Source organism: Marinomonas spartinae (assembly GCF_900089775.1).
Lineage (GTDB): Bacteria > Pseudomonadota > Gammaproteobacteria > Pseudomonadales > Marinomonadaceae > Marinomonas > Marinomonas spartinae.
In genome coordinates this window covers 1-57671 of the sequence record NZ_FLOB01000002.1, presented here as the reverse complement: position 1 = coordinate 57671, position 57671 = coordinate 1, and the positions used below count along the sequence as shown (strand labels likewise).

Sequence of the window (57671 nt, the reverse complement as noted above, 5' to 3'; positions counted from 1 at the left end):
CATCATCTACGCCGCTATGAACATCTTGCGATCCAACCCTACCCTCGCCAATGGGTACAACAGCTGACTTTGCGAAATAATTTCAATGTCACCGTACGGCCCGTGCGTCCCGAAGATGCGCCAATGATTGCTCAATTTGTGAAGAGCATGTCGAAACAAACCCGTTACCTGCGTTTTATCTCAAATATAGAAGAGCTCACTCCCAGAATGCTTGCGAGCATGTCACATATTGATTATGACAGAGAAATGGCCTTTATGGCGGTGCATACTATCAATGGTCAAGACACATTGATCGGCACGTCCCGCTATATTGATAATTTTGACGATCACAGTTGTGAGTTTGCCGTCGTGCTCGGCGACGATTATCAAGGGCTGGGCCTCGCCTCTTACTTAATGAAACAACTTATCTTAGTCGCCGCTGACAAAGACATTCATCTTATGAAAGGCATTGTGCTAGCTGAAAACAAACGTATGCTGACATTTTGTAAGCACCTTGGCTTTACCATTAAGCGCGACCCCGATGATTTTGGACAAATGATTGCCGAACTCAGTCTGACGCCAAATACCATCGAAAAATTTAAACATTCAGTAAAAAACGCCTAAGACTGTCTCCTTAATTCATTCACTCATCAAGGCTTTTTATTCACATAAAAGGCCATACCATGTATTCCATGAGACCTTTGCACGATGTCACGAGCGACGCCAAGACGCGGCAAAAACAGACGAGAAAGCGGAGTTTATCGCTATAAATGAGCATCTTGAGTCTGTTTTTAACAAAGTATTGGCAAGCGCAGTCGTCGTGCAAAAGTCTCTCCACGACTTAAACGAACGGTGAACTCAATTGACTAACATCAAGTCCATTTGCTCCATCGTCCCAATTTACAAGGAACTCAGTATGACCTATCGCTCAATAAAATTAATCAAACGTCCAGAAACCACCATTAGCGATGATGTATTTGAATTAACCACCCAAGAGATACCAAAAGCAGGTAACGGCGAAGTGGTGGTTAAATTAACTCACCTTTCTCTCGATCCAGCCATGCGAGGCTGGATGAGTGCCGATGAAAAAAGCTATATCCCCCCTGTTAAACTAGGGGATGTGATGCGTGCCAGCGGCATTGGTGAAGTGGTCGAATCATACAACGAAAAGCTGCCTGTAGGCTCTCGTGTGATGGGCTTGATGGGGCTAACAGAATACGCCCTTAGCGACGGCCAAGGATTAAATATTATTCCCAAAGAGTTACCTGCTGAGGCAGTATTAAGCGTAGTCGCCCTGCCGGGGATTACCGCCTACCACGGGCTGTTCGAAGTGCTCAAACCAACATCAGGTCAAACCCTCATCGTGACTGCAGCGGCGGGGTCTGTCGGTTCGTTGGTAGGACAAATGGCCAAAAATAAAGGTCTCACTGTGATAGGTGTGGCTGGTAGCGAAGAAAAATGTCAGTGGATTGTGAATGAGTTAGGCTTTGATCATAGCTTGAACTATCACGATGCTGATTTTGCCGAAAAGCTAGAGGCAGCCGCTCCTAAAGGAATTGATCTATTCTTTGAAAATACGGGGGGAGTGGCACAAGAGCCAATCTTCAACCATATGAATGCCCATGGTCGTATTGCTGTATGTGGAATGATTGCCGATTATCAAAGCAATAATCCGGCACCAGGCCCAAATTGGATGGGGATTATCAAGCGCCGCCTGACCATTCAAGGTTTCACCATGCCAGATCATTTTCACCGCATTCCTGAATACAGTCAGGCATTGGGAGAAATGCTGGCAAAAGGCGAGCTGAAATATCGTAGCCATATCCTAGAAGGGCTAGAAAGTGCAACAAGTGGCATCAATCTACTGTTCAACGGTCAGAATAAAGGTAAATTAATCGTTAAACTTTAGATAAGTAAAAGCGCAATGAAGGGAGCCGACAAACAGGCTCTCTTTTTCCCCTTACTTTTTATATTGCTCCGCGATTTTTAAGTGATTCTCTACGGACTGTTTCATAATCACTTCCAAAAATTGCTTAGCAAAGTTGGGATCTAGCGCGTACTGCTCTGCTAGCTCAGCAATGCGTTCATACTGCTGAGCTTCACGAGCCTCATCCTTTGCTGGTAACCGATTCTTGGCCTTATAATGGCCCACCGCATCAGTAATTTTAAAGCGCTCAGCCAGCATAGCCACTAACGCATTATCAATGTTATCAATACTGTGACGCATAGACTCTAAATTCATCGTCGTTACTCTCCTAAAGATTTAACCAACAACAGCTTATAAGCAAAACAAATACTATTGTACCGACATTCAATTATTTTGGACTACCTTTACACATCACAATCAAAGTCATTGTGTAGTGGCCATTCTCTGTACCCTATTAAAATTTATCCTAAAAACCACGGAACTTTTTGACTTTTTTATCGTCTCTAGATAGCTACTTATGGATGAGGTAGGAACACTTGAACCATAATGTTCAATTTTTTTGATCTACTTGATTAAAAATCTCCGTTATTTAAATGCGCTTCATCTGGGTATAGTCGCATTAATTCAAAACACAATAAGGATTATTTTTTATGTCTTCAACTCTACTATCTAAAATCACAACGACAACAGCAGGACTTTCCAGTACGATTCTTCGTATTCCAGTTGGCTTAATATTAATGGGACATGGTTCACAAAAACTGTTCGGCATGTTTGGTGGCTATGGTTTGGCGGGAACAGGCCAATATATGAGCTCTCTCGGCCTACATCCAGGTGAGTTAATGGCGGCATTAGCAGGTAGTGCTGAGTTCTTCGGTGGCTTAGCACTGCTGATTGGATTGCTGGTACGTCCTGCTACCGTCTTTATCGCTTTTACCATGCTGGTAGCCATCTTCACTGTGCATATTTCTCACGGCTTGTTCATCCAAAACGGTGGCTATGAATACGCACTGACGCTTATTGTAATCTGCGTCTCTTTATTTATCAGTGGTGCTGGTCCTCTATCTGTAGACAAAGCTCTCTCTAATAAATAGAACCAAACAGCCAGAAGTCTAAAACCAAAAAGACGAGATGATATTCATCTCGTCTTTTTGGTTTTAGACATTACCTACAAATAATAGACATTTTACAAGCAAATTAACCTTCGCAGTATTCCCACTCAAGACTTTGCTGTTTCACTTCACCTACCTGTTGTCCGGTATTTCCGCCCCATCTGTGACAAGGCACTCTCCAATAAATAAACACCAAACAAGCAAAAATCTAAAACAAAAAAAAGACGAGATGAATATCATCTCGTCTCTTGCTTTAAGCATCATCTATAAGGGATTGTAAAATCAACTCAAGCAAATACAGATATTAGAAGTTATACTGACCACTCAAAGCCACTTCGTTGCTTGCGTAGCCATTTTTCACATCAGATTCACCGTTGTTATGACGGTATTCCACCCAAGCAAGTGCATTAGAAGTAAAGTTGTACTCAACACCTAGCTTGTAAGATTTAACGGTATCAAGCGAAGCTTTTCCGTCCTGATCTTTCTTTTGGAAACCGTAACCAGTGTATAGACGGTATTGGTCGATTGTGTAAGCGCCCACGAAATCGTATGAGTTAAGCTTAGTGTCACTGTTCGTTGCTGCACCGTTATCGGTTTTAGAGCCTAGGTAGACAAACGCTAAGTACAAGTTATTCAAGGTATAATCCGCACCTACACCGTAAGTATTGATTTTACCATCAGAATTTCCTGTCCTATTATTAGTTGCCTTAATCTTACCTGTAGTTGGATCAAGTGCGAAGGTAGTACCACTGTTCGCAGAGCCAAAGTTTTGACGGGCAAAAGCCGCACGAAGATTTAAGCCCATGTCGGTATGATAAACAGCAGCAGCGGAATAAGCATTGTCTTGCTCAGTACCTTTGTTGATACTGCCAATGTCTTTACCATCGTTATTACGGAATTGGAAACCCGCTTGTACGTCTAGGTTACCAAAAGAGTTCGCATAAACCACTTGGCTGGCTTGACGGTTCTCACCGTAAATACCGTCTTGCGCTTCCATACCCCATTGATCGAAAATATCGACAGTTTGAACAAGGCTGGTGTAAACCACTGTATTTTGCTGACCAATGGTTACCGTACCGTTTTTCTTGAAGTCAAGGCCGAAATAAGCTTTACGAGTAGAGAATTTATTGCCATCACTGTTTTGGCCCGCTACCTGCCACTCGCCTTTGGCAAAAATACCAAAGCTATCAGTTACATTGGTTTCGCCTTTAATACCGATACGAGCTTTGGTTGTTAAATTACCTTGCGCATTCGCATCTGTTGCATTTCCAGCCGTACCATTACCCGCGTGGGTCATGTCAGCTTCGACTCGACCATAAACATCTAGTTTAGAACCATCAGCCTTATAGACAGTTGCCGCGTGCGCAGCCGTCGCCAAAGTAGCGGATGTTATTGCCAACGCTAAAATTGTTTTTTTCATGATTTTCTTCCTTAGTACGAACACAAAGCTTTCAATGAAGGACAACACTATAAACCTCTATTTGAACAATTTATGCACTTAACAAAGGAAGATAAAAGTAAACAAAAAGCACTTAAAAAAACATCCAAAAGCTGCCTAAAAAAACAACAAAACCATACTATTTTTTATAAAAATACAATAAATACAATACGTTATTAGAGAAAAATATATATGCTTGTTTAACTTGATTTTTTTTTGCTTGTGAATTCACAAGAAATAAAAATGAAAATTCACTTTTCTTGAAATTTTTAATAGTTTTACATCAATAGCTTCTCCTAAATGATAGCTGTTACATATCCGTTACAAAAGATTCGGTCAAGAAAGTAAAATCACATTATTGTATTATTGCAACAAAAAAGCCCTTGGCATTGACATGCCAAGGGCTTTTTCTCTTCGTCAAGATCCGTCGTGTCGACCTCTCTCAATCAAACATAGGCATTACTTACCCGTTGCTCGAGAAACGTACTCACCTGTTCTCGTATCGACACGCAACACTTCACCAATATTAATAAACAGTGGCACACGAACCATCGCGCCAGTAGACAAAAAGGCAGGTTTTGAACCACCATTGGCAGTATCACCTTTTACGCCTGGATCCGTTTCAGTGACTTCCAACTCAATGAAGTTAGGTGGCGCAACCGCAAGAGGCGTTCCGTTATATAGAGTGACCACATACTTCTCTTGCTCTTTAAGCCATTTTTTCGTTTCACCTACCGCCGTTTCATCCGCCGCGTGTTGCTCAAACGAACCATCAATGTCCATAAAGTGCCAGAATTCGCCATCTGTGTATAAATACTCCATCTCCGTATCCATCACATCAGCAGACTCAAGAGTATCGCCAGATTTAAATGTGCGCTCCCAAACACGACCCGATTTCAGGTTACGCAATTTAAGACGGTTAAACGCCTGACCTTTTCCAGGTTTTACATGTTCATTATCTAATACAGCACAAGGGTCACCATCGACCATTACTTTTGTGCCGCCGCGCATTTCGCTGGTAGAAATATTAGCCATACATCCTCACCGTGTATTTTTTAGAGAAAAGGCTCCAACTAACGTATCATGTCAGCCTGATACTCTGAGCAAACATATTTATAACGCCCTGTTTTAGTCAGGTCAAAAGACATTTGCGTAGATATCAAAGAGCCGCTGGCCCAACTGGCCAACAAGTTGGCAGCAATCATAACCCAAATTAACCCAATTTTGCAGATATTTGACGTGATCCCGATTCAAACAGATAACGATGTTACTTGGTCAGAGCACCTTTCCCAGGCCCTCACCCAACTTCCTGAACTCATCCATCATCTTGGCTTACCCCAGAGCATGATCAAACATGGCAAGCAAGCACACCAAGCATTCAGGCTTTTCGTCCCTCGTCCTTACTTATCACGTATTGAATACGCTAACCCTACCGATCCACTGTTAATCCAAGTTTTGCCCAGCACCCATGAAATGTTAGCGATAACGGGCTATAGCAAAGACCCGCTAGAGGAAGCCGATCACAATCCGCAAAAGGCAATTGTGCATAAATACAAACGACGTTTATTGGTCATTACGACAGGCTCCTGTGCGGTAAATTGCCGTTACTGCTTTCGTCGTCATTTCCCCTATGCAGACAACCAACTTGCACAAGCAGAGTGGGATTCAGTAATCGATTATTTAGCCGCGCACCCAGATATTAATGAAGTGATATTAAGCGGTGGCGATCCTTTAATGATGAAAGACGCGCTCTTAGCGGATAAGGTTCGTAAACTCGAAGCTCTTCCACAAATTAAACGCTTGCGCATTCACTCTCGCTTGCCAGTGGTGATTCCACAGCGCGTGTGCCAAGATATGCTCAATTGGATCAACGCCAGCCATTTAGACATCATCATGGTTTGGCATATTAACCATGCCAATGAAGTGGATGAACAGGTCACACATGCCGCTCAGCGACTCAAGCAATCTGGCGTCACCTTACTTAATCAAGGAGTATTGCTAAGAGGCGTAAATGACACAATAGAAGCACAAGTCAATCTAAGTGAAGCGGTGTTTAAAGCAGGTATCATACCTTATTATATGTTCACCTTAGACCCAGTGGAAGGGGCTGCCCATTTTGATATTTCTATCGAAGAAGCCCAACGACTAATGGGCAAGGTCGCAGCAGAATTGCCCGGCTATTTAGTACCAAGACTCGCGAAAGAAATCCCAGGCAGAGCAGCTAAAACTGTCTTAGCGCCTATTCTTGACAGTAGCACCTAATCAAGGCTATCGAGCAAGAGCAATACGCCCTGTTTTTACCAATTGACGGCGAATACAAACCTGTGGAGCAAACTGATATAAGTCGCCATTTTGTCCAACAAGCTGACTGGGGACTTGGCTCAGTTTTGCCACTTCGGCATTCCCTCGTAAATGCTCTGGCTCCCCATGAACCGGAACCGCGAATTTGGGTCGGACTAAACTATACAGTTGCGCCAGCTCATCGCGGCAAGGATGCCCGCTGACATGGATAGGTAAATCCGTATCCTGCTGTTGAAGTGTACGAATGTTTCGCCCTTTAAACTGAGCGACTAAACCCATGATGGCTTTCTCATTACCTGGAATCATCATGGCACTGAAGATAACTAAATCATCCGCTTCAACCGTCAAATCAAAACAGGAGTCAGCAGCAAGTCGATTCAGCGTCGCTCTTGGCTCACCTTGACTCCCTGTCACAACAGCCAACACTTCTTCCTTTGGCAAATACCCCAAATGCGACGCATCAATCAACGGCAAATCATCGGGCCAATACCCTGTTGCTTTGGCCGCCCCAACCATATTGATAAGCGAACGGCCAATCAAAGCCATATAACGTCCTGTTTCTTTTGCGACTCGTCCAAGTGATACTAGCCTCGCCACATTACTACTAAAACACCCGACGACGACACGTCCTTTCTCTGGTGCGATCGTTGCTAACAAGGCGTCATAACAGGCGGTTTCTGACTCCGAATGTCCGCTCCGTAAAGCATTAGTAGAATCACACACCATTGCCAACACATTATCGTTAGCCAATGCCTGAAAGCGCTGTGGCGAAAAGCCATTGCCGATGATTGGATGGTTATCTATTTTCCAATCCCCCGTATGAAATACTTTCCCTGCGGGTGTATGGATGGTGATCGCAAATGGCTCTGGAACAGAATGGGTCAAGGCAAGCCAAGTGACATGGAAAGCGCCGATTTGTTTCGATTCATTTTCTTTAACAACGATGACTGGCACTTGACCTGCGAGTCCAACCTGTTGCAGTTTTCGATGCAATACTTCCGCCGTAAACGCCGTGGTATAAACAGGGCATTTAAAGCGTTTCCACAAAAAAGGTAACGCGCCCACATGATCCTCATGGGCATGGGTAATGACAATGCCAGCTAAGCGTTCTTTTTGCTGAGTGATAAAACGTGGGTCAGCACACACCACTTCGGCGGTATGTAAATCGTCGTTTTTGAGTGGCTCGTTAAATGAGACACCACAATCCACCATGAGCCACTGTCCGTTGTGACCATAGAGATTCATGTTCATTCCGATTTCGCCCGTTCCACCTAACGGCAAAAACCACAAGTCATTTTGTGTGGGAATCAATGAAGAGATAGTACGCTCCTAATATTCAATAAACTCAAATCTGTCTATGGTACGTGAATTCTTATAAGATCACAGTTTGCAGAAGACACCTTAACAAAAAAATAGGCTAACATTTATGATAATCAAGCACTTGGACGCCTCCACACGACCCTACGCTCTTGCTCTGACTATTGCTGAAGAGCAATCCCTATTTGTTAATTCGGTCGATGCAACATTAAAACACCTCAAAAACACAGAACAAGCTTGTGTGATTTGCCTCAACTCACAACCCGATAGTGTCGTCGGCTTTTTTCTACTGGATCTTGACTACGCCAGCCAACATGATTTTGCAGAACACCATGAGTTAGGGCTACGGTCGTTATTAATTGACCATGATTTTCAAGGTAGAGGCATCGGTTACAAAAGCATGGAGGCCATTCGTCGTTTTGCTCAAACACATTGCCGCAATTTCTCCCATATTTGTCTCACGGTTAACGAAAACAATCTTGCCGCTTATCGCTGTTATCGAAAAGCGGGGTATCAAGATAATGGTCAACGTTATACTGGCGGTGCAGCAGGCCCTCAGCATATTTTACGTTTAGCACTCCATGATAGCTAAAAAGGAGCGCTCCATGGGACTTTCCCCTTCTTGGCTGTTATCAAGAAAAATGCTGCGGGTAACACTCAGTATCTTGTGCTGTCTTCTGGTCGTTTTCTTAGCAGCAAAAGAGTTAGGGACCTATTACAGTAAAAAAATCATCGATGAGCGATTAGAACATGCGGGATTACGCTCTTTCGTCCACTATAAAACCATCTCGTTCTCACCTTTTACCCTCACACCAACCTTACAATCTGTTTCACTCGGTAACGAGCATTATCCATGGCTTGCCTTTCGAACGATCTCATTAAAGTGGCTACCACTCATCTACCCTGATTTACAGGTTAGCTTTCAATTTGATCCTCATAAATCACTTGCTCGCGACTCGCGACGATTATTAAGCAAATTGGGCATTGACGCATTGAAGGGATCCGGATTGTTCACCTCAAATAAAATAGGCAGGCAATTAACATCAAAGTTAAATCTGACCATTGAACAAGTTGGGACTCTACATTGGAAAAGCCAATTAGAGCTATTAACCAACACGCTATCACTACAAGAATTTCGTTCGGATCTACTTGCCTCCATAGCCTTAAGACAAATGAGCGCAATGCCCATTATCTATGGAGACAGTGTTGCCTTTGATAAGGTTAGCATTCGCTTTCATGATACAGGGCTGGTTCATCATCTGTTCCCTCTACAAAAGCATCCTGCACAAAAGAGAAATCAGATGAATATCACCTCAACCTTAGAAAAGGTAGTAGACGAAATGGGGCTAGCCAAAGCGGGAAGCCATACATCACAACTTATTGTTCATCAGCTTTTATCCTTTTGGCATCATCCTGAGACATTAACCTTTGTAATGGCACCCAGCAAAGCCCTTTCCTTAAAAGAGATCATGTTATTGAGTCAGAACAAACAACTCTACGCTGGAGCAAAACTATCCGTTACAACGCATTCCATCACAACGCCATAGCGAAAGCTGTATCGCTATTTCACCGCATATAAGGTTGGTTTGAAAGAATTCGAGCCGTTCCTGCAATGATACGATAAATAGACCAAATCCACGTAAACAACAGAACAAGATAGCCGATAAAGAAAAATACTAAAAAAACACCGAGCAGAGTCATCACTATCCCCCACCAAAAAGTACTGATAATGTTTCGGTAATGGTCTTCATAAAGCGTATCACGGGCATCCTCCCGTTTAACCATGGCCCAGATGGCGCCAACCAACCAAAACACCCCAGTAAACAGGCCAAGTAACATGAAGATATAAGCAATCGTGGCATGCTTCTTACTTTCTTCATCGTCCGGAAAGCGCGGTACATTAAAATTTGGCTCAAATTTGGTCATAATGGACTCTTAGTTTCTCTTAGCTATCGTTTTCTTAACTATTATTTTCCTAAGAACGGAACACACAAGAACAATGCCTTTTCTATGGGTTATCGAGTACAATTTAAAGCCTTGAGTATACAAATAGGCTTTGTATGAAACGTGTCACGATTCTGGTAGATGTACAAAACATTTACTACACTACACGCCAAATATATGGCGCCAACTTCGACTATAACGCCTTCTGGAAACAGGTAACAGCAGATAAAACCGTCGTCAAGGCGATTGCTTACGCTACAGATAGAGGCGATGAAAAACAGCGCCAATTCCAAAATATTTTGCGTGCTATTGGCTTTGAAATAAAGCTCAAACCCTATATCCAGCGTATGGATGGATCTGCAAAAGGCGATTGGGACGTAGGTATTACCATCGATGCTATGGAGTTTGGTCCCATGAGTGACCAGTTAATCCTTGCATCGGGTGATGGTGACTTTGATTTATTGGCACGGTGGTTACGTGACAAACATGGCACCCAGGTCGATGTATTTGGTGTCGAAGCCTTAACAGCTCACTCCCTCATTCAAGCGGCAACCCATTTCCACCCTATAAATAAAGGCTTGCTATTAAAATAAATACGGTAAAAATAATGGTCTCTTTATCGAAGGATGCGCGCAAGAGATGCAAAAATCATATTATTTAAAAGCCTCTCGAAAACCAGTTGAGTAGTTAGAGAAATGCATCCGAATAAACACCACAACCAACATGTACCAAATTTACCGCTCGCCGTTCATAAAGGCTTGAGCCTTATCATCTGTGCCATTACATTTTTTTATAGCCTGTGGAACCTAGTTTACCTAAAACTCTATCTATTAGCCTCTGTTGAGCTGATAATCGTCAGCTTTAGCTTGTTTTTCTTTATCCAAGCACTCAAAAACCAAGATAAAGAATGGCAGCATTACACCCTTGTGGGGATGATTACTGTTCTCGTCTTACTCACCCCGCTGCAAGGCGACATTCGCGCTGGCTCTCTTTATTGGAGCATTTTGTTACCATTTGTCTATTTCATGATGTTTGGCTCCCGTGGAGGGCTTATTTTGTCCCTCCTGCTAGTGTTTCCCGTCTTATATATTATTTATACGAAAACCACACACGAGGGCTTTCTACCCTATCGAGCCATGGTCAATTACACCCTCGCCCATTTTTGCGTTTGGTGTCTGTGCTATGTATACGAGTCACAGCATCAAAAAGACAATCTCCGGCTGCGTAATATGGCCTTAGAAGACTCTCTTACAGGGCTCAAAAACAGGTATGCTCTGGATGCCGCATTTGAGCATATTGATCAACACAATATAAAAGCCTTTATGCTGCTCATTGATATTGATCATTTTAAAGCGATTAATGATAAATTCGGACACGATATTGGCAATCAAATACTCATAGAAATGGCGGATAACCTGCAAATGTATGCGAACGAAGAGGATGTGTACCGCCTAGGAGGGGAAGAATTTATTATCATCCTCAGTGAAAAGTGCGAACAAGAAATCTATAGTACGGCAGAAAGTCTTCGCTGTTTTATTGAGAACACCCTATTCCATCAACATGATTTACGCTTACAGCTAACCATCAGCGTTGGCATCAGCCGCTTTTTACCTGGTCAATCATTAAGTGATTTTTTACGATCGGCGGATCACAACTTATACCTTGCTAAGCAACAGGGACGTAATAAAGTCAATCATACTTTATTTTAAACCACCAAGGTACTTGCATTGTTAACCTTGGATAAAAGTGATTTCAGTTTATGCCACCATTAAAAAAACGGCAAACTTGGTCCCGTTTTTTTAATGGACTATCGCCTATCTTCTACTAAAAAGACCCGTCTTCCAAAAAGAATGGCTCGGCAATCTCAATATTGACGCACTGTTTTATATCTCGTGATGAAAAGCCAATATCAACACGATGGATCCCACTGGCGACACACCATCGTCCTTCATCCACATCATAAAAGGCTAAATCTCGTAACGAGATCGGCAAAGCAATTTGGCTCGTTTGAGCGGGCTCTAAAGAGGCTTTTACAAAGCTTTTCAAAGCTTGCGGGGCACGCTTTGCCTCTCCTGTAGGCGGGACAAGATACGCCTGCACAACCGCTTGGCCTGTTCGCTTACCGACATTACTAAGATTTACCATTACCTCATAACCATCATGACTTTGTTCGGCCTGGGCATCTTGCAAAGAGAATTGGGCATATCCCAAACCAAAACCAAACGCAAACAAAGGCTCAATATCATGTTCATCATAATGACGGTACCCAAAGAATTCCCCTTCTTGATAGACAATCTTCCCCTCTCTACCGGGGTAAACCTGTGCATCGCCATTGGCAATAGGAGTATCTTCATAGGCAACAGGAAAGGTTTGCGCTAAACGCCCACTCGGCTCTTGTTTACCCAGCAAAACATCGGCAATGGAATTGCCTGCTTCTTGCCCAGGATACCATGCTTGCAATACCGCACTCACTTTATTCAACCACGGCATTTCAACGGGCCCTCCTGTTTGTAACACAACAATCGTTTTTGAATTAACAGCGGCCACCGCTTCAATTAATTCATCTTGTCGGCCAGGTAGACGAATATGTGGTAGATCGCCCCCTTCTGTATCCCATTCAGCGTTACGACCGACAAAGACAATCGCTGTATCTGTGTTTTTCGCTATCTCAACCGCTTCGGCAATATCCTGATCAGATGTTGGTAGACCTAACCCAACTCGATAGCCACTCACCCCCAGCTTATTATTGGGTAAACAAGCGAATTCAACACGCAAGCGGTAAGTATGACCTTGACTCAATGAAACGGACTCAACACGCTCTTCACTACCCTCTTCAAAAAACGTTGTGCCACGCTGCCATTTGTCTCCCCAAGAATCGATAATCAGCTGTTCATCTAAGTACACTCGAATATAACCCGCACTGAAGGCACCGAGATGATAATCGGCCGTTTCTGAGATACGGATGTCCCCTTCAAGCAAAATAGAGAAATGATTTTTTTCTACTTTTCCACCGCCGAACCCTTCCATCAGAAAAGCGTGTAACTGATCAACCGTTTCTGTATAAACAGGGTCACCTGATAATTCACGATTGGTAAAATAGTCTGCTTGAAATGCCCCCGTTATCAATGGTTCATAACGACGATTAGAACAACCTTGCGCATAAACGATGCTCTCTTCGCCAAGTTGCGCTGTCAGACCTGCAAGAGGCGTAATCGCATAATGCGGATTGAGTTGGGCCGAGCCGCCCCCCATGATTTGTGCGCTATCAGCATTCGGCCCCAGCACCGCAATACTCGACGGATGATCGAGTGGTAATAGGTTATCGTTTTTCAGCAATACGGTGGCTTCCGCACCCGCTACGCGAATTAATTCACGATGCTCTGGACGGTCAAGAGACTGTTCTTCTCGCTCAGTGTGCGTCTGTAAAACCCCCACTCTTTCTAACAAAGTCAGCATACCGTGAGCAAGGAAACGTACCCGTTCAGGATCCACCGCCCCTTCGTTCACTGCCGCAATCAGCTTATTCCCCCGATCTCGGCTCGGCCCAGGCATTTCTAAATTTAGACCAGAGTTAATGGTTGGTGCCGTTGACTGCGAACCAAACCAATCCGACATAACAATCCCTTCAAAGCCCCACTCGTCTCTGAGTACTTTGGATAAAAGCCATTCATTTTCAGAGGTATATACACCATTTAACTTATTATAAGACGACATAATCGCCCAAGTATCCGCTTGCTTGACAGCTTGTTCAAACGGATACAAATAATGCTCACGGAGGGTTCGCTCGTCTATTTCCGAGCTGATAGTGGTGCGTTGAATTTCACTTTCATTGCCCACAAAGTGCTTAATCGTCGCGCCTATCTGTTTATCCTGTAACCCTTTAATAAACTGAACGGCTAAAGACGCCGTTAAGACCGCATCTTCTGAATAACACTCAAAATTGCGTCCATTTGTCGCAGTACGTTGTAAATTAACCGTTGGCGCCAGTGAAACATGCGCTCCTTTCGATTTGACTTCATCGGCAATGGCAGAGCCTATGCAATACAATAATTCTGGATTCCACGTTGCTCCAAGAGCAATACCACAGGGAAAACAAGCGGATTTATTTCCGCCAATCAGGGAGCCACTGCCACGGGCACCGTTTGGGCCATCGGTCACTCTCAGCTCACCGATACCCAACCTCTGGATACTGGCAATAGACCAAAAATCCTGACCCGACAATAATGAAACTTGCTCTTCAAGTGTCATGGCATCTAGCAGTGCATTAATCGATGTGGCTGACATGAGGCTCCCTTTTCTCGCAATAATGGATTGATGGCTAAACAGCCTGAATACGAACATCTCAGACCAACACTCTACTAAATTAGCCTGGAGGAATAAAGAAAAATGAAAGCGCTTTCATTTCATCAAAAACAAAACCATTCATATTTGTTCTTTAGCTATGCGGATTTACGACATACTAATTGCGGGGAAAACAGAGTTTGCACGTCATATTGACAATCATATATGGCATTTAACAACAGCTTAGCTGTGGCATTGGCCATATCAAACAAAGGCAATTTTACTGTTGTTAGACTAGGCGAGGTGTAGCGTGCTAAATAGGTATCATCAAAACCAATAATAGCAATCTCTTTCGGTACTTTGATCCTTTGTTCATTACACACATGTAATGCGCCTATCGCCATGAGGTCGTTTCCCAAAAATACGGCTGTCGGCCGCTCCTCAAGACGAAGGATGCTCTGCATATGTTGCACACCGGACTCAATTGAAAAATCCCCTTCGACTTCGTAAGTTAATGCCAAACCAGCGGTCTCCATTGCTTGCAGAGAGCCAAGATGGCGCTGTGAAGCATCTGATTTATTTTCCGGTCCTCTCACAATGGCAATACGCCTATGACCTTGATCCAACAAATATTGAATCGCCATTTTGCCACCAGAGAAGTTGTCAAAGGCAATATTGCGACCATGATCACCATCAAAATGTTGATTCATGACAAAAGCAGGACAACGACGATTAATCTCAGCCAGTTCCCCCTCACTCATGTAACGGGTCACCAGTACTAAGGCATCCACTTGACGCTTAATCAGAAAGTCCACCGCTTCACGCTCACCCGATAACGAATCATTACCACTGGCAATAATGACATGTCGGTCAGCTTTTCTGAGAGCTTTCTCTATACCGCTGGCAGCAGGCCCATAATAGATATTATCAATGTTAGACGCCACCAAACCAACCGTGAAGGTTTTGTTACTGGCTAATGATCGTGCCGCCTGATTTGGCACATAAGACAGCGTATCAATAGCGTCCATCACCCTCTTTCTAGTCTCCTCCCTGACTCGCGCAGCACCACTTAATACCCGTGAAACCGTAGCATTAGATACACCTGCTTGTTTAGCAACCTCTGAAATTGTGCTCATAAAATAACCCTAGTACTATCTACTCTCTATACTGTCACGTATTTTTGCTGAGAACGCCACTTATCCTACGTTGAGTATTAGAGCAATCATTTGACTAATCATCAAAATCCCTGACAATAGCACTATATTGAAGGAGTATACATATGGGTATTTTATCTGGCCTAAAAGGCCTTTTTTCTGGTGGCGATACGGCTCCAGAACAACAGAAAGAAGACGCGCAGGAATATAAGGGGTTTGAAATTGTCCCCGCACCGATAAAAGAAGGTAGCCAGTTCCGTGTTGCGGCAATCATTAGCAAAGGAGAGGGGGAAGACAGAAAAGAACACAATTTTATTCGTTCAGACCTGATCCCTGGCCGAGACGAATGCATAGAAATCACGGTGCGAAAAACAAAGCTGTTCATCGATCAGCTAGGCGATAATTTATTCCATTAATAAAAACAACTAGGTAGCCCTTATGAGCACTCCAATAGGACAACAATGGACATTAATTAACGACCATGAAGACCTATTGGGCGCTGACTTCCGAGCGCGTACTTTTACCTTTCCTGGCCCCAAATCCTCCGTTCATACCACCCTAATCAATCATCTTGGCAATCCTAATGCCGAACGAGCTATTCTTTATATTCACGGCTACACGGATTACTTTTTCCAAACAGGGCTTGCCAACTATTTTATAGATCAAAACTACCGTTTTTATGCGATGGATTTACAGGGCTATGGACGCTCTATTCGCCCCACTACACCGCCTAATTGGTGTGATTCAATTGAACAATATGGGCAAGATTTAGACATAGCTTTAATCACGATGAAACAAGAAGGCGTGAATGAGGTCATCATATTGGCTCACTCAACGGGTGGTTTAATCGTATCAACCTATCTAGCACAACCCTACGCCCCTAAGGAACGAGAAAGCCATTATAAAAAAAGCTTCCCCGACGTTATTGGCCTGATATTAAACAGTCCCTTTTTAGCCCTCCCCTTTCCACCAGAAGTACTTAATAAAGTAAGTTGGCCCATTCGTATTCTGGTGTCTTTATTGCCTTTTTCCTATTTACGAGCAAAGAAAATTTCACTTTATGCCAAAAGTATCCACAAAAAATTTGGGGGACAATGGGACTATCGGCTCGATTGGAAACCAGCAGAAGGCTTTCCTCTTGCCTTTAAATGGTTAAAAGAGGTCATTTTGGCGCAACGTAATCTGGCTAAACATCCCCTGTCCATCCCTACCCTTATGTGCCATGCCACAAAAACGACCATAGGAAAACTCACTATAGAAGAAACCCAGCAAGGTGATGGTGTTTTGGACGTAGACAGCATGCTTGAAGCAGCCCAGAAAACTTTCAGCAACTTAACCACCGCTGCCATCGATAATGGCTTTCATGACCTCTACTTATCAAAACCAGAGGCACAAGCATACTACCTAGACAGCATACATGATTGGCTAACAAGATTTCATGCTCCAGACACAACATCACCCTCCAGTGAAAAGATCACGCCCCCTGACGAAGCATAATTTTATCCAACAACCAAGTGGGTAATATACGTTTCATTATGCCCGCCGCATAGGTTGGCAAGGTAACATAATAACGCGATTTAGGGTGTTTTGCTTCAAGGGCGTGGAGCAGTTTCTCAACCACAGCGCTGGCAGGCAAGGTTTGTGATGAGGTTGGCCCTTCTTTGCTCAAACGAGCAATTGCTTCCTCATAACCCGCCTTATGGCGACTATTGGCAATATCAACATTCTCTTGCAAGGCTTTTAAAGCGTTCGCTCTAAAGCGGCTTTCGATTGGACCTGGTTCAATCAAACTGACTGTAATCGGCGTGTCCGCCAGTTCCAGCCGTAATGTATCGGTTAAACCTTCTAAAGCAAACTTACTGGCGTTATAGGCCCCACGAAACGGGGCCGCCACTAGCCCAAGTACCGAACTATTATGCACGATACGCCCATACCCCTGAGCCAACATAATTTTTAACACACGAGAGGTCAGCTCATGGGTGCCAAAAAAATTGACGTCAAACTGTTTTTTTAGCGTCTCTACAGATAAGTCTTCCACCGCTCCAGGTTGGCCATAAGCCCCATTATTAAAAAGCGCAAACAGATGCCCCCCAGTGATATCTAAGGTTTCCTTTAAACCAGATTCAATCGAATGAGAACTGGCTAAATCCAACTGCACAACATGCTTTATCCCTTGTGCCTTTAACCTTTCTATATCTTCAACCTGACGACAACTTGCCACAACGAGAAATTGACGCTCTTGCAGCATTTTGGCTGCTTCAAGACCAATACCACTAGAACAACCTGTGATTAAAATGGAATACTGCACAGCGATCCCTCTTATAGTAAAAAATAGCGTCTTTGGATCTTAGCAAAAAGCCAACAAACTTGTCTTTATATTGATTTCGGTCAGCTTACAAAACCCATTATTGGCCCATAATTATTTCTAATGATAACAAAATACAACAGTAGAGGGATTTCATGAAATTAAGCTCAGTAAAAGTAGGGAGTAAACTATGGGGACTCATCGGTATTCAGGTGGCGCTCCTCGTTGTATTTGCTGTCATGGCCTATTCAGACCTTCACAAACAGCTTATCCAAGATCGACAGCAACAAGTAAAAGAGCAAGTCGAAAATGCCTACTCGCTAGTGGAACATTACGCGAAAAAAGCGACCACTATCGGAGAGGAACTAGCAAAAAAAGAAGCTCTTAGTGCCCTATCGTCACTACGATTTGGCCAATCAGACTCAGGCTACTTCTGGGTAAACGACATGCAAGCAAAGTTACTGATGCATCCTTTCAAGCCAAACTTAATTGGTAAAAGCATGAAAGACGTCACGGACGCTTCTGGCTTTCACCATTGGCAAGCCATGGTTGATACGGTCCGGAAAAATGGCCAAGGCTTTATAGAATATAAATATAAGGGCCCGCAGACCTCAAAAGCGGAAGAAAAAGTCTCTTATGTAAAGGGCTATCAGCCTTGGGGCTGGGTCATTGGTAGTGGCACCTTATACAGTGGCGTCCAAGAAACCTTCTGGTCCTCCATTAAAAAGAATGCCAGCATTGAAATTGTCTTATTAATTTTATCTTTTGTCGCCAGTGTCACCATTGTTCGTGGCATTGTTCATCCGCTTAAAACCGTCACCGAGCATCTCAAACATATTTCTGATGGGGACTTTACCAAACAGATAGGAATGGAACGTAAAGACGAAATTGGTGAGCTCGCTGATGCGGCAAACCATGTATCAACCTCTTTAAGTGAAACCTTATTAGAAGTGGATCATGCCGTCAGCGAGTTACAAGCCGTCAGCATACAAATGCAAGCCAATACCAAGCACACCAATGATGGAATGGATCATCAGTTCAAAGAAGTAGAATTACTGGCGACAGCAATGAATGAGATGTCTTACTCCATCAAAGATGTGGCTCAGCACGCCAAAGACACAGCAGAAGCAACTCAAACAGTGCAGACCATCACACGCCAAAGCAGTAAAGACTTGGACGAAACCAATCAAAACATCCAGTCGTTAACCAAACACATCGAAAACGCCAACGAGATTATCGGTCTCTTGTCAGAGCAAACAAATGATATAGACTCTGTTCTTGGTGTGATCGGAGATATTTCTGAGCAAACTAACCTTCTTGCACTCAATGCAGCAATTGAAGCAGCTCGAGCAGGTGAAATGGGCCGAGGATTTGCTGTCGTTGCTGATGAAGTTCGTTCTCTAGCCAGCCGTACACAGGACTCTACAGTTGAAATACGTACAATTATCGAAAAACTTCAACAGCAATCAAAAATCGCCTCAAACGCCATGGAAGAGAGCACAAAACAAGCAGAAGACTGTGCCGACAGAATGCATTTTGCGGCCGAAAACCTTGGCAATATGCTAACTCAAGTCGACGATGCCTCTGCTCGCAGCAATCAAATTGCCCAAGCCGCTGAACAACAAGGCACTGTTGCAGAGGAAATTAACCGTAACTTAATGGGTATTCGTGAAGTCTCAGAAAAAGTCCTAGACGACTCTCAGCAAGTAAATGATGGCAGCGAAATGATTGCCCGTATGGCTAATGATTTAAATCAAAAAATCAAACAATTCCAGTTCTCTTAAACAAGATAACATTGACAGTATCTGCCATCACAGCAAGAAACGGAACAGATAAGAGGAACTCACCTGTTCCGTTTAAATCCTCGTAAAATAGCGATACTTTGGTGCGCTGCTGCACCTTAAGACGATGAAAGCACAAGAAAAAAGTGGCCCAATTTGACATAGAAACAAGAATGATAATTTTTATCACGAAAAACAAACACATATAGGAAATCAAAAGAGTACGAATAAACAACTCGACAATTTGATTCAGTCTTTTTTAAAATGTATATTGCGCCATCCGAACCGAACGATAGCAAAGTGGACTTTCATTGTGGTTATAAAACTCGCCCTTCAAGCATGCTCAAGAAAAAGAAAGAATAAAACGAAAGAGGTCATCAAGTTTGTTCTTCGTGCGCTGATTTATCACCGCTCCTTTAATGAAATGAAACGCTTTTTTGACAATAAGCAACGTGAAAAACTGTTCGTCAACGAACCCAACTATCTCATGAAGTGCATGAAGCCATTTCTGCGAGTTGGGTTTCAAAAAATAGAAATCGCCCAGCTACTCAATGACCACCATACTTGGGTTGAAAATACCTTCACCGAATCGGCTCAAGAGCAGATTTATCTACAAGAAATTCGCCTTCGTTGTCTCCCCATCAATGAGAAGGAATACTATCTCACCCTCAACTTCGATGGTAAGTTACGCAAAGAAGCCGAACTTGCCGTTAACATTAAAGATGAGCAGGGTCATACCTATTATTCACTGGGCTTTACTGTACAAAACAATAATGTCTATATTGGTTGTATACAAGGCAACAATAATGACCAAGGCTTTACCAAAGCCTTTACCAAAGCTTTTTTTGGCCTACGCCCTAAATCTTTCTTAGTTGAAACCGCTCAGTTTTTAGCTCAACACTTAAAAATAGACCATATTTACGCTGTCAAAAATAGCGCTCATGTATACAACGCGAAGCGCTATAGCAACGCAGGCGAAAAGGTCAACATGAATTACGATCAGCTGTGGCTAGAAAGTGATGCCGTTGAACACGACCAATGGTTTTACGAGATTCCACTCACTTCTGAGCGTCGAGCTATTGAAGACATCAAAAGTTCAAAACGAAAATTATATCGAGACCGCTACCAATGGCTAGATGATCACAACGACACACTGGGTAACGTCATCAAAAGCATCACCAAACCTGAATTTCAAACGGCAGACAGAACATAATAGTAACCAACCATAGATAACCCATATATAACACGTCAATGTATTACCAAGCGGACAATAGGCCGAAATAGGTCTGTTGCCCGTCATTAACCAATGATCCCAAAGCCCAACCTCTCTCGCATCTTTATAAGAGTGCTACCATATTAATGATGATTACTGCTTTTATTTTGGCCAAAGTAAAGTAAAGCCGCTATAAGAAGACATCCTTCCTTGGTTTCCAGAAATCTACAAATAGCTATCAATCCCGTTATTTTGTGGCCGACTCAATCAATAAGATAAGCGGCTAACACTCAGGCACACTTTAGTTAACAAATAGCACCTGCTATAGTGGTATGATTTTTCAGCGAGAGAGGCCACTATGAAGCAAATGCGACAAGACCAATCAAGCGATTTGATTTTTATTTTCGGTCACGATGAGTTAATCATTCACCGACGCTACGAAGTGCTGAGCATCATTAATGACCTGATGCTGGCAATGTGGTTTGCCATCGGTAGTGTGTGCTTCTTTTATGACGGTGAAATACTAACCATTGGTACTTGGCTGTTTTTAATAGGCAGTTTACAGCTGATGATCCGTCCTATTATTCGTTTAGCTCGCAGCATCCATTTGAAAAGACTGCCCGACAACTCGGACAGCTATTGAACAGTAAAAAGGCGACCCCCGCTGGATTCGCCTTTTTACTTCAAAGCACTTTATGAAGATAACTAAATACTACCGCGCCAAGCTTGCTTCAAACCACTTTGGATTTTGCGGGATAGAAGCGATCAGTTTTTGCGTGTAATCATGCTGAGGATTCGCATAAACACTATCCGCATCACCCATTTCCACCACCTTTCCTTGCTGCATCACCATGATTTGATCGGAAATATGCTTGACCACAGATAAGTCATGGGAAATAAACAAGTACGACATCTGAAACTCATCTTGCAAATCTTGCAACAAGTTGAGAACTTGCGCTTGCACCGAGACATCTAACGCTGAAACCGACTCATCACAAATCAAAATATCCGGCTGTAAGGTTAGACAACGGGCAATGGCAATACGCTGGCGTTGCCCTCCTGAAAATTCATGAGGGTATTTATTAAAAGCATTGGCCGTTAAACCCACTTTATCCAATAAAGACCGAGCAAGCTTTTCACGCTCTTGTTTGTCCTTACCAATATGATGGAGCAGCATGGGTTCAATTAAGATCTGCCCTACCGTGAATCTTGGGTTCAGTGACGCATAAGGGTTCTGAAAGATAATCTGCACTCGGCGTTTCAAAGGCTTAAAATCCTCATTTGACATGCTAAGAATGTCTTTGCCTTCAAACAATGCCTCACCTGAGGTCGATTCCAGCAAGCGCATAATAGTATGCCCAACGGTGGATTTGCCTGAGCCAGACTCGCCCACAATGCCGAGTGTTTTTCCCCTTTGCAATTGAAACGACACACCGTCCACAGCTTTTAAATCAATATACCGAAACAGGCCCGTTTTAATTTTAAAGTACTTACAAAGGTTCTTCACTTCGAGGATGACTGGATTACCTTCTTGATACCCCCGAGGACGATCCGCAGGCAATTGATACTCCTCTCCTTGGAGAAAATCATCAATCACTGCCAAGCGCTCAGGACGATACGTTAGACTCGGTCGACAGTTTAACAATGCCTTCGTGTAAGGATGCTTAGGGCGACTAAACACCTCTTCAATCCCACCTGACTCACAAATTTCGCCATGACGCATCACCACAACGTTATCTGCAAACTCCGCGACAACCCCAAGATCGTGGGTGACAAATAACACTGACATGCCATGCTTTTTCTGCATCTTAGCAATCAGTTCTAAAATCTGTTTTTGAATGGTCACATCCAAAGCGGTCGTCGGCTCATCAGCAATTAATAGTTTGGGCTCACAAGCGATGGCGATGGCAATCATCACCCGTTGTTGCTGACCACCAGACAGTTCATGGGGATAGGCATGAATACGACTTTCAGGATTCGGTAGCCCCACCTCTGTCAGCAAATCAATCGCCTTTTGTCGTGCGGCTTTTTTGCTCATGGATTTGTGTTCTTGCAAGGTTTCAATGATCTGATCACCTATGGTAAATACGGGATTCAACGAACTCATTGGATCCTGAAAGATCATCGCAATATCGCCGCCCCGCAGACGGCGCAGCTCCTTTTTGCTCATGGCTAATACCGAGCGACCATTAAACTCAATACAACTGTCCTGATCGATCACGGTATTTGACTCAGGTAACAACCCCATTAAAGCGGTCGAGGTGACAGATTTTCCCGAGCCGGACTCCCCCACCAGTGCTAACACGGTATGATGAGGAATATCAAAACTTATACGTTTAAGGGCTTCAAAATAACGACCGTCTTCCATTTTGAAGTCAATTTTTAGGTTACTAATACGGACTAATGGCGTTTTCATATTCTTACCTACTAACTCACTTTGGGGTCTAGAGCATCACGAAGACTGTCGGTCAACAAACTAAAGGCGGTGACTAGCACCGACATAAACACGGTAACCGTCAGCATTTGCCACCAATAACCTTGGATCAGCTCGGCGGGTACTTCCGCTAACATCGCTCCCCAACTGGTTTGCTTAATGCCCACTCCAAAGCCCAAAAATGACAACACTACTTCCGACTTAATCATCCCCACGGTAAGAATCGAAAATTGCACCAACAAGATATGACTCACATTGGGTAAAATGTGACGAAACATTTTGCGAGTTTGCCCCGCACCAATAGCGTCTGCCGCTTTGATATAGTCTCGTTCTTTGTGCTTCATAAATTCCGCTCTCATTAAACGGAACACATAAGTCCACGATGTCAAAGCAAATATAAGAACCAAAGTACTAATACCGCGGGATAGCACCGCCGCAAAAGACAGCAATAACAGCATGTCGGGCACCGACGTAAAGATGCTATAAAACCACATCAGCACATCATCCACCCACTTACCAAAATACCCAGCAATGGCACCTAAAATGGTACCAATAACAATGGCACAAAATGCCCCGAGTAAGGCAACTGAAACAGAAACCGAGGTGCCTTTAATGGCTTTTTGCAACACATCTCGTCCTTGTCCATCGGCGCCTAAAATCAGTGTATCTTTTAGTGTCGTTGTTTTGCTTGCATATTGACTTTCGTGCTTGTCGGCTTGCGCCATCAAAGCCGCCAGCGGATCAGGTGCCGCTGCCGAATTATCATCATCCACTTGGTCTGCGCTGCTACTGGTAGCGGCCACTGCATTTACCTGAGTACCTCGAGGCTCCCAAGTCGCAAAGGTCGGTGGCGCATTCGGAACGGCCACATCTGCACGCCAATTTTCCCCAACCAGCCCCATCCAGCCTGCGGCACAAAGTAGTAAATAAAAACAGACAATCAGCAAGCTGATCATACCGACTTTGTCTCGTTTTAAACGCTTCCACGCAAGAGAAGACAAGCTTTGGGCAGGCACTTGCGTCTCAACCTTCTCTTGATCAAGAGTGAGATTGCTATCTTGATTCATTATCTTCCCCTTAATTCAGTTTCACACGTGGATCGATCCACTTATAAAGTAGATCGGCCAGCAAATTAAACACCATGATGGCAATCACCAAGTAAATGGTGATGGCTTTGATGACGGGGAAATCACTGGAATTGACCGCTTTTAAAATCTCGTTACCCAACCCTGGAATACCAAAAAAACGCTCCATTAAGACCGAGCCGGTAATCATATAAGGTAAGGAAGACATTACACCGGTGACGATTGGTATCAACGCATTACGCATCACATGTTTTAACATGACTTTGCGCTCAGACAACCCCTTAGCTCGGGCCGTACGAACGTAATCCTGGTTCATTTCTTCAATAAAACAACTACGGTAAAAACGCGTGTCCGGCGCCACGCTTACTGCGACACCGATGATTAATGGCAGCGGAATATACAGCAAAAAGTTTTGCCAAAAACCATTCCCCCAGCCATACACGGGAAACCACTGCATTTTATAAGCAAGGAAATACTGGCCCGCGATGATATAGACCAAAATACTGATCGACATGGCCACAGTAGAAATAATGGTCACAGCTCTGTCGTAAATACTGCCTTTGTAATAGGCAACAGAGGCGGCAAACAACAAAGAGAAAAATAAAGAACAGAGCTGCCAAGTCAGCAACAGCATCACAGATGGACCAATACGAGTACGGATAATCTCTGACACAGGCTGTTGGGTAGACCAAGATGTCCCAAAATTCATCGTCAGCACTTGCTTCACAAAAATCAGGAACTGCTCAGGTAAGCTTTTATCCAAGCCAAGTTGAGTCCGGATACTCGCGATGGTCTCGGCACTCAGGCTCTTGCCTGCCAAAATATAGGATGGATCGCCACCCACCAAAGTATAGAGGGTAAAAAGTAGCAACATGACCCCCAGTAAAGTAGGGATCATTTGCCACAGACGGCGTACAATATAAGAAAGCATCATCACTCCTAAAGAAACATAAGCGTATGCCACAATGCTTTATATGAAACACGCTCCATAAAAAGCATTACAGCACCTAGTACATCAAAGGAAATGATTACTTTTTAATTTCAATATAACGCCAGTAAGTCGTCAGAGGATTAGGCTTAAAGCCATAAACATCAGGGTGAGCCAGATAATTCCAAATACGCGTATCATCGAAAATATAGGGTTGATACTGAGCTAGCATACGATTCATCTTATCATATAGCTTCTGACGTTTTTCACCATTTGGTAGTTTCAGTGTCTCTTCATAGTCTTTATTGTAAGCAGGTAAGTTAAAACCCGAGAAGTTGGCATCGCCCTTATTTGGACCATAGAACATCTGCATAAAGTTTTGGCCGTCTGGATAATCTGCCGACCATGACATGCCCCACATTTGCAGTTTACCTTCACGGTTCGCTTTGGCCAGTTCACTCCAACGACCGACTTTAAACGTCAATTTAATTTTCAGGGAGTCAAAGGCCTGTTGCCAGTATTCATTCCATTGGCGATCAATCGCCGTAGAGCCCGTCGCCAGTTGCACCGACAAAGGAGAACCATTTGGTTGGGTACGGTAGCCATCAGGGCCGATTTTATAGCCCGCCGCATCTAACAACGCATTAGCTTTGGCTGGGTTAAAGTGAACGCCCATTTTAAAGTTTGGATTATAACCCGCCACTCCTTCTGGAATCGCATATTCCACGGGTACTGCTTGCCCACGGCGAATACGAGCAATAGTTTCATTACGAGGGAAGGCCATGGCTATCGCACGACGCAAGGCGATTTTTCGCGGGGTATAGCCGCCTACTTCAGGATCGTCCATATTAAAGAAGTAAAAAGTAGTTTCTAATTGTTTTACCGGCTGTAAATGAAAGCCTTTATCGGCATATTTTGGAGCTAATTTTACATCGGTTGGATTCTTCGGATTCATTACCAAGGCGTCTCTTAACGCAGGCTGTGGAATCTTCACAACATCCAGTTGATTATTCAAAAATGCCAACCAAGTGGGCTGCTCTTCAAGAATAATATTGATGTTCACCTGCTTCACTTGCGGAATGATTTTGCCATGCATTTCTTTGGCGACTTTCATCGAAACAGGATCTTTTGGATTCCCTTTAAAGTTGAATACCTCTTTGCGGAAATTGGGGTTTGCCACTAACTCAATTTTACTACCCGGCTTCCACTCTTTCAGCTCATATGGGCCCGTCCCCACAGGGTGAGCGTTGGTATTGGCTTTATTGGCTTCAATCACTTCCCGCGCGACCGCACCAAAAGAAGGCATGGCTAAGATAGTGTCAAAATTATAGTTCACATGGGTGAGATTGATTTGCAGTGTGTATTTGTCTAATGCTTTGATTCCCTCGATCTGGGTATCGTAATTCAAGGGGCCATTACCCGCCGCCTTCTCTAATTTATCCATTCCAACAAACTGACCTTCGACTAGGTAGCTTTGTGGGGAGTTGATGGTTTTATCCAGCATACGCTTAAAGGAGTAAACATAGTCAGCAGCTACCAACTCACGCTTTTTCCCTTTAAAGGCAGAATCAGGAGCGAAATAAATTCCAGGTTTGATCTTAAAAGTATAAGTCTTACCGCCATTGGTAATGGTCGGCATCGCTTCAATGGTATTAGGTATCAACTTATAAGGTCTGGCTAAGTAGTCGTAGGTCATCAAAGGGTCATAAATATTCTCAACTACTTGAAGAGAATAGAAATCCGATATCTTAGCAGGATCGAAGCCTGTCGCCCCAGCTTGAAGAGCTATATTTAACGTCTCTTTTGGAGACACCGCCAACGCCATAGACGAACTCATGGTAAGAGTTGCCATAAGGACGACTTGTACTATTTTTCTCATTATGAACATTCCTCGTTTACATAGGCAAAAGTAAAAAAAGTGAAATTTGTAACAAAAAGTAGGCAAAAAACAAGCCAATAAAACCAATAGTTTACCATTTTTTTCACAATACCGGCCTATAGTTACAAAGAACTTGGCCATTCGGTCAAGAAAAAACCAACCAGTCTTTTAAAACCAGCACAAAACCAAAGGCTCCGGGGAATCTCAGACTCACCCCAATAAAAATAAAAAAAAAGTGAAAATTTTATTTTTGTTTATTCATTAAATACACATTGTCCCCTTACTCACTCAATACCGAATGTTAAAATATTGTTACATAACATCACACTATCTACCCCATTTTGGGTACTTTTTATACTTTTAGACAGCCCATTGTCTACTACGGGCTCTATGAACAGACAGGGAACTTAAACCAAGAGTCATACCATGCAGATTAAAGCAAACGAGAACTATACGACTATTTTTGACGACTCACTGATCTATAAAAGCTTCAAAAAAGGTCAAAAAATAGAAAAGATCAAACACCAAGGTCAGTCTGTTTGGGTTAAAAGCCCTGAGGCAACACACTCGCGTCTATTTCATCGGTTGATAGCTCGTGTCACCAAGTTAACACTTCTAATGCCTGTTCAGAGTAAAACACCGCAAGAGAGCCTGGTATTTGAGTCAACAAAGTTACAGACACTTGCCTCTCTTGGGCTGCCTGTTGCCACCGTTTTGGAACAAACTGAACACTTTCTCTATCTGTCTGATACGGGTACCGATCTGCGTCGCTATTTAAAAAAAACAGCATTGAGCCAAGCGGAACGAACTGACATCATTTTAAAGGCACTCAATGTGCTAGCCAGTATCCATAATGCAGGCCATTATCATGCTGGAGCCCAGATAAAAAATTACACAATCGATCAACAAGGCGTAGTGTCAGCAATTGACTTTGAAGAAAGCTTCGCCGAGCACCAAGCGTTGCTTGATATTCAATATCGAGACGTTTTTCTTTTCTTGATGTCGATTAGTCCATACAGCGACCACGAAACCTTTCAGCATGTGATCGACAGTTATTTAAGCATAACCGGCAAACATGAGATCAAAAAAAAGCTTCAATACGTTGCGGATAGAGCGAGACCTTTGATGAAAATACTTGCGTGGCTTGATAAACACAACAAAAAGCTTAGCCGAGATATCGCTAGTACCTACAGCTTACTGCTGTTTTTAACAACACTCTAACTCTATTGACCAAGGAAGCAGGAAACAACTTTTCCTAAGTGACATTAGATTCCTGCTTTCAAATTCCCCTTCCCACCTATTCATTTATAAACAGCTAAAAAACACACTTTTTATAATAGTTTATTGTGTTAGCTGACAAAAAAACATAATAAAAAAACAAACCGAACAAACACAAAAAATACGTTTAATAAAAATCTAACGCCAGAGTAAAGGTTTAACATCTCTTCCAATCACACCTTTAAGTTACAAAATCAATAAAACATCAATTTCACAGGATAAAATACCCCCCTACTACTAACACATATTAATCCCAAAACACCTTAAAGAAGCAAGAACAATAAATTTTATTAATTAAGCAATAGCTAAAATATATTCATGCCCAAAAAGCCTTATGTTGATATAGAAATAAAAAAATAGTATAGTAAATTTTGTGCAAAAAATAATCAAAGGTGTAGGATATGGATATTGAAAATATACAAAAAAGTAATAGACATACCAATCTATTTAAATTTTCAAGAAATCCCCCTCTTCTTTATGTGGCTAGTGACTATAATTTGCTTCTTGTCAGTTATCATTCGCTTAATGTTATTACTAATTATGAATTGATGAATAGATTTATGGAGGAAAATGGGCAAAAAGGGCTGGTCATTTTTGATGTTCCTAAAAAAAGTGATACATTAAGCCTTAAAGAATGGCCAAAGCTGAAAGGGATTTTTTTCGACGATGCAGAAGAATCACTATTTGAACAAGGCTTTAAAGCAATTGAAAAAGGAGAACTTTGGTTTCCTAGGTCAGTTACTGATGGTTGGATGCGACAGCTACTTGAGAATGAACAGCAAACTACATTACGTTCTAGTAATTTAACACGCAAAGAAGTTAAAGTGTTAAATTTACTTTACTCAGGCTTAGAATGTAGCGCTATTGCTGATAGTTTATTCATTTCTGAAGCAACAGTACGAGTTCACTTACATAAGATTTATCAAAAAATTGAGGTAAAAAATAAAAATCAAGCACGACTCTGGTGTAAGAAAAATCTAAATAAACTTAATAATTAAGAGGGCTTATCTGAAAACGAATTGTGTCGCTATACTCACCTGCAGCTTGTCTCGTAAAGTTAGCTAAACGGACGCTAAGTTTTAGTAAAAAAGTGTTTTTATCTTGATAAGAGAACACTCTCCTTTTATCTTGATGTAAATCCATCCATTCTCCATCTAAATATAAAAAGTAATTGATAGCATATTTATTTTTATAAGTATTATGAACTAATCTACCATGATTCTCTGATATGATACGCATTTCAATATTTGAATTTGTCACTACTTTAAGGGTTGGCAGCATATTATATTCTTTTCCAGAAACAAGTTCTCCTAAATTAATTTCACCAATTGAACTATTATACCCTAACATTGAAAGACTTGTTTTTGGTAATATTGTTTCTTCTATCTCAAATTCTTGATTATCTAACAATTGATTATTCTCATTATAGAGTTTTAATTTTAATCGATCTGAATACACTCCAGCCTTAATGGGTGTGCCACTTCGGATAAAAAGCTCTATTTCTGAATAGGAATTGATAAGGTTTAACCGCGTCATTGATGAACTAACAATTTGCTGTATATTGCTTCTTATTTGATAAGGTACTATCTGATATTGACCTTTTAACTGCGACTGGTTCTCAGTTGTAAGAATGATATGCAACGGATGACAATCATTGGAGTTTATAACAGTAATTCCAAGTCGCTTTCTCGCATCACTATGCTGCTGCGAATCGTAGCTCTCAAAATCATCATAAAGATGCTTCACATCACCAAATTTAGCATTACATTCAGCATAAATAGTTTGTGAAAAAAGCAAAAACAATATCAAAATAGAGAACTTATTTATCTCTTTAGTGTACATAAATCACTCCTTTTCTTTGTAACTGCTCACCTTTTTCTACATTAATAATAAAAGAGGTGTCATCAGAATTTTTTAATTTGACCTGATACTTACATGGCATTAGTCCAGTTAAGGCGAATTTCCCTTTTCTATTGGTAAAGAAAATATATTCTTTCTTTTTCTTATCAGTGGTACAAACAGCTGTTCCTACTTGCAAAGAGAAAGGAGTTTTTTTATTATCTAATACGGTGGCAATAACAGTAATATTAGCGGCACTACCTATCACAATATTATAGCCACTTCGATAAGGAGGATAGAAAGAGATAATCCCAGCTCCTATATCATACCCTGGAGCAATATCATCAACATCGACAGTCACACTAGAATGGTCATATGAACTAACATCATTTAATAAAATGGTATCGAAATCTTCATTACTGGCTTTGTATTTACCGTTTGAACGGCCTAAGACAATCTTTTTATTTTTTAAAGAAGAATGTGCTTTGACTAAAGCAAAGCTATCATAGATGGGCCTGCCAACCGACCAATCATTTTGAGCAAATGCAATACTTGAAGAAAAACTAAGACGGCTTTGATGACGTGACGATTGAGCACTAAGCTGTTGATAATAACTAGCATGATCGAAACTAGTTAAAAATCGATTTCCTGTATATTGAGTGTTCAAATCAAGCATGGCTTTATCTTGTTGATTTTTCTCTACACCTGCTCGAACATTAAATGCTCCCACATATCGACGGCTGCTATTTTGTGTATATTCTAAACGTGTTCGACTTCTTTTTGATTGATATAATGACCTTAGTCGCTTCGCTGTAGCAATTCTATAGGTCAAAGACAGATTAACTCTCCATCCATTTTCTCCATTTGTTTGCTCCCATTGACCACCTATATTATAACGCCATTGGCCATTTAAAAGATCCTGAGAGAAATTCACCCCAAAATTTTTATCAAATTGATTTTGATCATAAGATCGAAAAGCATTAGCAAATAAAGATGTCTGGAAGGTAGGTGTATTAAAAAAGCTATAATTTACTTGAAAAGTATGTTCTTTAAACCTATATTCATCACTCAAATTCGGCCTGTATCCAAGAGATTGAAAGCCTTTGGAAGCATGTTCGTAAGCGAAGCTAAACGCTTTATGCTTTATACTATTATCAGTAAACGTACTATACACTAACCGATAAGCTCTCCCTTTCTCTTGATCACTCATACTAAGTGCATCTTCGAAGGCAAACAAACCTATTTCAGAAGCAAAAACATGTTTAAAGCCTATTTGTTTTATATATTTATCAGCCTGAAAATTAGCACCCACACTCCAGTTTGTTGAAATACCATAATTAAGATATGAACTTATCAATGGCTGATCGTAGAAATATTCCAACCTATTATTGAGTTCAGATGGAATACCTAGAAACAACTCATATTTCAATTCATTTTGTGCTAATAAGTTCAGCCCTGTTGTCACATCAAACTTGATGTAACTAACTTTTCCTGCAGCATCCGTTATTTTTAGCGTAATATTATTATTTCCTTCATTTAAAGGAATATCATCTAGAGAGTAAACACCAGAGGAAAGATTTAGGCGAGAGACTACTTGATCATCAACCATTACTTCGACTGAAGAAGGGGTTTTTAACGTAAAACTCCTTGATGCGCTCGGTCTAAGAACCCTATCAGATACTAACGAGTAATTATGAGCAATTGATAAACCTAACATACGAGAAGTAGACTGAAAATAGCTTCCCGATGTATACTTATCTCCCAATGTAACCCTTGTACCGTTAGAAGGAAAATCATGAATTAATCTCGTTCCAGTACGTTTAATACTAGGATCATTGGCCTCATCTGTTGGATAGTATTCCTCATCGTTTTCCAGCACCCATCTATTCATATTGATAACCATCTCAGAGCGAACTGCCACTTGCTCATTAACGACATGATCAGATTGACTATTTTGATACAAATAACTCGAATATAAATTCATATAGCCACTTAATGAAGCAGGATCTGCGGGTTTTAACACTCTAGGATCTGACTTCAAACTGATACTTTGTGGTCGAATTATTCCTACTGGGATGGATAGATTAAGAGTAAAATCATTCAGGTCAAAATCTACCTTAATATTGATTTGTTTAAACTCGACTTCTGATATCAAACCTTTTTTTTGCTTGCTTGAGAGAATGTAAATATAATTCTGATATAAAATTTTTGAAAAAATAGGCTTCATCTCACGCCATTTAAACAAGAGTTTATCATTAGGTTCCACGATTAACTCTATTTTCCCTATTGGATTTTTGTTGACCATAGCCTCAACACTCAGTTCAATCCTATTTTTTGTTGGATTTATCTTTGCAAACACTGAAATAGAGAAAAATATTAAAAAAAAATACAGTAAAATATTCATATCACCCAACCAGATCAATATGAAAACCATATAAACCATCTTTTTTTACCGACTTTGGTATTGGTAACTTAATCAACACAGAGCAATAGGGAGGGAAAAACACATCATAACCTCTCTCTTTTAATTGGTTCTTATAATACTCTCCTACCTTAATATTTTTTTTCTTTATTTTAATATTATAATCGCTTAACCTTGCTGCTCCGGCTCCTCTATTGATGACCCTAGTAATCAGATACCCTTTCTCTATATAAGGTTTACCGATTACTAAATCTGGTTTTAGTGCTTCTTGATCAATGTGAATGATCAAATTTAAATTCATCAATATTCGCAACTTTGAACTTTCAGCTATACTGATGCTGTTGATACCTTCTTCTATCAAACTAACTTGATACGTTTTATCCATAGCAGGAAACTTGTCACCAAGCCATCTAAATTGAATTTTTTGATGTTGTCCTGATTCTAAAAATAAAGATGGTGGAAAAACCCATAGAGGAGAATTATTTAACGGTATCAGTGCTGGTTTATAAATACCTGCTTTATCAAATTTCACTTCATAAACTTGAATGTCAAATGCAATATCTCTAGGAAGATCGTTATATATAATGCTAAAAGGAGCTGTTTTTTCAGGAGAGAGCGTTACCACCATTGGTGTTATTTCTATTGCAAAAACTGGAAAAATAGAAATCATCAAAAACAAAATGAACGATCTCGCTAATTTATACATTATAGAACCACTTCTAATTCACTATTGTCAGCATTAAATTGTGATGGAACTTTTATCGTCACTTCACAATTTGAATTTGGAAGCAATAGTTTACCTGTTAGAGCTTTATTCAGAGATTCACCATCGAGCACCATTTTTTTATCTTTATTTTTTATAATCCATTTTGATTTTGACAGCCGGATATATTTATTACCTTTATTTTCAAGCATCACATTCCAAGAATCGCGAGCTGACTGTTGCTTACCTTTGATCACTAACTTAGCTTCAGCCTCTTTTGGCACAACATTCAGTAATGTTTTAAAGCTAACAGCCATACCGACACCTGACTTATTCAATGATCCTAAATCAACAACTACCTGGTTTATCGCAATACGGTACGCCTTAGAAGCTGACAACAAAGGATCTCCTATGTAGCGAATAATGACGGATTGACTTTTTCCTGGTGGGATAATAGTGGTCAAAGGAATAATTAAAAAATCATCTTCATTAGGCTTTAATGTTTCAGTTCCGCTCTTACCTATCAATAAATTATAGGCTGATATTTCAATGGTGAGAGGAACATTAGAGTCATTTAATACACGCATGGTTTGTTGCGATTGGCTACCTGTTGGTTGAACTTCAAAAACCATCGGTTTTACCTGAAAGGCATAGGCTGAGTAGGAAAAAATAGTATAAATAAAAAAGATAACGTATCGCATAATAATATTTCCTAAGATGAAAAAAAAGGCAGTATAAAACTGCCTTTTTTATTAGATTTTTAATTCGCTGTAATGGATAGCATTAGCTGATCTGTATAGTTACCAGAGTAAATTGCATCCTGTAGAACCGTTAATTTAATTTTTCCAGAAATGCCAGCGGCTAAAGCTGAAGAACCAGCTTGACTTTGAGAGGCAACCTGATCATTGGAGCCACTCAATGCAGTCAAAGTAAAGTCATATGGATTAGCCTTTAATTCCGCTTTATAACCAATACCCGTTCCATCTTGGCCATCTACTGTTTGCATATGACCTTCTGATGAAGTAAGCGATACGGTTGCGCCATCTGGATCATTACATTTAACCGTAAAGTCAACGTTGCTGACTTGATCTTTTGCTAGGGTGGTAAATAATACAGATGTATTCGCGGTTTTCACTTCACAAATCGAAGGGACGGTACCACTTACTGAAACGTTTTCTGCGAATACGGCACCTGAAGATAATGTTGCAATTGCTGAGAGTATGATTAACTTTTTCATTTTCGATATTCCTTCATTAATATGGCTAGAATGATTATGTCTAAAATTAACCTTTACCAGACGCCACCAGATACAACAGATGGAGTCATTTCTATGCGTAAAACATCCTGATAGTTTCCCGCATAAATTAACGGATCCAAAATTTTGAGCTGCAATTTTCCTGTGCGTTTAAATAAAATATTATCAACGTTAAAAAACTTTCTTGTTTTCAAATTATTAGCAGATACAGACATTCTGTATTTGCTTCCAATAATTGAAAACGTCACGCTATAATTTTTTACTTGAGTACTTTGCTGATGGCGCAAGCCACCATTTAATGATTGCATCGATACTCGCATAGGTGAATTACAGTCAATTATTAGATCCGTGCTTGCAAGGCCAGTTGAAGAAAGTATTAAGTTATTATTGACGGCTGTAATACTACATTTTGCTGGAATATAGCCAGCTAGACTCAAGCTTACATTGTCACTGCCATATGCTGTTAAAGCATAGAAACATACTAATAACCCAATTCGTATTCTCATCACTACCATTTCCTTTGGGTCGTCTTGCAAACACAACTGGATCTTAAATAAAAAAAATCCGTTTAGTACGTTTCTATTTGTTTATCAATCTATGATCAGGTAAGAATCTTTTATTAAGTTATTTCCTATCCCCTAAACAAAAAAGACAAAATCACTAAAAACATAAAAAAAGACAAATCTTACAAAAATAAAACCAAACAAATTCAGAGACTTAGTAATGCAGAAATAATTTATTTAAAATAAAAAGGCTAAACAAATAAATTTAAATGTTTAGTTAAAAGCAAACAATAGGATAAAGTGAAATTAAACAAAGATATAAAATTAAACGTAATTTATTGTTTCTATACAATTAATTGCTTTTTGATGACAGATTGATTATCTTTAAGGAGGAAAACAGTATGATAAGAGATGAGATTAGCGTTTATTGCCACCAAAAACGTCATCCGGTAAACAAGCTAGAGAAAGAAGCATATTAATCCAATTAATTGGCTATTGGAGCTTCCTATAGAGAGAACGCAGACTAATACCAGCCACTTCGGCTACTTTCACTTTGTCATGATTATAAAAGGACAGTAAGTCAGACAAATATAGGTACTCTGCTGTTTTTAAGTCCACCCACTCTCTCTTTGTGTCATTTACGTTGACACACTCTGTAGGCTGAGCTGCAATCTGTTGATTAAGTTCCTGATCAATAATCAGGCACTCCTCTATCGTACTGCGTTCAATGACATTCGTATCCGTCAATATGGTGGCACGGTTGAGAATGTTACTTAACTCGCGAATATTGCCAGGAAAGTCATATTGCTTTAATACATGAAACGCAGAATCCGTAAGATGATATTCCTTACGAGGACTAATACGCTTTAATAATGTGCTAATTAGCAAAGCAAGATCGTCGCGTCGTTCACGTAATGATGGAACATAAATAGGGAAGACATTAATTCGATAGTATAAGTCTTGACGAAACACGCCATCTTTTACCATTTGAGCGAGGTTTTTATGGGTCGCACAGATCAATCTAAAGCTCGTATGCTTGGCACTGGAGGAACCAACAGGCCGGAACGAACCTGTCTCAATTAAACGTAGCAGTTTGACTTGCATCGAAAGGGGGACGTCGCCAATTTCATCCAAGAATAGCGTTCCACCGTTCGCTAACTCCACTAATCCCGTGCGATTGCTATATGCCCCTGTGTAGGCGCCTTTCACATGACCAAACAATTCACTTTCAAACAAAGAGTCGGTTAAGCCAGCACATTCTAAGGTGACAAGCGAATTCTTCGCTCTGTCACTGCCTTGATGGATAGCATGTGCCACTAACTCTTTACCACTTCCCGACTCCCCTAGCAGCAATACAGACGCATCGCTCTGGCTGACTCGGGTCACTTTTTCTAACATGAGATTAAAAGGCTTACTAGATCCCACTAGCGTTTTACTGCCAGTTTCAGCACTGGCTATAGCAACAGCGCGCAGTAACTCAACGAAAAATAACAGCTTACCCTGGCTATCATGGATTGGAACCATTTCTACATCCACATGTTCCTTGCCTCTTGGGGTTTGGTGAATATGCAGAACTCGTTCTTTACGACCAGAGTCTAGAGTTGCCGCAAGCGGGCAATCTTCTCCAGCCACATCACAGGGGACGTTATAACCATGGGATACCTCAAAACAACGCGGTTTGGCTTGCAATAGAACCTCACCAAACTCTTCTCGATAATACTGATTGATCGCGAGAATTTGATAATCCACCGACACCAGAATCGCTGGGCAATCGTACCCCTCGAGCATGCTCGTAAGTCCTTCAAGAGACGGTGAATCAGACGCAATGATATCCATACACAAGCCTCGCCATTTTTGTCAAAAGTTAAGACAAATATGACAAGAGATATGATGTTGGTCAATTGAATTTCGATAGAACTGACCTGCAAAAAATAAAAATCCCTTCTTTTCAAAGACTTAAGAAACCAAAAGACATTGGCATGCTTTCTGCTCTACAAATCTTAACAAGATAAATCGGCCAAATCAGCATGCTATTTGACCAACAATCAATCGGAGAGGTGCAAGATGACAACTAACACGGTAATGAAACCCGAAGTAGCGGCTTTTTTTGAAAAAGATACCAGCACATTTTCTTATGTGGTAAAGGACCCTGAATCGTCAAACTGTGCGATTGTCGATAGTGTCATGAATTTCGATTATGCCTCTGGCAGCACTTTTTATAAAAGCGCTGACGACATAATTGAGTATGTCACGGCGCATAAACTGACCGTAGAATGGTTAATTGAGACTCATGTCCATGCAGATCATCTTTCCGCCGCCCCCTATATTAAAGAGAAACTTGGTGGAAAAATTGGTATCGGTGAACAAATTCGTACTGTGCAAGACACCTTTGCTAAAGTCTTTAACGAAGGTCAGGAGTTTAAACACGACGGCTCTCAATTTGATCATTTATTCAAAGATGGCGAACAATTTACCATCGGAACGATGCCATGTACCGCCATGCATACACCCGGCCATACACCGGCATGCTTTACCCATGTGCTAGGTAATGCCGTTTTCGTTGGGGATACCTTATTTATGCCTGATGCAGGAACAGCTAGAGCCGATTTCCCTGGGGGCGATGCTGGTACCCTGTATGACTCCATTCAAAAAATCCTCGCCTTACCTGAAGACTATCGAATTTATATGTGCCATGACTATTGTCCAAATGGACGTGAACTCGAATATCAAACGGATATCAAAACTCAGCGAGCACATAATATCCATGTCAAACAAGACATTAACAAAGCCACTTTTGTTCAGTTACGGGAAGGCAGAGATAAAACCCTAGCTATGCCACGTCTTATTTTACCATCGCTGCAAGTGAATATGAGAGCCGGCCACCTTCCTAATTCAGAAGAAAATGGTTTGTCTTACTTAAAAATCCCACTAAACGCCTTTACATAAAACATCAACATAGAGCACGAGAATCATAGACTCACCAAAGAGCAGCAAACATACATATAACGACAAAAAAGAGAGAAGAGCATGTTGCGCAAAGCCATCACAGACCACTATTCCGTGTCTGAACAAATCAGTTTAGACGACGTCGATACCTTAGCAAAATCAGGCGTCACACTGATCATCTGTAATCGACCTGACAACGAGGAGGAAGGGCAACTTAATTTTGCCAAAGTGGCCGAACAGGCCAAAGCCAATCATATCTCGGCGATACACATCCCTTTTTCTGGAGGCCAAATGCAACCAGAGGACGTTGGGGCATTCAAACAAGCGCTCAAAGGGACACTGAACGTTCACGCATACTGCCGGACAGGTAATCGTTCAACGCAAATCTGGCAAGCTAGCCAAGAACCGACCATTCAACCCCAAGCGGCTGCCTCCGCATCACCCTCCCCGCAATACGATGTTGTTATTGTCGGCGCAGGATCCGCAGGCTTAGCAACCGCTGCGAGCTTGCTAAAACGTCAATCCAACATCAAACTCTGCCTGATTGACCCTGCCAACAGCCATTACTACCAACCGGGGTGGACCCTCGTTGGCGGCGGCGTATTCAAAGCAGCCAAAACTCACCGAAAAATGGCTCATGTCATCCCCCGCAATAGTACTTGGATTCAACAGTCCGTCAGTACTTTTTTACCCAACGAGAATAAGCTAGTACTGGATAATGGCCAACAAGTCAGTTACCGCTTTTTAGTAGTTGCTGCTGGCATTAAACTCAACTGGGAGGCCATTGAAGGATTATCTGAGACTCTTGGAAAGAATGGCGTTACCTCCAATTATCGCTATGACTTGGCCCCTTATACTTGGGAGTTGGTAAAAAACTTAAAAAACGGAAATGCTGTATTTACCCAGCCTCCTATGCCCATAAAATGCGCTGGTGCGCCACAAAAAGCCATGTATTTGTCGTGCGATCATTGGCTAAAAAACGGCAGTCACAAGAACATCAAAACGTCTTTTTATAATGCTGGCGGCGTGATTTTTGGCGTACCAGCCTATGTACCCGCCCTTGAAAGCTATCTTAAAAAATACCAAGTCAACACTCAATACAGTCACAACTTGGTGAAAGTCGATGGTCCAAACAAACGGGCGTATTTCGCGGCAAAAGACAAAAACGGCGAGCCCACGATCATTGAAACCCAATTTGATATGCTGCACGTTTGTCCGCCGCAATGTGCACCCGACTTTATTCGCAATAGTCCCCTTGCCGATGAGGCTGGCTGGGTCGAAGTCGATAAGGAAACCTTACAACATACTCGATTTAGCAACATCTGGTCACTGGGCGATGTATCCAACACGCCTAACGCCAAAACCATGGCTGCCGCTCGTAAACAGGCTCCAGTCGTCGCCCAAAATATTGCCGATGCGTTACAAAACCGTCCGATTAAAGCCATTTACGACGGTTATGGCTCCTGTCCACTCACCGTTGAACGTGGCAAAATCGTCTTAGCGGAATTTGGTTATGGCGGAAAGCTTTTACCTACCTTTCCAAAATGGATCAATGATGGCACCAAACCCACTTATTTTGCTTGGCTATTAAAAGAAGAGATCTTACCGCCCTTCTATTGGCATGGCATGCTAAAAGGCTATGAATGGTTCGTTAAACCTGAAGTGAAAGAATAGGTGAACCTAACGGTAGGCAAGAACGCTGTTGAACCACGCTCTTGCCTACAAAACGACAAGCAATCACAAGTGATCCAGCTATAAAGACCCCTTCTCCGTCGACGATGCTGATGATTGTCAGCTCATTCACTCAGCCTGCGACTAATCATTGTCACTGTTGTCATGTCCTATGCTACTCTTCGGAGTAAAGCCATTTCACGATCTGAATAAGTGAGTCATCCATGTTTGAAGCAGCCGAGTTAGGACGATCTATCAGTAAGCACGACTATAAAGAGCAAGAGCCCATTCTTCGTGAAAAACTATTGCTTACCCAATTCGAGCTGCAACAAGCCAACGTTCCCGTCTATATTCTACTCGAGGGCGTTAACAACAAAGATAAAGGCGATGTTATCAACCTGCTCAATCAATGGTTTGATACCCGTGGATTAGAGGTAAACGGCTTTGGCGCCAAAACCGAGGCGGAAGCCAGCCGACCACGCTTTTGGCGTTATTGGCGAAACTTCCCAGCCCGTGGCCGCATCGGTTTATTTTTTGGTTCTTGGTACAGTGGTGAGCTCATCAAACGGGCGATAAAGAAACAGAAGAAAGCGGCCTTTGACACGCACATGCAGCGCATCCTAGCGCTAGAAACCACATTGGCCAGAGACGGTGCCTTAATCCTCAAGTTCTGGCTACACTCCTCTCAATCAACACAAAAGCAACGCCTAAAAGAACTCAAAGCCGCCCAGAAAGAAGGCTGGAAAAGTTCCCAGGCAGATTTTCAAATTCTGACCCATTACCCACGTTATATTCACGCAGCAGAAAGAGCCATTCGGCTAACCGATCAAGCCATCTCTCCTTGGTATGTCATTGAATCTGAAGACAATTACTATCGAGATATAGCAGTCGTTAAGCACATTATCGAAACAGCGGAAAACCACCTAGCAACTCGACCTAAAGCCGACACCAAGAAAAGTGCCCAATTACAAGCTACTAAAACTTTTTCTGAGGAAGATTCAAAAGACGCCACTCAAAAAACTCACGATGAGCCGATAACCGAACCCACGATCTTAAGCCAACTTCAGCAACCGCCGTCAGAAGAGCCCAATGACAACGGTAAACATCTGGCTAAACTACAAGAAAAACTGACCCGACTTAGCTGGCAGGCTTATCATAAAGGCATCAGTTTTATTCTGGTATTCGAAGGATGGGATGCGGCGGGCAAAGGCGGTGCTATTCGACGCATTATGCAAGCAGTGGATGCCCGTATTGCTAGAGTTATCTCTATTGCCGCTCCCACGGATGAAGAAAAGGCTCACCATTACTTATGGCGTTTCTGGCGACACATACCCGCCTCAGGTAAACACACCATTTATGATCGCAGTTGGTATGGACGTGTGTTGGTAGAACGCGTAGAAGGCTTCGCCACTGAAAATGAATGGCGACGTGCCTACACAGAAATTAATAACTTTGAAGAACAAATTATCCATCATGGTAGTTTGCTGCTAAAATTCTGGCTGCATATCGATCAAGAAGAGCAATTAAAGCGCTTTGAAGCCCGTGAAAACATTCCCTACAAGCAACATAAAATCACGGCTGAAGACTGGCGTAACCGCAACCACTGGCAGGCCTATGAAACTGCCGTTAACGATATGGTTGTTCATACCAGCACAGACTATGCACCGTGGACATTGATCGCCGCCAACAATAAACACTATGCTCGCATCGCGGTCTTAGAAGCATTGTGCGACCAACTGGAAAGCAGGCTAAAAGAAACAAAATAATGCAGCGTATTAATAAAAAAGGAGCCCAACACAAATGGGTGAACTGATACAACAGGGCATCTCAGGATCCCTGATTGGGGTGACTATTTTTTACCTACTCAGCTCATTGCTCGTCAAACAATGGGTACGTATTGATGTATACCAACTGCTCCTATCCATGGCCGTTGCTTTCCTCGTTGCGATTGTTTGTGAGGTGGGTCTTGGTCAGCTGTATTACCTAGTGATGGGTAAACCACTCTGGCAGTATCATGTTTGGCCTATCCACGATGGTTACACATCGGCACTAAACTTCATAATTTGGCCAGTATACGGCTTTTACCAATACTGCCTACACCATGTATTGACGTACAAAAAATGGCAATTACGCCCCTATTGGCTGATGGGCCTAGCGTCCGGCCTAGATGGTCCAATTCTGGAAATCCTCGCCAATGGCTTTTTCTTACTGTTTTATCAGACCTTCTATTTCTATTATTTACCCGACGATATGAGGCACTACACATCTATCCAAGTTGTGCCCTTATACATGATTATGGGGGTAATTCTTACGGTGGTACTAAAGCATCTACGCGAGCGTCCTCCTAGCTGGATATACCCTATTGTATTTTACTCAGCAGGAGTAGTTTTCATCCTCACAGGCTAGTCCCCTCTTCTCTCATAGGGCGTTAGATACCATCTTCTAAGGATAATTATAGACAGTATCTAACGGCTAAACAGAGGCTATTTTGTACGCTAAAATAGCAGTTTTTCTTGAACCTGATGAACGCTTTTCGGGGTCATAGAAAGTATCAATCACTTGAAAACCAGCTTTCCTCATCATTCCCGCCGAGGCTAGGTTCTCTTCATGTCGCTCAATCAATACCACTTGCACTGGTTTCTTTTTCGCCTGTTCAAGGCAAAGTTCAAGCAACTTGGTCGCAATATCCTGACCAGAATAGACCTGAGACACCACCACATCACCGATAAAACAAAGCGAATGGAGATCAAAATACTGGGCCAAATAAGCAGGGCTAACGGATCCATCAATTAACACAGCAAAACCAATGATTTGCTTATTATCAGCATCCTCCGCCACCATCGCTATCGCCGAGCCCTCTTCAATCAATTTGAATTCCGCCTCAACGCCCTCCTCAGTCAAATAATTCCACTCATTAGGACCTTGGTCCCAGAGTAATGTTTTCAGCGCTGAAAGCTCAGCCACTGCCGCTTGACGATACACAATCATACTCATTTATCCTCTAAGCCATTGAGTTGGCGAATAATATCCAAAAACAGATCTCGACCGTAGGTAGGGATTTATCCCAACACCAAGCTAAAGAACCAACAGACATTTGTAAGATATAAGTTATATGTTTTACATTCTTTTGCTTGAAAAATAAGTTTTAGACCTAACACCAAATTATGTTACGAGCCATAAAATGATTCATTTTTAAGCAGCTCACCCATTGTTCGTATACCGTTTTCAAGAAGCGCTAATTTGTGTCCAAAGTTGATTCTTATGCAGTGACCATGACGCTCTGAAGATGAAAAAATGCTACCTGAGACAACCTGTATTTTTCTCTGTAAAAGGCTTTTATTAAAAGCATTGGCATTAAAGTTTTTAGGGAATTCTACCCATAGAATATAGCCGCCTTGAGGCTGACTCATTCTTATTCCGGTAGGAAACGATTCTCCTATCCATTCGACCGTTTGCTGTAAATTTCTGTGGTACATAGCGCGCATTTTTCTTAAATGAAGTAGGTAGTATCCATCTTCTATAAAGCTTGCGACAGCAATCTGTGCCGCACTCGAAGTACTGCCTGTTCCTGTATATTTCATATACAAAACACGGTCAAAAAAACGTGCTGGTGCAATCCAGCCAATGCGTAGTCCCGGAGCAATGGTCTTTGAAAAAGACCCACAAAGTAGTACTCTGCCGTCCATATCCATTGACTTTATGGTTAAAGGACGTGGGTAGCGATAGGACAAATCACCATATATATCATCTTCCAGAATCATCACATTGTATTTCTTGGCTAAATTGAGCAGCTCCCTTTTGCGCTCTTCTGGCATGATAAAACCTAAGGGGTTATTACAATTGGGCGTAACTTGAATCAGCTTCACTGACCACTGTTCGAGAATCATCTCTAATGATTCAATACTTATCCCTGTTATAGGATCAGTTGGCACTTCTAACACTCTGACGCCACAGGCTTGTAAAATTTGTATTGCACCATGAAAAGCTGGTGACTCAATTGCAACAATGTCCCCTGGTTCACAAACAGCTCGAATAGCAATAGACAACGCCTCTTGGCATCCACTAGTAATAATTAATTCTTCCGCAGCAATATCACAACCTGAATCAATTAGCATTCGAGATATCTGTTCTCTTAACTTTTTCATGCCCGAAATATCATCGTAGTAGAGCGCTCGTTTATCGGTGCTTCTACCCGTTTGACTAAGCGCTTTCAGCAAAGGCTTTAATGAAGAAGAATCTACATCAGGCATACCACGTCCTAATTGAAGTACACCATCGCTAGGAGAGCTTGCAGCTAACTCTAAAATGCTATGCCAGTTCTTAATATCTACAGGTTCTTGAGTAACAGGCTGAACATTGGGTAAATGGCCACTTGCTAATTGGCCTTGACGAACAAAATAGCCTGTTTTTTCAATAGGAATCACCAAGCCATTTTCTTCTAGAAAGTGATAAGCGTTTTGCGCTGTACCAAGACTAACACTAAACGAAGTACAAATTTCTCTCATGGAAGGCAGCTTCTCTCCAGGGCGATAAAACCCTTTTTGAATCCGATCAGAAATAACATTCGCAATATCGACATATTGGGGCATGGCAACTGGTTGCTCCGTACAGCTTCAAAACATACAAAGGAGAACAAAATAAGATATACAGAAGTCATAAAATGCTTTCCTGTATACTTAAATTAGCAAAACTCTATACATTTTAACAGGGCAAAAATCCACCGATAATCAATTACGAGATAGCCACTGCCTGACTGATTGCATCTCTAACCAATTCCAAAACCTATCAATTAACTTGGAGAAAACGATGACCATTAGCGTATGGTTGGTGTTTATTTGCCTGACAACAATACAAACTGGAAGCCCCGGCCCATCGACTGTAAACCTCATAAACAACGCCATTAGATATGGAAAATTTCAAGCCATCTTTGTTCTTACAGGTGATGTGTTAGCGATATGTATCATGGGACTAATATCATCTGCAGGAATAGACATATTTTTTTCCCAACACCCAACACTCTTTGGCGGACTAAAAATACTCGGTGCGATTTACCTCATTTATTTAGGATTTAAATCTTTTACCAAAAAATCCGTAAAACTAGGTGATGAAGCCAATATGAGAAAAGAAGGATTCTGGAAGCTTTGGCGGCAATCCTTTTTTATCGGTATAAGCAACCCGAAAGCCATAATCTATTTTTCGGCCTTGCTGCCACAATTTGAAAGCCATGGAACGCCTAATCTACAGCTATTTATCATTTTGGTACTCAGCAGCGTGCTCATTAAATTTGCCACCTTATCTATCTACGCCTTCATTGCAGAATATTTGTCATCAAGAATAAAATCGCCTAAAGCAGCAAACACCGGAAATAAACTCGTAGGAATTTTCTTTATGTTATTTGGCTCGCTACTCGCTGCATCGGGAATTTTTTAATCCATTTCAAGAAAAAAACGAGCCGTAGCTCGTTTTTTGCAGATTCCAATAAAAGGAAAAACAATATCAACTTAATGCTTTCGCATGATGCTCTAGGTGGTCATCAATAAAGCTGGCGATAAAGAAGTAGCTGTGGTCGTAGCCAAGTTGGCGACGTAGGGTAATCGGGTGATCTGCTTTTTCGCAGGCTTCAAGAAGCACGTCTGGTTTGAGTTGCTCTTCTAGGAAGTTGTCGGCTTCACCTTGGTCGATCAGTAAATGTAAGCGTTCACTTGCATTTTCAACAAGCAATGTCGCATCCCATTCGTTCCAAGTGGCTTTGTCTTCACCTAAGTATCCAGTAAAGGCTTTTTCGCCCCAAGGGCAATTGGTCGGATTCGCAATGGGAGCAAAAGCCGAGACGGACTGATATTTTTCTGGATTTTTCAGGGCACAAATCAAGGCACCGTGACCGCCCATAGAATGACCAGAGATAGAGCGTTTTTCCGTCACAGGGAAGTTAGCTTCCACTAAGTGCGGCAGTTCTTGCACCACGTAATCATACATGTGATAGGTATTCGAATAAGGCTCAACGGTTGCGTTGATGTAAAACCCAGCCGCGGATCCAAAGTCGTAACTTTCATGCTCATGCGGATAATCCGTACCTCGTGGGCTGGTATCAGGACAAACAATCGCCAAACCTAATTCAGACGCCTTGCGAAAGGCTCCCGCTTTTTGCGTAAAGTTCTCATCGTTACAAGTCAAACCTGACAACCAATACAAAACAGGCACTTTTTGGGTTTCTGCTTGAGGTGGCAAGTAAATAGCAAACGTCATTTCGCTTTTTACGGATAAACTTTCATGCTTGTAACGCTTTAACCAACCGCCAAAGCTTTTCGTGCTAGATAGTAGTTCCATATTCTTCTCCTAAACATTAGCCATTTAGGTGACACTAAATGGCTAATTGGATTGGTTCGACTGATCTTAACAATTACTTTTGATCAAAAAGGATGACAGTACGAATACTCTCGCCTTTGTGCATCAAGTCAAACGCTTCGTTGATTTGCTCAAGAGGCATAGTGTGTGTTACGAATGGGTCGATTTCGATCTTGCCATTCATATACTCTTCTACGTAACCTGGCAGTTGGGTACGACCTTTTACACCACCAAAAGCAGACCCTTTCCAAACTCGACCTGTTACTAATTGGAATGGACGCGTAGAGATTTCTTGGCCTGCGCCTGCAACACCAATGATGATGGACTCACCCCAACCTTTGTGACAACACTCAAGGGCAGAACGCATCACTTGTACGTTACCAATACACTCGAAAGAGTAATCCACACCACCATCTGTCATTTCAACAATCACTTGTTGGATTGGCGCATCAAAGTTTTTCGGATTAACACAGTCAGTCGCACCAAATTGTTTCGCCATTTCAAATTTGGATTCGTTAATGTCGATGGCGATAATACGAGAAGCACCAGCCATACGAGCACCTTGGATAACAGATAAACCAATGCCACCCAAACCAAATACAGCAACGGTATCGCCTTCCTCTACTTTCGCTGTGTTGAGTACCGCGCCAATACCTGTGGTGATACCACAACCTAGCAAACATACTTTTTCTAGCGGTGCATCAACGTGAATTTTCGCCAGAGAAATCTCAGGAACGACACTGTATTCAGAAAAAGTAGAGGTTCCCATATAGTGATAAATCGGCTCGCCATTAATACTGAAACGAGACGTGCCATCTGGCATTAGGCCTTTACCTTGTGTTTCACGGACGGCACTACATAGGTTGGTTTTACCAGACTTACAGAACTTACATTCGCCACACTCTGCTGTGTAAAGTGGAATAACATGATCGCCGACTTTAAGGCTAGTAACCCCTTCACCAACGGCTTCAACAACACCCGCACCTTCATGACCAAGAATCGCAGGGAAAACACCTTCTGGATCTTCACCTGACAAAGTGAACGCATCAGTGTGACAAACACCCGTTGCGACCATACGTACCAAGACCTCCCCTTTTTGCGGATCTTGCACATCCACTTCTTCTATTTTAAGAGGTTGGCCTGGTCCCCAAGCAACAGCAGCTTTACATTTCATTATCTTCTCCCAAGTCTTGTGTTAATCATTAACGTTTTAACTAAAAAACTAGAATAGATTGATAGGATTAAGGACAGTAAAAATCTTCATCCTCTTCAGTTTCCACAGTGTAGACGCTAATGATTAGGACGATAATGCCTATTTTAGAAAATCATTATTGTTATACTGCAATAATAACTCCCATATAAAGCTATATTGTTATAATATAACACGATCAATACACGTAAAAATGAGAGTGAATACATGAAGAACTGGGAAGCGATGGAAGCCTTTGTCGAAGTCGTCAGACAAGGTAGTTTTTCAGCGGCGGCAATCAAACTCAACGTCTCGGCATCGCACATCAGCCGCTTAATCACGCACTTAGAAAACGAGCTGGGGACCACCCTACTATTTCGCACCACAAGGCGCATTCGTTTAAGCGAAGCTGGCGAACTGTATTATCAGCATTGCCGTAGCTTGCCTGAAGCATTAAGTAACGCCGAAGAAGTCGTATCTACTTTTAATCAAGCCCCGATTGGCCCCTTCAAAATGACTTGCGCGACCACGTTTGGCGAGCGTTACATCGCGCCTATCATCAACGACTTTTTGCTCAAATACCCAAAGATAGAATTGGATTTTCATCTAACCAACCGTGAAGTGGATTTAATTGAAGAAGGTTATGACCTTGCTATCCGCATGGGTGCCTTAAAAGACTCCAGCCATTTATCAAGACGCTTATGTGACCGGGCCGAGCATCTGTGCGCTTCACGGGAATATGTTGATCAACATGGTATTCCCCACACTCTATCCGAGTTAAATAAACACCGCTGTTTAATAGGCTCAAAAACCCATTGGCTGTTTCAGCAAGATGGCCAGCGTAAAGAGGTGAAAATCTCCAGTAACTGGCGCAGCAACTCGGGGCCAGCTCTGTTGGATGCGGTCAAAAAAGGCTTAGGTATTGCCCAGTTACCGGATTATTATGTCACCGATGAATTAGCGTCAGGCAGGTTAATCGCTCTCTTACCACAATATCAGTACCCTTACAGCGGCGTCTGGTTGGTGTATCCAAAGGTACGACAAACCTCTCCTAAGCTACAAAGCATCTGTGACTATCTAATCCAATGCTTTAAAGACAACCCGCCATTTTAGGGTTTGGCCTTTAAAATGGCTCTATGTTTAAATACCCTCAAACGACTATATGAATGGGCCCACTATGTTTTCTCAACAAGACCTGCTGCAGGTTGCACGACAAACCATGCCGTTTGGTAAATATCAAGGCCGAATTCTGATTGATCTACCCGAAGCTTACTTACTTTGGTTTGCCCACGAGGGATGGCCAAGTGGTAATTTGGGACAATGGCTACAATTGGCATTAGAAATCAAGATCAATGGTCTAGAAAAGTTGGTCGATCCGCTGCGTTTACCAGAAGAGGAAAAACCAAACGGGCCGAAAGTGCGCATTCGTTTTGATGACGAGTAAATCGCTTTATAATCGAATGGCTAAAAAGAGGCTTCAGGTATAACACACAATGAATAGATCATAGGCAATAGTAGGCTCAGCGTTGAAAGTACAACACTCCCTCCTGCTCCCGCTGCAAAATAAAGCCTGCTCGTTGTGCCACTTTTATTGACGCGATATTCTGAGCTTTCACCTCTGCAGCAAGCGGTTCATTGAATTTTTTAACCGCCAAAGCCAGCATTTGGGAGGCTATTCCCTTATTTCGATAGCGAGGAGAAACAGACCAAGATAGCGTCCAAGTACCGTTATCAAAGTCCGCTCGAATTGTGCCAACGGATACATGTTTTTTTTCAGCAATATACAAGCGTCGATTTGAGTTGCTCAAAGAGGCTTTTAACCATTGCATATGATCGGCCACTTCGACCCACTCGGTTGAATGACTTGCCTTTCTTGTTTCAGGATCATTACGCCATTCAAATAAGCAGTCGGCATCTTTCATGCTGGCAAGTCGTAAAGTCAACCCCATCATCATTCGAACTCCTCTTTTGCTCATCAGTGCAAAAATGTCGTGTTGTTGCTTGCGATTTAACGAAGTTGTAGAAAGAACCCAAGATAAGCATTATATTTGTTACGAATCAAGCAGTTCGATAAGAAAGCCATATACACCAAGAAAATAATGCTTAAGGACACCTATGAATATTCAAGTCGATGATTTGTCTGGCCCAGAAATCGCACAGTTATTGACTGAGCATCTAAACGACATGCATGCTACGTCTCCCGCAGAAAGTGTTCATGCTCTGGATTTAAGTGGATTAAAAAAGTCCAATATTACCTTCTGGACAGTGTGGGAAAACGATCAACTACTTGGCTGTGGTGCCCTCAAACAATTAGATGCAACCCACGGCGAGATAAAATCCATGCGAACGAACAATACCGCGCGCAATAAAGGGGTAGCCTCTTCACTTTTACAGCATATTTTGCGTACAGCCATGGAACAAGGGATGAAGAAAATCAGTTTAGAAACAGGTTCACAGAATTTCTTTGAACCTGCAAGAAGGCTCTACCAAAAATACGGTTTTACAGAATGTGGGCCATTTGCCGATTATAAACTCGACCCATATAGCGTCTTTATGAGCAAAGCGCTTTAACATGAGTAACGTTAAAAACAACATACCGAAACGCCCCCAATTTCTGTTCTGAGAGCGTTCGGTACTCTTGATCTCATTTTCCTTTTTAATGGCCACCAGAAACGCTGCTAGAGTCATCACTAGCCGCTTTTTTGGTAAAGAAAACAAAAGGCGTGAGCACTAGGAATAACACCGTCAACATTGCAAACAGATCAATTGTCGACAGCATTAAGCCTTGTGAGGTCACCGATTGATTAAATTGCAACAAGCTTTCTACCGTTGGGTGTTGAAGTTGTTGCGACACCAATGGGTTATATTGCGAGATATTTTCACTCAGTAACGAATGATGAAGACTTGAGTTACGTGCCCATATCCATGCTGTAAGAGAAGATGAGAAGCTCGCCCCCAAGGTTCTAATAAAGCTTGATAGAGAAGCACCATCAGCAATTTCGTGACCATTTAGATCCGACATCAAAATGGTCGTCGTGGGCATAAAAAATAGCCCTATTCCCAATCCCATAAATAACTGAACTAACGCCACTGTGGCAAAATTCACGTCCAAATTAAAATGTGCCCGCCAATAACAGCTGATTCCAATCACCACAAATGAGCTAGCCGCTAACCAACGCATATCAAGTCTATGCCCAAGCTTACCCAGAATAGGTGACAGCAGCAACGGCAAGACCCCCATTGGTGCCGCAGCCAGACCCGCCCATAACGCGGTATAACCCATTTGGGTTTGCAGCCATTGGGGAAGAATCAGGTTGATACTGAAAAAGCCACCGTAGCCAAGCGTCAACAAAATGGTGCCAACACAAAAGTTACGATTAGCAAACAGACGCAGATTAATGACCGGATGTTCGTCAGTTAATTCCCAAATCACCATAAAGATCAACATGATGGCAGCAAAGACTGAACCTGCAATAATCCAGTTATTGGCAAACCAATCTAAGTCATTCCCTTTGTCTAATACAATTTGCAGCGCACCAACCCCAAGGGCCATGGACACCAAACCAACCATATCTAATTTCGGTTTGGTTTTTTCCTGCGGACGATTTTTAAATTGCGACAAAATTACCACGATGGAAAAAATACCAACCGGTATATTAATAAAGAAAATCCATGGCCAGCTGTAATTATAGGTTAACCACCCACCTAATATTGGGCCAACGATCGGACCAACAACCGCTACCATGCCGATCAAAGCCAAGGCCATCCCGCGCTTTGCTCGCGGAAAGATCGACATCAATAACACTTGGCTCATTGGAAACAAAGGAGCCGCCGATAAACCTTGTAGGGCCCGAAAAAACACGATCTCAGCCATGTTTTGCGAGATACCACACATGAATGACGTCGCTATAAAGCAAAACAAAGCCGCAATATAGAACTGAACTTCACCAAACCGACGACTCAACCAAGAGGTAATCGGCAACCCTATGGCATTACAAACGGTAAACGACGTAATGACCCAAGTACCTTGGGTAAAACTGACACCCATATTGCCAGAAATGGTCGGCAACGCGACGTTGGCAATAGTGGTATCCAACACCTGCATAAATACCCCCAGCGCAATGGCGAACACACAGAGCGCCATATTCGCTGGTCGAAACCCTTCTTGTTGGCTCATAGGTCACCCTTACGACTTGTTTTTAGGTGCATGGTTTAGTTGGGGATCATTGTCTTTTATAATTCTGCTAACGATCTGCTGGATGTTTTCCATCTGCTTCTGGTAGACATTGGTTTCATAGCGTGGCTTTTTAGGGCTGCTAGTTGATAACAACTTGCCCGTTTGCGTGACTGTATCCACATCGACATTCATCGACAAACCAATACGCAGAGGATGAGCTGCTAGGTCATTGGTATCCAGCTTAATTCGAACAGGTAAACGTTGAACGATTTTAATCCAGTTGCCCGTCGCATTTTGTGCAGGTAGCACAGAAAACGCGCTGCCAGTACCGATTCCCAAGCTTTCTACCGTACCGTGGTAGACCACCTTGTCACCATAAAGGTCGCTTACTAACTTCACTGGCTGTCCAATACGCATATTATCCAGCTGCGTCTCTTTGAAGTTGGCATCGACCCACACTTCATTAAGAGGTACAACCGCCATTAAAGTAGAGTTTGGTGAAACACGCTGCCCTAACTGTACTTGACGACGTGCCACATAACCGGTGACAGGGGCTACAATACTGGTACGCTGCTTAGCTAGATAGGCCTGCTTCAACGCTGAAATGGCTGATAAAACAATTGGATGCGTTTCCACTGTGGTGCCCGATATCATAGAGGATTGAGCCTTCAGCTGCTCCTCCGCTACATTCAGTTGGGTTTGCGCTGACTCCACCATGTCTTTTGCGTGGCTTAAATCTTCTTGAGACAAACCACCTGCTTTGACCATGTTTTTACGGCGATCATAGTCTCTTTGTGCTTTGTGAAGAGCAATCTTATTCGCCTCAACTACGGCTTCGGCTTGAGTCACATTATTAAACATAGCCCGCACTTTTCGAACCGCTTGGGCTAATTGTGCTTTCGCATTTTCAAACTGCAGATCAGCATCGGTTTGATCGAACCGTACTAACACCTGCCCTTTTTTCACAAAGTCGCCATTATCCGCAGCAATTTCCGTGACAGTACCCACTGTCTCTGGCGTAATAGAGACAATATTACCTTTTACGTACGCATCATCTGTTGTTGTATTACCCACAACAAATTCTTCGTAGTACCCGCCTACTCCGATCGCACCCAAAATAATTATGCCAAGAAAGATCATTAAACTCTTCTTACGTTGGCTCTTCTTTGGTGTCACTGTGTTGTCATTGTCTTGCATAATTTTGTTCACCCATCAATAGAAGTTGATTTATCTTCAAAGCCACCACCTAACGCCTCAACTAAGGCGACTTGCTGCTCTTGCAGTTGGTTTTTCAATTGGGTGACGACCGATTCAGCTTGTAGTAATTGATTTTCAATGAGCAGCACTTCTAGCTGACTCCCCATACCTGACTGGTAACGTTTTTCTGTGATGTGGTAGCTTTTGGATGCTAACTGGAGACTTTTTTGCGCGTCTTTTATTTGCTCATTGATGGACTTAATCGATAACACTTTGTCAGCTATATCCCCGAACGCTTTAGTGATGATCTTATTGTATTGAGCAACAGCCGTGTCATAAGACGCTGTTTTATTAATCAAATTAGCTTTTAGATCTTTCGTAAATAAAGGTAAGGAAATCGCTGGACCAACGCTCCAAGAACGGCTTGGTTCACCAAAGAATGCGTCCCCCGCAACCGCTTTAAAACCTGCCGCCGCACTTAAGTTCACATTGGGATAAAAACGTGTTTTAGCAACATCAATGTTCTTACTTGCCGCCTCGACACGCCATTTTGCCGCTACGATGTCGGGACGATGCGCCATTAAGTTCGCTGGTAGTTGTTGCGGCAATCTAAGCTTATTTCCCATCTCGACAGTAGGACGAGTTATGGTATCGGCAAGATCCGGCCCTTCTCCTACCAAAGTAGCTAAGGCATTTTTCAATAACTGAATCGACAAAGCACGTTGTTTCAAGACTTGTTTGGCTGACGCCTCATTACTTTGTGCTGTGTATAAGTGGTCGTCTGATGTTAAACCATTCTTCAAGAGTAGTTGAGTAATGGAAACAATGCGCTGTGTTCGCTTAAGATCATCCTTTGCTAGGTCTTCTAAAGAATAAGCATTTGCAAGCTGCACATAAGTGCGAATAATAGCCGAAGATAATTTAATTTTTGCGGCTTGATGATCTATTTCCGCTGCTTTTTGATCATTGACACTGGCAATCCAAGCCGCTTTATTCCCACCCCATAAATCAAAAGAGTAGTTCATATTTAAGCCAAGATTATAGACGGTTCCGTACCGACTTCCTTGGTAGGCAGGGTCTTCTATACGAGACAAGCGCGAACGAGTCGCTCCCGCATTCGCAGAAACTACAGGATCAAATTTACTGTCTGCCGCCATCACATAAGCCGACGCTTTTTCTAAATTTGCGTTTGCCATTTGCATATCGGGACTGTGTTTTAACGCCTGAGTAATAAGTCGATTCAACTGAGCGTCATCTAATGACAGCCACCAGGACTGGGCAGGCCAATTAGCAGAATACAAATGCTTTGTTTGTAAGTCGCTCGCGTGTTTAATCAGGGCATCACCATCCATGGTATTATGCGTTTTAATATATGCTGGCGGCGCACAGCCGTACAGAAAGCATAACGACATAAAAGTAGTAATTTTTGCCAACTTTAACATTTTGCATCCTTTTATTTAGACAATACGAACTTTTCTGAGGGAAAAGAACTGACTATTTTGCTTAAACAATGCTGGAGATTTTGCTGTTCTTGCGTTGATAAGCAGTCCACTAAGTGATCTATCGCCGTCTGTATAAAAGGCATTGCCCTATCGGTCACAATACGGCCCTCTTCTGTCAACTGAATGAGAGTAGAGCGACGATCTTCAAGGTCCGTCTCTCGCTTAATGAGTTGCTTTTTCTCTAATCGATCTAACATTCGCGTCATTGCACTACCATCAACACTCAATGTTTTACTAATATCGGAAGAACGCTGAGTTCCCATAAAGTAAAGTATCAAAAGTACCTTAACTTGACTGGAGGTAATCTCTTCTTGAGCTAAATATTGGTCAAGAAGGCGATCCTTTATATGGTTCGTTCTACCAAGCAAAAAACCAATACTGGAAAATAATTGCTCATTAATTTGTTGTTTATTTAGCGTCATGATTGATTTAATTAAAACCCGAATAAATTTACTTGCCTATGCAACAATTGCATAGGCAAGTAAATTATTCCACCCCTTCTTATCCGTCGTCAATCGTTAAACAGTAGCCAATGACGATCACTGAAAAGTTTATTATTTAGTACACATTTAGTTCACTGTTTTCAGATAAAACGATGCCACCTCCCTATTGGTAAGCAACAAGAAAACTCTAATTTTAAGGCAAAAAAAACCAGCAAAATAAGCTGGTTTTTTTGCCTTATTTGGTAAGGGAATAACCAAATAAAACACTTCTAGGGTGTTGCAAGCCCCTAGAAGGAACAGAACAAGTAGACTTGCCTAAAAAAGCGCTATATTCCGCCCTGTGTCAGCTTAGCGGGATCTAGCAAAGCAAGCAGCTCTTCTCGACTTAAGTCGGTTTCTTCTTCTGCCACGTCCACCACAGGCCGGCCTTCTTTGTAGGCCTTTTTAGCAATGTCAGCGGCTTTAAGATAACCAATAATCGGATTCAAAGCGGTTACTAGGATAGGATTACGGTGCAAAGCATCATTGAGCTTGTCTTCATTAACGGTTAGTGTCGAGATAGCGTTGTCTGCCAGAAGATAGGCACTATTAGCTAATAATTTAATGCTGTTAAGCAGGTTTTTGGCGATCATTGGCAACATAACATTTAATTCAAAGTTGCCCGCTTGACCGCCAATAGTAATAGCGGCATCGTTACCGATTACCTGAGCGGCTACCATCGCAGTGGCTTCTGGAATCACTGGATTGACCTTTCCCGGCATAATGGATGAACCAGGCTGCAACGCTTGCAGCGTAATTTCACCTAAGCCTGCTAATGGGCCAGAGTTCATCCAGCGCAGATCATTGGCAATTTTCATATAGCTAACAGCAACCGCTTTCAGCTGACCCGATAATGCAACCGCTGTATCTTGAGAGCCAATTAAGGCAAAGAAGTTCTTTCCTGGCTCAAAGGTAATATGGGTCAAATCCGATAGCTCTTTGGCAAATACCGCCGCGAATTCTGGATGAGCATTAATGCCAGTGCCTACAGCCGTACCACCTTGAGCTAATTGCGTAATCTTACCTTCTATGTACCTTAGATTATCTAAGTTGTCTTGCAATTGTGCCGCCCAGCCATGAAAGGTTTGGTCAAAACGCACAGGCATGGCATCCATTAAATGGGTACGACCTGTTTTAGTATAGCCGGCCAGAGCATCTCCCTTCTCTTCAATCGCCTTTTTCAAATGAGTAATAGCAGGTATTAAATGCCCAAGTAGCTCTATTGAAGCGCTCACATGAATAGCGGTTGGAATGATGTCATTACTGCTTTGCCCATAATTTACGTGATCGTTCGGGCTTACCTTTTCCCCCAAATGACGGGTCGCCAGCGTCGCGATCACTTCGTTCGCGTTCATATTAGTACTGGTACCAGAACCCGTTTGGAAGACATCGACAGGAAAGTGGCTCATCAACGCAGGATCATTAAGCAGTTCATCACAGGCTGCCTGAATGGCGATAGACATCTCTGGTGTGATGCACTCAAGGGACTGATTCGCCCGAGCTGCGGCAGCTTTTAGGGTAATCAAAGCTCGAATAAAGGCTTCTGGTAGTGGCTCACCGCTAATCGGAAAGTTATTAATAGCTCGCTGTGTTTGCGCGCCATATAGAGCACCTTCTGGAACATTTAACTCACCCATGCTGTCTTTTTCAATACGCGTTTTCATCTTGTTTCATCGCCTTCTTGTTGTAAGCTGGAAAGAAAGTAGTGACTCAGCGTGCGCAGATCATGCTCCAGTTTAAAATAGGACTTAGCATCTTGGTAAGTAATAATGAGACGCTTTAAGTTCGCCAAAGGGCGATACAACATATCTAAACAGGTTTCGCGCCAGTAGATCGCCAAACTGGTATCACACACTGTATCAAGCAAAACATTAAATACGCGCTGATGCAAAGACATCGCATCATTTATACTTAGCCGCTCAGCGTACTCTTCACTTATGTCAAGGTAACGGTAAAGCACTTGCGGGGTATCGGCACATCGTCCACCTTGAATCATTTGTTCAAACACGGAGAAAGGCACTATATGATGGCTCATAATCTTGTCCTACACTATTGAGATGATAATGATTATCAATAATGTTATCGAATTATTGAGCTGTCAAGAAAACAATAACGATTATCATTTATTTTTAGCTTCATACATGATCTCTGACAACATTCACGCACCATCAATACACACCATAAAAAAACCACCAGAGCAATGTTCTAGGACATTACGACTGGTGGTTTTTTTGTCATTATAAATCTGATAAGCGAGTGAGTACTCTTAGTGTTGGTGTCCCCCCAGCCCATGAGCATGGCCGTGCGCTATTTCATCATCCGTCGCCTCACGTGTGTCAACAATTTCGACATTGAAAGTCAAATCCTTACCAGACAGAGGATGATTCAAATCCACTGTGGCATGTTTAAGACCAGCTTTAATAATGGTGACTTGACGCGCGCCTTGATCGGTCTGAACCATCGCAACCATACCAGGCTTCCAGCGCTTTGCGCCTTGAAGGTGTTTTACTGGCACTTGTTGTTGACGATCTTCATGACGCTCCCCATAAGCTTCAGCCATAGGAACCGTGACTTCAAATTCAGCACCGGCTTCTTTTCCTTCCATGGCTTTTTCAAGGCCAGGGATGACATTACTGTGACCATGCAGATAGGAAATGGGATCTTTACCTGCGGATGTTTCGATCAGTTCATCACCATGACGAAGTGTGTAGTGAAACGTGACAACTTGATTGTCTGCTATTGACATGTTCTTTCCTCTAAAATAAATCGGCCTGATAAATACCATCGCGTATTTTGCGCAACATTATAGAAGCTCCGCAGAAAATGGCGAGTACCTAGACTCTTCTTGCTCCATTTAAAACAGACCAAGCAACAACTCATTTTTCTTGATGGTGATATTTTTGATCATGGAGGCCGCTAACTTCTGCTCTAAATTATGATTCAGTACATAAACAGGGTGTCCCCCTGTGTCAGGATAGTTGTCGCCTCATTTGATATTATAAATAGACAGGGGGCGGTAAGTTAAAACCAGTGGATTACCAAAGACATTCAAGAGCCTTTAAAGAAGCCATCTTACAGAAACTCAGC

Annotated in this window: 54 protein-coding genes (1 of these 54 running past the window's edge); 23 read left to right on the top strand and 31 right to left on the bottom strand. The window is 42.2% G+C overall.

Annotated features, from left to right (window positions below):
* Both MSP8886_RS04400 and MSP8886_RS04395 read left to right on the top strand, forming a co-directional pair.
* Window positions 1-603, top strand: partial view of a bifunctional acetate--CoA ligase family protein/GNAT family N-acetyltransferase gene (locus MSP8886_RS04400; protein ID WP_067013163.1) — the 3' portion only. 1845 nt of this gene lie to the left of the window's left edge; only the last 603 of its 2448 coding nucleotides appear in the window; the start codon falls outside the window, past its left edge; the stop codon is at window positions 601-603.
* A 292-nt stretch (window positions 604-895) separates the two neighbouring features.
* Complete coding sequence (locus tag MSP8886_RS04395; RefSeq protein ID WP_067013161.1) at window positions 896-1888, top strand: NADP-dependent oxidoreductase; 993 nt, start codon at window positions 896-898, stop codon at window positions 1886-1888.
* 51 nt (window positions 1889-1939) lie between these two features.
* Here the strand turns inward: MSP8886_RS04395 and MSP8886_RS04390 are convergent, their stop codons facing one another.
* A complete protein-coding gene (locus tag MSP8886_RS04390; protein WP_067013159.1) occupies window positions 1940-2221 on the bottom strand; it encodes a chorismate mutase in 282 nt (93 codons plus the stop codon).
* A 335-nt stretch (window positions 2222-2556) separates the two neighbouring features.
* Between MSP8886_RS04390 and MSP8886_RS04385 the strand changes: the two genes are divergently transcribed.
* Window positions 2557-2997, top strand: a complete 441-nt coding sequence (locus tag MSP8886_RS04385) for a DoxX family protein (RefSeq protein ID WP_067013157.1) — start codon at window positions 2557-2559, stop codon at window positions 2995-2997.
* Between the two features lie 322 nt (window positions 2998-3319).
* Here MSP8886_RS04385 and MSP8886_RS04380 read toward each other — a convergent pair whose 3' ends face one another.
* Window positions 3320-4435, bottom strand: coding sequence for a porin (locus tag MSP8886_RS04380; RefSeq protein WP_067013154.1), 1116 nt, complete (start codon window positions 4433-4435; stop codon window positions 3320-3322).
* 477 nt (window positions 4436-4912) lie between these two features.
* Entirely contained in the window at window positions 4913-5488 is a 576-nt protein-coding gene (efp, locus tag MSP8886_RS04375; protein WP_067013152.1) for an elongation factor P, read from the bottom strand.
* Window positions 5489-5644: 156 nt separating this feature from the next.
* Here efp and epmB point away from each other — a divergent pair, with 156 nt between their 5' ends.
* A complete protein-coding gene (gene epmB, locus MSP8886_RS04370; RefSeq protein ID WP_245659028.1) occupies window positions 5645-6715 on the top strand; it encodes an EF-P beta-lysylation protein EpmB in 1071 nt (356 codons plus the stop codon).
* A 6-nt stretch (window positions 6716-6721) separates the two neighbouring features.
* On the opposite strand, the gene MSP8886_RS04365 is transcribed toward epmB, so the two are convergent.
* The gene (locus MSP8886_RS04365; RefSeq protein ID WP_245659027.1) at window positions 6722-8005 is read right to left on the bottom strand and encodes a ribonuclease J; all 1284 of its coding nucleotides are present in this window, start codon (window positions 8003-8005) and stop codon (window positions 6722-6724) included.
* A 175-nt stretch (window positions 8006-8180) separates the two neighbouring features.
* Here MSP8886_RS04365 and MSP8886_RS04360 point away from each other — a divergent pair, with 175 nt between their 5' ends.
* On the top strand, window positions 8181-8663 hold the full coding sequence (locus MSP8886_RS04360) for a GNAT family N-acetyltransferase (RefSeq protein ID WP_067013150.1): 483 nt from the start codon (window positions 8181-8183) through the stop codon (window positions 8661-8663).
* A gap of 13 nt (window positions 8664-8676) precedes the next feature.
* Window positions 8677-9618, top strand: a complete 942-nt coding sequence (locus MSP8886_RS04355) for an aq_1923 C-terminal domain (RefSeq protein ID WP_067013148.1) — start codon at window positions 8677-8679, stop codon at window positions 9616-9618.
* A gap of 19 nt (window positions 9619-9637) precedes the next feature.
* On the opposite strand, the gene MSP8886_RS04350 is transcribed toward MSP8886_RS04355, so the two are convergent.
* Window positions 9638-9997, bottom strand: a complete 360-nt coding sequence (locus MSP8886_RS04350) for a DUF4870 family protein (RefSeq protein ID WP_067013146.1) — start codon at window positions 9995-9997, stop codon at window positions 9638-9640.
* Between the two features lie 134 nt (window positions 9998-10131).
* On the opposite strand from MSP8886_RS04350, the gene MSP8886_RS04345 reads away from it, so the two are divergent.
* Both MSP8886_RS04345 and MSP8886_RS04340 read left to right on the top strand, forming a co-directional pair.
* Window positions 10132-10608: a LabA-like NYN domain-containing protein gene (locus tag MSP8886_RS04345; RefSeq protein WP_067013144.1), complete on the top strand. Its 477-nt coding sequence runs from the start codon at window positions 10132-10134 to the stop codon at window positions 10606-10608.
* A gap of 102 nt (window positions 10609-10710) precedes the next feature.
* Entirely contained in the window at window positions 10711-11724 is a 1014-nt protein-coding gene (locus MSP8886_RS04340; RefSeq protein ID WP_067013142.1) for a GGDEF domain-containing protein, read from the top strand.
* 115 nt (window positions 11725-11839) lie between these two features.
* On the opposite strand, the gene MSP8886_RS04335 is transcribed toward MSP8886_RS04340, so the two are convergent.
* Both MSP8886_RS04335 and MSP8886_RS04330 read right to left on the bottom strand, forming a co-directional pair.
* Window positions 11840-14299, bottom strand: a complete 2460-nt coding sequence (locus MSP8886_RS04335) for a glycoside hydrolase family 3 C-terminal domain-containing protein (protein ID WP_067013140.1) — start codon at window positions 14297-14299, stop codon at window positions 11840-11842.
* A gap of 155 nt (window positions 14300-14454) precedes the next feature.
* A complete protein-coding gene (locus MSP8886_RS04330; protein ID WP_067013138.1) occupies window positions 14455-15432 on the bottom strand; it encodes a LacI family DNA-binding transcriptional regulator in 978 nt (325 codons plus the stop codon).
* 143 nt (window positions 15433-15575) lie between these two features.
* Between MSP8886_RS04330 and MSP8886_RS04325 the strand changes: the two genes are divergently transcribed.
* Both MSP8886_RS04325 and MSP8886_RS04320 read left to right on the top strand, forming a co-directional pair.
* Entirely contained in the window at window positions 15576-15866 is a 291-nt protein-coding gene (locus MSP8886_RS04325; protein ID WP_067013136.1) for an HlyU family transcriptional regulator, read from the top strand.
* A 22-nt stretch (window positions 15867-15888) separates the two neighbouring features.
* Window positions 15889-16947, top strand: a complete 1059-nt coding sequence (locus tag MSP8886_RS04320) for an alpha/beta hydrolase (RefSeq protein WP_083200820.1) — start codon at window positions 15889-15891, stop codon at window positions 16945-16947.
* Here MSP8886_RS04320 and MSP8886_RS04315 read toward each other — a convergent pair.
* Complete coding sequence (locus tag MSP8886_RS04315; RefSeq protein WP_067013134.1) at window positions 16925-17758, bottom strand: SDR family NAD(P)-dependent oxidoreductase; 834 nt, start codon at window positions 17756-17758, stop codon at window positions 16925-16927. The two genes, MSP8886_RS04320 and MSP8886_RS04315, sit on opposite strands and share 23 nt — an antisense overlap.
* A gap of 152 nt (window positions 17759-17910) precedes the next feature.
* On the opposite strand from MSP8886_RS04315, the gene MSP8886_RS04310 reads away from it, so the two are divergent.
* From MSP8886_RS04310 to MSP8886_RS04300, 3 genes are all read left to right on the top strand, one after another.
* The gene (locus tag MSP8886_RS04310) at window positions 17911-19539 is read left to right on the top strand and encodes a methyl-accepting chemotaxis protein (protein ID WP_067013132.1); all 1629 of its coding nucleotides are present in this window, start codon (window positions 17911-17913) and stop codon (window positions 19537-19539) included.
* A 310-nt stretch (window positions 19540-19849) separates the two neighbouring features.
* A complete protein-coding gene (locus MSP8886_RS04305) occupies window positions 19850-20749 on the top strand; it encodes a VirK/YbjX family protein (protein ID WP_175365267.1) in 900 nt (299 codons plus the stop codon).
* Window positions 20750-21107: 358 nt separating this feature from the next.
* Entirely contained in the window at window positions 21108-21392 is a 285-nt protein-coding gene (locus tag MSP8886_RS04300) for a YrhK family protein (protein WP_067013130.1), read from the top strand.
* Window positions 21393-21461: 69 nt separating this feature from the next.
* Here the strand turns inward: MSP8886_RS04300 and MSP8886_RS04295 are convergent, their stop codons facing one another.
* The 4 genes from MSP8886_RS04295 to MSP8886_RS04280 all read right to left on the bottom strand — a co-directional run bounded on the left by MSP8886_RS04295 (window position 21462) and on the right by MSP8886_RS04280 (window position 27075).
* Complete coding sequence (locus MSP8886_RS04295) at window positions 21462-23165, bottom strand: ABC transporter ATP-binding protein (protein ID WP_067013128.1); 1704 nt, start codon at window positions 23163-23165, stop codon at window positions 21462-21464.
* 11 nt (window positions 23166-23176) lie between these two features.
* Window positions 23177-24250 (bottom strand): ABC transporter permease, encoded by a 1074-nt coding sequence (locus MSP8886_RS04290; protein WP_067013127.1) that lies wholly within the window; start codon window positions 24248-24250, stop codon window positions 23177-23179.
* A gap of 10 nt (window positions 24251-24260) precedes the next feature.
* Window positions 24261-25202 carry an ABC transporter permease gene (locus MSP8886_RS04285; RefSeq protein WP_281197665.1) on the bottom strand — a complete coding sequence of 314 codons (942 nt, stop codon included), beginning with the start codon at window positions 25200-25202 and terminating at the stop codon, window positions 24261-24263.
* Window positions 25203-25296: 94 nt separating this feature from the next.
* The gene (locus MSP8886_RS04280; RefSeq protein WP_067013123.1) at window positions 25297-27075 is read right to left on the bottom strand and encodes an ABC transporter substrate-binding protein; all 1779 of its coding nucleotides are present in this window, start codon (window positions 27073-27075) and stop codon (window positions 25297-25299) included.
* 426 nt (window positions 27076-27501) lie between these two features.
* Between MSP8886_RS04280 and MSP8886_RS04275 the strand changes: the two genes are divergently transcribed.
* Together MSP8886_RS04275 and MSP8886_RS04270 are read left to right on the top strand one after the other, a co-directional pair.
* Complete coding sequence (locus MSP8886_RS04275) at window positions 27502-28296, top strand: BUD32 family EKC/KEOPS complex subunit (protein WP_067013121.1); 795 nt, start codon at window positions 27502-27504, stop codon at window positions 28294-28296.
* A 458-nt stretch (window positions 28297-28754) separates the two neighbouring features.
* Window positions 28755-29351 (top strand): LuxR C-terminal-related transcriptional regulator, encoded by a 597-nt coding sequence (locus MSP8886_RS04270; protein WP_067013119.1) that lies wholly within the window; start codon window positions 28755-28757, stop codon window positions 29349-29351.
* Here MSP8886_RS04270 and MSP8886_RS04265 read toward each other — a convergent pair.
* The 7 genes from MSP8886_RS04265 to MSP8886_RS04235 form a co-directional block, all read right to left on the bottom strand.
* Window positions 29341-30195 carry a hypothetical protein gene (locus tag MSP8886_RS04265; protein WP_067013117.1) on the bottom strand — a complete coding sequence of 285 codons (855 nt, stop codon included), beginning with the start codon at window positions 30193-30195 and terminating at the stop codon, window positions 29341-29343. The two genes, MSP8886_RS04270 and MSP8886_RS04265, sit on opposite strands and share 11 nt — an antisense overlap.
* Window positions 30185-32596, bottom strand: a complete 2412-nt coding sequence (locus tag MSP8886_RS04260; RefSeq protein ID WP_067014420.1) for a fimbria/pilus outer membrane usher protein — start codon at window positions 32594-32596, stop codon at window positions 30185-30187. Before MSP8886_RS04260 ends, MSP8886_RS04265 begins: the two co-directional genes overlap by 11 nt.
* 1 nt (window position 32597) lies before the next feature.
* On the bottom strand, window positions 32598-33320 hold the full coding sequence (locus tag MSP8886_RS04255) for a hypothetical protein (RefSeq protein WP_067013115.1): 723 nt from the start codon (window positions 33318-33320) through the stop codon (window positions 32598-32600).
* Window positions 33320-34018 (bottom strand): fimbrial biogenesis chaperone, encoded by a 699-nt coding sequence (locus MSP8886_RS04250; protein ID WP_067013113.1) that lies wholly within the window; start codon window positions 34016-34018, stop codon window positions 33320-33322. The genes MSP8886_RS04255 and MSP8886_RS04250 overlap by 1 nt, the downstream gene beginning before the upstream one ends.
* Before the next feature lie 59 nt (window positions 34019-34077).
* Complete coding sequence (locus tag MSP8886_RS04245; RefSeq protein WP_067013111.1) at window positions 34078-34554, bottom strand: hypothetical protein; 477 nt, start codon at window positions 34552-34554, stop codon at window positions 34078-34080.
* Between the two features lie 53 nt (window positions 34555-34607).
* Window positions 34608-35078, bottom strand: a complete 471-nt coding sequence (locus tag MSP8886_RS04240; protein WP_067013109.1) for a hypothetical protein — start codon at window positions 35076-35078, stop codon at window positions 34608-34610.
* 489 nt (window positions 35079-35567) lie between these two features.
* Window positions 35568-36911, bottom strand: a complete 1344-nt coding sequence (locus tag MSP8886_RS04235) for a sigma-54 interaction domain-containing protein (protein WP_067013107.1) — start codon at window positions 36909-36911, stop codon at window positions 35568-35570.
* 228 nt (window positions 36912-37139) lie between these two features.
* Here MSP8886_RS04235 and MSP8886_RS04230 point away from each other — a divergent pair, with 228 nt between their 5' ends.
* The 4 genes from MSP8886_RS04230 to MSP8886_RS04215 all read left to right on the top strand — a co-directional run bounded on the left by MSP8886_RS04230 (window position 37140) and on the right by MSP8886_RS04215 (window position 42098).
* On the top strand, window positions 37140-38021 hold the full coding sequence (locus MSP8886_RS04230; protein WP_067013105.1) for an MBL fold metallo-hydrolase: 882 nt from the start codon (window positions 37140-37142) through the stop codon (window positions 38019-38021).
* A gap of 81 nt (window positions 38022-38102) precedes the next feature.
* A complete protein-coding gene (locus tag MSP8886_RS04225) occupies window positions 38103-39695 on the top strand; it encodes a bifunctional protein tyrosine phosphatase family protein/NAD(P)/FAD-dependent oxidoreductase (protein WP_067013103.1) in 1593 nt (530 codons plus the stop codon).
* Between the two features lie 221 nt (window positions 39696-39916).
* Complete coding sequence (pap, locus tag MSP8886_RS04220) at window positions 39917-41458, top strand: polyphosphate:AMP phosphotransferase (RefSeq protein ID WP_067013101.1); 1542 nt, start codon at window positions 39917-39919, stop codon at window positions 41456-41458.
* Window positions 41459-41492: 34 nt separating this feature from the next.
* A complete protein-coding gene (locus MSP8886_RS04215) occupies window positions 41493-42098 on the top strand; it encodes a hypothetical protein (RefSeq protein ID WP_067013099.1) in 606 nt (201 codons plus the stop codon).
* A 66-nt stretch (window positions 42099-42164) separates the two neighbouring features.
* Here the strand turns inward: MSP8886_RS04215 and MSP8886_RS04210 are convergent, their stop codons facing one another.
* Window positions 42165-42686, bottom strand: a complete 522-nt coding sequence (locus MSP8886_RS04210) for a GNAT family N-acetyltransferase (RefSeq protein WP_217491114.1) — start codon at window positions 42684-42686, stop codon at window positions 42165-42167.
* A gap of 173 nt (window positions 42687-42859) precedes the next feature.
* Window positions 42860-44281, bottom strand: coding sequence for an aminotransferase-like domain-containing protein (locus MSP8886_RS04205; RefSeq protein WP_067013097.1), 1422 nt, complete (start codon window positions 44279-44281; stop codon window positions 42860-42862).
* A gap of 217 nt (window positions 44282-44498) precedes the next feature.
* Between MSP8886_RS04205 and MSP8886_RS04200 the strand changes: the two genes are divergently transcribed.
* Complete coding sequence (locus MSP8886_RS04200) at window positions 44499-45122, top strand: LysE family translocator (protein ID WP_067013095.1); 624 nt, start codon at window positions 44499-44501, stop codon at window positions 45120-45122.
* 66 nt (window positions 45123-45188) lie between these two features.
* On the opposite strand, the gene fghA is transcribed toward MSP8886_RS04200, so the two are convergent.
* The gene (fghA, locus tag MSP8886_RS04195) at window positions 45189-46019 is read right to left on the bottom strand and encodes an S-formylglutathione hydrolase (RefSeq protein ID WP_067013093.1); all 831 of its coding nucleotides are present in this window, start codon (window positions 46017-46019) and stop codon (window positions 45189-45191) included.
* Between the two features lie 73 nt (window positions 46020-46092).
* Window positions 46093-47211 (bottom strand): S-(hydroxymethyl)glutathione dehydrogenase/class III alcohol dehydrogenase, encoded by a 1119-nt coding sequence (locus MSP8886_RS04190; RefSeq protein WP_067013091.1) that lies wholly within the window; start codon window positions 47209-47211, stop codon window positions 46093-46095.
* A gap of 243 nt (window positions 47212-47454) precedes the next feature.
* Here MSP8886_RS04190 and MSP8886_RS04185 point away from each other — a divergent pair, with 243 nt between their 5' ends.
* On the top strand, window positions 47455-48339 hold the full coding sequence (locus MSP8886_RS04185; RefSeq protein ID WP_067013089.1) for a LysR family transcriptional regulator: 885 nt from the start codon (window positions 47455-47457) through the stop codon (window positions 48337-48339).
* 64 nt (window positions 48340-48403) lie between these two features.
* A complete protein-coding gene (locus MSP8886_RS04180; RefSeq protein WP_067013087.1) occupies window positions 48404-48670 on the top strand; it encodes a DUF3820 family protein in 267 nt (88 codons plus the stop codon).
* Between the two features lie 76 nt (window positions 48671-48746).
* On the opposite strand, the gene MSP8886_RS04175 is transcribed toward MSP8886_RS04180, so the two are convergent.
* Window positions 48747-49181: a GNAT family N-acetyltransferase gene (locus tag MSP8886_RS04175; protein WP_067013085.1), complete on the bottom strand. Its 435-nt coding sequence runs from the start codon at window positions 49179-49181 to the stop codon at window positions 48747-48749.
* 160 nt (window positions 49182-49341) lie between these two features.
* On the opposite strand from MSP8886_RS04175, the gene MSP8886_RS04170 reads away from it, so the two are divergent.
* Window positions 49342-49797 (top strand): GNAT family N-acetyltransferase, encoded by a 456-nt coding sequence (locus MSP8886_RS04170; protein ID WP_067013083.1) that lies wholly within the window; start codon window positions 49342-49344, stop codon window positions 49795-49797.
* A gap of 85 nt (window positions 49798-49882) precedes the next feature.
* Here MSP8886_RS04170 and MSP8886_RS04165 read toward each other — a convergent pair whose 3' ends face one another.
* The 7 genes from MSP8886_RS04165 to MSP8886_RS04135 form a co-directional block, all read right to left on the bottom strand.
* Window positions 49883-51403, bottom strand: a complete 1521-nt coding sequence (locus MSP8886_RS04165; protein ID WP_067013082.1) for a DHA2 family efflux MFS transporter permease subunit — start codon at window positions 51401-51403, stop codon at window positions 49883-49885.
* Window positions 51404-51412: 9 nt separating this feature from the next.
* The gene (locus tag MSP8886_RS04160) at window positions 51413-52600 is read right to left on the bottom strand and encodes an HlyD family secretion protein (RefSeq protein WP_067014414.1); all 1188 of its coding nucleotides are present in this window, start codon (window positions 52598-52600) and stop codon (window positions 51413-51415) included.
* Window positions 52601-52608: 8 nt separating this feature from the next.
* Window positions 52609-54042 carry an efflux transporter outer membrane subunit gene (locus MSP8886_RS04155; protein ID WP_067013080.1) on the bottom strand — a complete coding sequence of 478 codons (1434 nt, stop codon included), beginning with the start codon at window positions 54040-54042 and terminating at the stop codon, window positions 52609-52611.
* Between the two features lie 11 nt (window positions 54043-54053).
* Window positions 54054-54524 (bottom strand): MarR family winged helix-turn-helix transcriptional regulator, encoded by a 471-nt coding sequence (locus tag MSP8886_RS04150; RefSeq protein WP_067013078.1) that lies wholly within the window; start codon window positions 54522-54524, stop codon window positions 54054-54056.
* A 347-nt stretch (window positions 54525-54871) separates the two neighbouring features.
* Window positions 54872-56248, bottom strand: a complete 1377-nt coding sequence (locus tag MSP8886_RS04145) for a class II fumarate hydratase (protein ID WP_067013076.1) — start codon at window positions 56246-56248, stop codon at window positions 54872-54874.
* The gene (locus tag MSP8886_RS04140; protein WP_067013074.1) at window positions 56245-56619 is read right to left on the bottom strand and encodes a hypothetical protein; all 375 of its coding nucleotides are present in this window, start codon (window positions 56617-56619) and stop codon (window positions 56245-56247) included. The genes MSP8886_RS04145 and MSP8886_RS04140 overlap by 4 nt, the downstream gene beginning before the upstream one ends.
* Window positions 56620-56850: 231 nt before the next feature.
* On the bottom strand, window positions 56851-57330 hold the full coding sequence (locus MSP8886_RS04135; RefSeq protein ID WP_067013071.1) for an FKBP-type peptidyl-prolyl cis-trans isomerase: 480 nt from the start codon (window positions 57328-57330) through the stop codon (window positions 56851-56853).
* Window positions 57331-57671 lie beyond the last annotated feature (341 nt).

Excerpts from the sequence above, each read along its gene's own strand:
- MSP8886_RS04385 (WP_067013157.1), top strand. The coding sequence starts at position 2,557 with ATGTCTTCAACTCTACTATCTAAAATCACAACGACAACAGCAGGACTT.
- MSP8886_RS04335 (WP_067013140.1), bottom strand. The coding sequence starts at position 14,299 with ATGTCAGCCACATCGATTAATGCACTGCTAGATGCCATGACACTTGAA.
- MSP8886_RS04230 (WP_067013105.1), top strand. The coding sequence starts at position 37,140 with ATGACAACTAACACGGTAATGAAACCCGAAGTAGCGGCTTTTTTTGAA.
- MSP8886_RS04240 (WP_067013109.1), bottom strand. The coding sequence starts at position 35,078 with ATGAGAATACGAATTGGGTTATTAGTATGTTTCTATGCTTTAACAGCA.
- MSP8886_RS04285 (WP_281197665.1), bottom strand. The coding sequence starts at position 25,202 with ATGATGCTTTCTTATATTGTACGCCGTCTGTGGCAAATGATCCCTACT.
- MSP8886_RS04145 (WP_067013076.1), bottom strand. The coding sequence starts at position 56,248 with ATGAAAACGCGTATTGAAAAAGACAGCATGGGTGAGTTAAATGTTCCA.
- MSP8886_RS04295 (WP_067013128.1), bottom strand. The coding sequence starts at position 23,165 with ATGAAAACGCCATTAGTCCGTATTAGTAACCTAAAAATTGACTTCAAA.
- MSP8886_RS04250 (WP_067013113.1), bottom strand. The coding sequence starts at position 34,018 with ATGCGATACGTTATCTTTTTTATTTATACTATTTTTTCCTACTCAGCC.
- MSP8886_RS04190 (WP_067013091.1), bottom strand. The coding sequence starts at position 47,211 with ATGAAATGTAAAGCTGCTGTTGCTTGGGGACCAGGCCAACCTCTTAAA.
- MSP8886_RS04300 (WP_067013130.1), top strand. The coding sequence starts at position 21,108 with ATGAAGCAAATGCGACAAGACCAATCAAGCGATTTGATTTTTATTTTC.
- pap (WP_067013101.1), top strand. The coding sequence starts at position 39,917 with ATGTTTGAAGCAGCCGAGTTAGGACGATCTATCAGTAAGCACGACTAT.
- MSP8886_RS04135 (WP_067013071.1), bottom strand. The coding sequence starts at position 57,330 with ATGTCAATAGCAGACAATCAAGTTGTCACGTTTCACTACACACTTCGT.
- MSP8886_RS04245 (WP_067013111.1), bottom strand. The coding sequence starts at position 34,554 with ATGAAAAAGTTAATCATACTCTCAGCAATTGCAACATTATCTTCAGGT.
- MSP8886_RS04210 (WP_217491114.1), bottom strand. The coding sequence starts at position 42,686 with ATGAGTATGATTGTGTATCGTCAAGCGGCAGTGGCTGAGCTTTCAGCG.
- MSP8886_RS04320 (WP_083200820.1), top strand. The coding sequence starts at position 15,889 with ATGAGCACTCCAATAGGACAACAATGGACATTAATTAACGACCATGAA.
- MSP8886_RS04270 (WP_067013119.1), top strand. The coding sequence starts at position 28,755 with ATGGATATTGAAAATATACAAAAAAGTAATAGACATACCAATCTATTT.
- MSP8886_RS04360 (WP_067013150.1), top strand. The coding sequence starts at position 8,181 with ATGATAATCAAGCACTTGGACGCCTCCACACGACCCTACGCTCTTGCT.
- MSP8886_RS04280 (WP_067013123.1), bottom strand. The coding sequence starts at position 27,075 with ATGAGAAAAATAGTACAAGTCGTCCTTATGGCAACTCTTACCATGAGT.
- MSP8886_RS04310 (WP_067013132.1), top strand. The coding sequence starts at position 17,911 with ATGAAATTAAGCTCAGTAAAAGTAGGGAGTAAACTATGGGGACTCATC.
- MSP8886_RS04185 (WP_067013089.1), top strand. The coding sequence starts at position 47,455 with ATGAAGAACTGGGAAGCGATGGAAGCCTTTGTCGAAGTCGTCAGACAA.
- MSP8886_RS04235 (WP_067013107.1), bottom strand. The coding sequence starts at position 36,911 with ATGGATATCATTGCGTCTGATTCACCGTCTCTTGAAGGACTTACGAGC.
- MSP8886_RS04325 (WP_067013136.1), top strand. The coding sequence starts at position 15,576 with ATGGGTATTTTATCTGGCCTAAAAGGCCTTTTTTCTGGTGGCGATACG.
- MSP8886_RS04155 (WP_067013080.1), bottom strand. The coding sequence starts at position 54,042 with ATGTTAAAGTTGGCAAAAATTACTACTTTTATGTCGTTATGCTTTCTG.
- MSP8886_RS04395 (WP_067013161.1), top strand. The coding sequence starts at position 896 with ATGACCTATCGCTCAATAAAATTAATCAAACGTCCAGAAACCACCATT.
- MSP8886_RS04255 (WP_067013115.1), bottom strand. The coding sequence starts at position 33,320 with ATGTATAAATTAGCGAGATCGTTCATTTTGTTTTTGATGATTTCTATT.
- MSP8886_RS04170 (WP_067013083.1), top strand. The coding sequence starts at position 49,342 with ATGAATATTCAAGTCGATGATTTGTCTGGCCCAGAAATCGCACAGTTA.
- MSP8886_RS04140 (WP_067013074.1), bottom strand. The coding sequence starts at position 56,619 with ATGAGCCATCATATAGTGCCTTTCTCCGTGTTTGAACAAATGATTCAA.
- MSP8886_RS04330 (WP_067013138.1), bottom strand. The coding sequence starts at position 15,432 with ATGAGCACAATTTCAGAGGTTGCTAAACAAGCAGGTGTATCTAATGCT.
- MSP8886_RS04340 (WP_067013142.1), top strand. The coding sequence starts at position 10,711 with ATGCATCCGAATAAACACCACAACCAACATGTACCAAATTTACCGCTC.
- MSP8886_RS04275 (WP_067013121.1), top strand. The coding sequence starts at position 27,502 with ATGCAGATTAAAGCAAACGAGAACTATACGACTATTTTTGACGACTCA.
- MSP8886_RS04215 (WP_067013099.1), top strand. The coding sequence starts at position 41,493 with ATGGGTGAACTGATACAACAGGGCATCTCAGGATCCCTGATTGGGGTG.
- MSP8886_RS04205 (WP_067013097.1), bottom strand. The coding sequence starts at position 44,281 with ATGCCCCAATATGTCGATATTGCGAATGTTATTTCTGATCGGATTCAA.
- MSP8886_RS04260 (WP_067014420.1), bottom strand. The coding sequence starts at position 32,596 with ATGAATATTTTACTGTATTTTTTTTTAATATTTTTCTCTATTTCAGTG.
- MSP8886_RS04165 (WP_067013082.1), bottom strand. The coding sequence starts at position 51,403 with ATGAGCCAACAAGAAGGGTTTCGACCAGCGAATATGGCGCTCTGTGTG.
- MSP8886_RS04175 (WP_067013085.1), bottom strand. The coding sequence starts at position 49,181 with ATGATGATGGGGTTGACTTTACGACTTGCCAGCATGAAAGATGCCGAC.
- MSP8886_RS04380 (WP_067013154.1), bottom strand. The coding sequence starts at position 4,435 with ATGAAAAAAACAATTTTAGCGTTGGCAATAACATCCGCTACTTTGGCG.
- MSP8886_RS04200 (WP_067013095.1), top strand. The coding sequence starts at position 44,499 with ATGACCATTAGCGTATGGTTGGTGTTTATTTGCCTGACAACAATACAA.
- MSP8886_RS04180 (WP_067013087.1), top strand. The coding sequence starts at position 48,404 with ATGTTTTCTCAACAAGACCTGCTGCAGGTTGCACGACAAACCATGCCG.
- MSP8886_RS04355 (WP_067013148.1), top strand. The coding sequence starts at position 8,677 with ATGGGACTTTCCCCTTCTTGGCTGTTATCAAGAAAAATGCTGCGGGTA.
- MSP8886_RS04345 (WP_067013144.1), top strand. The coding sequence starts at position 10,132 with ATGAAACGTGTCACGATTCTGGTAGATGTACAAAACATTTACTACACT.
- MSP8886_RS04225 (WP_067013103.1), top strand. The coding sequence starts at position 38,103 with ATGTTGCGCAAAGCCATCACAGACCACTATTCCGTGTCTGAACAAATC.
- MSP8886_RS04350 (WP_067013146.1), bottom strand. The coding sequence starts at position 9,997 with ATGACCAAATTTGAGCCAAATTTTAATGTACCGCGCTTTCCGGACGAT.
- MSP8886_RS04150 (WP_067013078.1), bottom strand. The coding sequence starts at position 54,524 with ATGACGCTAAATAAACAACAAATTAATGAGCAATTATTTTCCAGTATT.
- MSP8886_RS04160 (WP_067014414.1), bottom strand. The coding sequence starts at position 52,600 with ATGCAAGACAATGACAACACAGTGACACCAAAGAAGAGCCAACGTAAG.
- MSP8886_RS04265 (WP_067013117.1), bottom strand. The coding sequence starts at position 30,195 with ATGTACACTAAAGAGATAAATAAGTTCTCTATTTTGATATTGTTTTTG.
- MSP8886_RS04390 (WP_067013159.1), bottom strand. The coding sequence starts at position 2,221 with ATGAATTTAGAGTCTATGCGTCACAGTATTGATAACATTGATAATGCG.
- MSP8886_RS04290 (WP_067013127.1), bottom strand. The coding sequence starts at position 24,250 with ATGAATCAAGATAGCAATCTCACTCTTGATCAAGAGAAGGTTGAGACG.
- MSP8886_RS04365 (WP_245659027.1), bottom strand. The coding sequence starts at position 8,005 with ATGAACATGAATCTCTATGGTCACAACGGACAGTGGCTCATGGTGGAT.
- fghA (WP_067013093.1), bottom strand. The coding sequence starts at position 46,019 with ATGGAACTACTATCTAGCACGAAAAGCTTTGGCGGTTGGTTAAAGCGT.
- efp (WP_067013152.1), bottom strand. The coding sequence starts at position 5,488 with ATGGCTAATATTTCTACCAGCGAAATGCGCGGCGGCACAAAAGTAATG.